This is a genomic window from Dysgonomonas hofstadii (assembly GCF_014196915.1).
In the GTDB taxonomy this organism is placed as follows: domain Bacteria; phylum Bacteroidota; class Bacteroidia; order Bacteroidales; family Dysgonomonadaceae; genus Dysgonomonas; species Dysgonomonas hofstadii.
This window is the reverse complement of the sequence record NZ_JACIEP010000012.1, coordinates 1-57,671: the sequence shown is the minus strand read 5'-3', so window position 1 is coordinate 57,671 and position 57,671 is coordinate 1. Positions and strand designations below refer to the sequence as shown.

45 protein-coding genes (1 of these 45 running past the window's edge) are annotated in these 57,671 nt (G+C 40.3%); 24 read left to right on the top strand and 21 right to left on the bottom strand.

What is annotated here, in order from left to right; genetic code table 11:
* The 11 genes from GGR21_RS15360 to GGR21_RS15310 all read left to right on the top strand — a co-directional run.
* A protein-coding gene (locus GGR21_RS15360) for a glycoside hydrolase family 76 protein (protein WP_183308115.1) crosses the window boundary here: on the top strand, window positions 1-1,043 show its 3' portion. The gene continues 334 nt to the left of window position 1, outside the view; the window shows 1,043 of its 1,377 coding nt (coding positions 335-1,377); its start codon lies beyond the left edge, outside the window; it ends in the stop codon at window positions 1,041-1,043.
* A 282-nt stretch (window positions 1,044-1,325) separates the two neighbouring features.
* Window positions 1,326-2,720 (top strand): sulfatase family protein, encoded by a 1,395-nt coding sequence (locus GGR21_RS15355; RefSeq protein WP_221233014.1) that lies wholly within the window; start codon window positions 1,326-1,328, stop codon window positions 2,718-2,720.
* Window positions 2,721-3,013: 293 nt separating this feature from the next.
* Window positions 3,014-6,889: a hybrid sensor histidine kinase/response regulator transcription factor gene (locus tag GGR21_RS15350; RefSeq protein ID WP_183308114.1), complete on the top strand. Its 3,876-nt coding sequence runs from the start codon at window positions 3,014-3,016 to the stop codon at window positions 6,887-6,889.
* A gap of 164 nt (window positions 6,890-7,053) precedes the next feature.
* Window positions 7,054-10,254 (top strand): SusC/RagA family TonB-linked outer membrane protein, encoded by a 3,201-nt coding sequence (locus tag GGR21_RS15345; RefSeq protein ID WP_183308113.1) that lies wholly within the window; start codon window positions 7,054-7,056, stop codon window positions 10,252-10,254.
* A gap of 10 nt (window positions 10,255-10,264) precedes the next feature.
* The gene (locus GGR21_RS15340) at window positions 10,265-11,881 is read left to right on the top strand and encodes a SusD/RagB family nutrient-binding outer membrane lipoprotein (protein WP_183308112.1); all 1,617 of its coding nucleotides are present in this window, start codon (window positions 10,265-10,267) and stop codon (window positions 11,879-11,881) included.
* A 31-nt stretch (window positions 11,882-11,912) separates the two neighbouring features.
* Entirely contained in the window at window positions 11,913-12,281 is a 369-nt protein-coding gene (locus GGR21_RS15335) for a hypothetical protein (RefSeq protein WP_183308111.1), read from the top strand.
* 24 nt (window positions 12,282-12,305) lie between these two features.
* Complete coding sequence (locus tag GGR21_RS15330; RefSeq protein WP_183308110.1) at window positions 12,306-14,609, top strand: glycoside hydrolase family 3 N-terminal domain-containing protein; 2,304 nt, start codon at window positions 12,306-12,308, stop codon at window positions 14,607-14,609.
* A gap of 7 nt (window positions 14,610-14,616) precedes the next feature.
* Window positions 14,617-15,684 carry an endo-1,4-beta-xylanase gene (locus GGR21_RS15325; protein ID WP_183308109.1) on the top strand — a complete coding sequence of 356 codons (1,068 nt, stop codon included), beginning with the start codon at window positions 14,617-14,619 and terminating at the stop codon, window positions 15,682-15,684.
* A 12-nt stretch (window positions 15,685-15,696) separates the two neighbouring features.
* Window positions 15,697-17,496: a glycoside hydrolase family 2 protein gene (locus GGR21_RS15320; protein WP_183308108.1), complete on the top strand. Its 1,800-nt coding sequence runs from the start codon at window positions 15,697-15,699 to the stop codon at window positions 17,494-17,496.
* Between the two features lie 12 nt (window positions 17,497-17,508).
* Complete coding sequence (locus tag GGR21_RS15315) at window positions 17,509-19,059, top strand: fimbrillin family protein (protein WP_183308107.1); 1,551 nt, start codon at window positions 17,509-17,511, stop codon at window positions 19,057-19,059.
* A 12-nt stretch (window positions 19,060-19,071) separates the two neighbouring features.
* The gene (locus tag GGR21_RS15310; protein ID WP_183308106.1) at window positions 19,072-20,577 is read left to right on the top strand and encodes a fimbrillin family protein; all 1,506 of its coding nucleotides are present in this window, start codon (window positions 19,072-19,074) and stop codon (window positions 20,575-20,577) included.
* Window positions 20,578-20,849: 272 nt separating this feature from the next.
* On the opposite strand, the gene GGR21_RS15305 is transcribed toward GGR21_RS15310, so the two are convergent.
* Window positions 20,850-22,448 (bottom strand): ATP-binding cassette domain-containing protein, encoded by a 1,599-nt coding sequence (locus tag GGR21_RS15305; RefSeq protein ID WP_183308105.1) that lies wholly within the window; start codon window positions 22,446-22,448, stop codon window positions 20,850-20,852.
* A complete protein-coding gene (locus GGR21_RS15300; protein ID WP_183308104.1) occupies window positions 22,441-24,087 on the bottom strand; it encodes an ATP-binding cassette domain-containing protein in 1,647 nt (548 codons plus the stop codon). Before GGR21_RS15300 ends, GGR21_RS15305 begins: the two co-directional genes overlap by 8 nt.
* A gap of 320 nt (window positions 24,088-24,407) precedes the next feature.
* Between GGR21_RS15300 and GGR21_RS15295 the strand changes: the two genes are divergently transcribed.
* Together GGR21_RS15295 and GGR21_RS15290 are read left to right on the top strand one after the other, a co-directional pair.
* Window positions 24,408-25,571, top strand: coding sequence for an ABC transporter ATP-binding protein (locus GGR21_RS15295; RefSeq protein WP_183308103.1), 1,164 nt, complete (start codon window positions 24,408-24,410; stop codon window positions 25,569-25,571).
* 14 nt (window positions 25,572-25,585) lie between these two features.
* Window positions 25,586-27,187 carry a hypothetical protein gene (locus GGR21_RS15290; protein ID WP_183308102.1) on the top strand — a complete coding sequence of 534 codons (1,602 nt, stop codon included), beginning with the start codon at window positions 25,586-25,588 and terminating at the stop codon, window positions 27,185-27,187.
* Between the two features lie 116 nt (window positions 27,188-27,303).
* Here the strand turns inward: GGR21_RS15290 and GGR21_RS15285 are convergent, their stop codons facing one another.
* The 9 genes from GGR21_RS15285 to atpD all read right to left on the bottom strand — a co-directional run bounded on the left by GGR21_RS15285 (window position 27,304) and on the right by atpD (window position 34,757).
* Window positions 27,304-28,200 carry a F0F1 ATP synthase subunit gamma gene (locus GGR21_RS15285; RefSeq protein WP_183308101.1) on the bottom strand — a complete coding sequence of 299 codons (897 nt, stop codon included), beginning with the start codon at window positions 28,198-28,200 and terminating at the stop codon, window positions 27,304-27,306.
* 7 nt (window positions 28,201-28,207) lie between these two features.
* Entirely contained in the window at window positions 28,208-29,794 is a 1,587-nt protein-coding gene (gene atpA, locus GGR21_RS15280; RefSeq protein ID WP_183308100.1) for a F0F1 ATP synthase subunit alpha, read from the bottom strand.
* A 67-nt stretch (window positions 29,795-29,861) separates the two neighbouring features.
* Window positions 29,862-30,419 (bottom strand): F0F1 ATP synthase subunit delta, encoded by a 558-nt coding sequence (locus GGR21_RS15275; protein WP_183308099.1) that lies wholly within the window; start codon window positions 30,417-30,419, stop codon window positions 29,862-29,864.
* A 5-nt stretch (window positions 30,420-30,424) separates the two neighbouring features.
* On the bottom strand, window positions 30,425-30,925 hold the full coding sequence (gene atpF / locus GGR21_RS15270) for a F0F1 ATP synthase subunit B (protein WP_183308098.1): 501 nt from the start codon (window positions 30,923-30,925) through the stop codon (window positions 30,425-30,427).
* A 93-nt stretch (window positions 30,926-31,018) separates the two neighbouring features.
* Window positions 31,019-31,270: an ATP synthase F0 subunit C gene (gene atpE, locus GGR21_RS15265; RefSeq protein ID WP_006842280.1), complete on the bottom strand. Its 252-nt coding sequence runs from the start codon at window positions 31,268-31,270 to the stop codon at window positions 31,019-31,021.
* Between the two features lie 114 nt (window positions 31,271-31,384).
* A complete protein-coding gene (gene atpB, locus GGR21_RS15260) occupies window positions 31,385-32,482 on the bottom strand; it encodes a F0F1 ATP synthase subunit A (protein WP_183308097.1) in 1,098 nt (365 codons plus the stop codon).
* A 1-nt stretch (window position 32,483) separates the two neighbouring features.
* Entirely contained in the window at window positions 32,484-32,885 is a 402-nt protein-coding gene (locus GGR21_RS15255; RefSeq protein ID WP_183308096.1) for a hypothetical protein, read from the bottom strand.
* Window positions 32,886-32,894: 9 nt separating this feature from the next.
* Window positions 32,895-33,143 (bottom strand): ATP synthase F1 subunit epsilon, encoded by a 249-nt coding sequence (gene atpC, locus GGR21_RS15250; protein WP_183308095.1) that lies wholly within the window; start codon window positions 33,141-33,143, stop codon window positions 32,895-32,897.
* Window positions 33,144-33,242: 99 nt separating this feature from the next.
* Entirely contained in the window at window positions 33,243-34,757 is a 1,515-nt protein-coding gene (atpD, locus tag GGR21_RS15245; protein ID WP_183308094.1) for a F0F1 ATP synthase subunit beta, read from the bottom strand.
* A gap of 334 nt (window positions 34,758-35,091) precedes the next feature.
* Between atpD and GGR21_RS15240 the strand changes: the two genes are divergently transcribed.
* The 6 genes from GGR21_RS15240 (at window position 35,092) to GGR21_RS15215 (ending at window position 41,972) form a co-directional block, all read left to right on the top strand.
* The gene (locus tag GGR21_RS15240; protein ID WP_183308093.1) at window positions 35,092-36,225 is read left to right on the top strand and encodes an outer membrane beta-barrel protein; all 1,134 of its coding nucleotides are present in this window, start codon (window positions 35,092-35,094) and stop codon (window positions 36,223-36,225) included.
* A 277-nt stretch (window positions 36,226-36,502) separates the two neighbouring features.
* Window positions 36,503-38,326 (top strand): LIC_10190 family membrane protein, encoded by a 1,824-nt coding sequence (locus GGR21_RS15235; RefSeq protein ID WP_183308092.1) that lies wholly within the window; start codon window positions 36,503-36,505, stop codon window positions 38,324-38,326.
* A 249-nt stretch (window positions 38,327-38,575) separates the two neighbouring features.
* Entirely contained in the window at window positions 38,576-39,769 is a 1,194-nt protein-coding gene (locus tag GGR21_RS15230; protein ID WP_183308091.1) for a saccharopine dehydrogenase family protein, read from the top strand.
* A 250-nt stretch (window positions 39,770-40,019) separates the two neighbouring features.
* Window positions 40,020-40,937: an aspartate carbamoyltransferase gene (gene pyrB / locus GGR21_RS15225; RefSeq protein WP_183308090.1), complete on the top strand. Its 918-nt coding sequence runs from the start codon at window positions 40,020-40,022 to the stop codon at window positions 40,935-40,937.
* Window positions 40,938-40,941: 4 nt separating this feature from the next.
* A complete protein-coding gene (gene pyrI, locus GGR21_RS15220) occupies window positions 40,942-41,403 on the top strand; it encodes an aspartate carbamoyltransferase regulatory subunit (protein WP_183308089.1) in 462 nt (153 codons plus the stop codon).
* A complete protein-coding gene (locus GGR21_RS15215; protein ID WP_183308088.1) occupies window positions 41,400-41,972 on the top strand; it encodes a flavin reductase family protein in 573 nt (190 codons plus the stop codon). Before pyrI ends, GGR21_RS15215 begins: the two co-directional genes overlap by 4 nt.
* A 3-nt stretch (window positions 41,973-41,975) precedes the next feature.
* Here the strand turns inward: GGR21_RS15215 and GGR21_RS15210 are convergent, their stop codons facing one another.
* The 5 genes from GGR21_RS15210 to eco form a co-directional block, all read right to left on the bottom strand.
* Window positions 41,976-42,734: an MBL fold metallo-hydrolase gene (locus GGR21_RS15210; protein WP_183308087.1), complete on the bottom strand. Its 759-nt coding sequence runs from the start codon at window positions 42,732-42,734 to the stop codon at window positions 41,976-41,978.
* An 11-nt stretch (window positions 42,735-42,745) separates the two neighbouring features.
* Window positions 42,746-43,672 (bottom strand): SPOR domain-containing protein, encoded by a 927-nt coding sequence (locus tag GGR21_RS15205; RefSeq protein WP_183308086.1) that lies wholly within the window; start codon window positions 43,670-43,672, stop codon window positions 42,746-42,748.
* Between the two features lie 207 nt (window positions 43,673-43,879).
* Complete coding sequence (locus tag GGR21_RS15200) at window positions 43,880-44,410, bottom strand: SPOR domain-containing protein (RefSeq protein ID WP_183308085.1); 531 nt, start codon at window positions 44,408-44,410, stop codon at window positions 43,880-43,882.
* A gap of 96 nt (window positions 44,411-44,506) precedes the next feature.
* Window positions 44,507-45,778, bottom strand: a complete 1,272-nt coding sequence (serS, locus tag GGR21_RS15195; protein WP_183308084.1) for a serine--tRNA ligase — start codon at window positions 45,776-45,778, stop codon at window positions 44,507-44,509.
* A 94-nt stretch (window positions 45,779-45,872) separates the two neighbouring features.
* Window positions 45,873-46,355 carry a serine protease inhibitor ecotin gene (gene eco, locus GGR21_RS15190; protein WP_183308083.1) on the bottom strand — a complete coding sequence of 161 codons (483 nt, stop codon included), beginning with the start codon at window positions 46,353-46,355 and terminating at the stop codon, window positions 45,873-45,875.
* 392 nt (window positions 46,356-46,747) lie between these two features.
* On the opposite strand from eco, the gene GGR21_RS15185 reads away from it, so the two are divergent.
* On the top strand, window positions 46,748-47,545 hold the full coding sequence (locus GGR21_RS15185; RefSeq protein ID WP_183308082.1) for a LiaF transmembrane domain-containing protein: 798 nt from the start codon (window positions 46,748-46,750) through the stop codon (window positions 47,543-47,545).
* A gap of 11 nt (window positions 47,546-47,556) precedes the next feature.
* Window positions 47,557-48,381: a LytR/AlgR family response regulator transcription factor gene (locus tag GGR21_RS15180; RefSeq protein ID WP_183308081.1), complete on the top strand. Its 825-nt coding sequence runs from the start codon at window positions 47,557-47,559 to the stop codon at window positions 48,379-48,381.
* Between the two features lie 178 nt (window positions 48,382-48,559).
* Here the strand turns inward: GGR21_RS15180 and GGR21_RS15175 are convergent, their stop codons facing one another.
* The gene (locus GGR21_RS15175; RefSeq protein ID WP_183308080.1) at window positions 48,560-48,922 is read right to left on the bottom strand and encodes a DUF6463 family protein; all 363 of its coding nucleotides are present in this window, start codon (window positions 48,920-48,922) and stop codon (window positions 48,560-48,562) included.
* Between the two features lie 443 nt (window positions 48,923-49,365).
* Here GGR21_RS15175 and GGR21_RS15170 point away from each other — a divergent pair, with 443 nt between their 5' ends.
* From GGR21_RS15170 to GGR21_RS15160, 3 genes are read left to right on the top strand one after another with little or no spacing between them, the layout of a single operon-like run.
* Entirely contained in the window at window positions 49,366-50,685 is a 1,320-nt protein-coding gene (locus tag GGR21_RS15170; RefSeq protein ID WP_183308079.1) for a TolC family protein, read from the top strand.
* Window positions 50,686-50,693: 8 nt separating this feature from the next.
* Complete coding sequence (locus GGR21_RS15165; RefSeq protein WP_183308078.1) at window positions 50,694-51,755, top strand: HlyD family secretion protein; 1,062 nt, start codon at window positions 50,694-50,696, stop codon at window positions 51,753-51,755.
* A 5-nt stretch (window positions 51,756-51,760) separates the two neighbouring features.
* Complete coding sequence (locus GGR21_RS15160) at window positions 51,761-53,401, top strand: efflux MFS transporter permease (RefSeq protein WP_183308077.1); 1,641 nt, start codon at window positions 51,761-51,763, stop codon at window positions 53,399-53,401.
* 94 nt (window positions 53,402-53,495) lie between these two features.
* Here GGR21_RS15160 and GGR21_RS15155 read toward each other — a convergent pair whose 3' ends face one another.
* The 4 genes from GGR21_RS15155 to GGR21_RS15140 form a co-directional block, all read right to left on the bottom strand.
* Window positions 53,496-55,655, bottom strand: a complete 2,160-nt coding sequence (locus tag GGR21_RS15155) for an elongation factor G (protein ID WP_183308076.1) — start codon at window positions 55,653-55,655, stop codon at window positions 53,496-53,498.
* 255 nt (window positions 55,656-55,910) lie between these two features.
* On the bottom strand, window positions 55,911-56,156 hold the full coding sequence (locus tag GGR21_RS15150) for a hypothetical protein (RefSeq protein WP_183308075.1): 246 nt from the start codon (window positions 56,154-56,156) through the stop codon (window positions 55,911-55,913).
* Window positions 56,157-56,361: 205 nt separating this feature from the next.
* Complete coding sequence (locus tag GGR21_RS15145; RefSeq protein WP_221233013.1) at window positions 56,362-56,871, bottom strand: hypothetical protein; 510 nt, start codon at window positions 56,869-56,871, stop codon at window positions 56,362-56,364.
* A gap of 46 nt (window positions 56,872-56,917) precedes the next feature.
* Window positions 56,918-57,340 carry a MarR family winged helix-turn-helix transcriptional regulator gene (locus GGR21_RS15140; protein ID WP_183308074.1) on the bottom strand — a complete coding sequence of 141 codons (423 nt, stop codon included), beginning with the start codon at window positions 57,338-57,340 and terminating at the stop codon, window positions 56,918-56,920.
* Window positions 57,341-57,671: the final 331 nt, after the last annotated feature.

Below are 57,671 nucleotides of genomic sequence, written 5' to 3'. Positions count from 1 at the left end.
CTTTTTACAAAAAATGTTTCGATGAAGGCTATCGTGATCCGATTGGCAACGGAGATGTGAAAAATAAGGCAGGAGTACTTTGGACAAGCTACGGAATGCCTAAATACTCTAAAATATCCGCTTGCTTTGGCAATCAGTTTGTAGATGATATGGAGTGGCATGCCCTGACCCTGATAAGGCTCTATGAAGCAACAGAGGAAGCTGTATATTTGAAAGAAGCACAGAAACTCTATGCCCAAATCTGGGAGGCCTGGGATCTGCCTTCGGTAAGAGAGCTTGGAGGTAATGGCGGATTTTTATGGTGTTTTGGCAAAGAAGATACCCCCAGTGGGTTATCAAAAAATGCCTGTTCAAACGGCCCTGGTTGCCTTACGGCAATCAGGCTGCACGAAGTAAAGCAAAACACACCCAAAGAGCGTTACCGGACAGACTCGCATCCTGATTATGTCGATTTTGATTATCTCGAAAATGCTAAAACAGTGTATAAATGGATGGCTAAGGAGCTTTTCAATAGTGAAACAGGTCAGGTTTATGGTAGCATATCCCAGAAAAAAGGGCTTCACAAAGCCTACTCTCTAACCTACGATCAGGGGACTTTTGTTGGTTCGGCACATTTGCTGCATAAATATACAAATGAAAACCACTATCTGGATGATGCTGTAAAAGCAGCATTATACACTATTACTCATCCCGGCATAACCAAAAACGGCATGCTCCGTGATGAAGGCGCCGGAGGTGATAATTCTCTATTCAAAGGTATTTTTATCCGGTATGCTGTGGGATTGGTAAATGATCCTGCGATCAAACTTGAGACTCGTACCCAGTTTTATAATTTCATCAGACATCAGGCTGAAACTCTTTGGACGAAAGGGCTTACCAGAGATGCAAACAATAAACCTACAGGTTTTTTCACTCCCGACTGGAGTTTAAACCAACAGGAAGTAGCAAAAAAAGGGGCTGATTACCAAACCCCACGATTGGGGTGGCAAGTAAGCGGAGCTACATTGCTAGAGGCTATGAATGTCATGAAAAAGCCAAAATAGAATCGTTAAACGGATTCGCATTATTTATTAAGTTCTTTATCTATAAAGAAAACAATGAGCGAATGTGGCAATATGCCAATGTGAAAATGAAAGAGATGAAAAATAAAGAAAATAAAATGTGTAAGGATTGTCAGGTTTTAGTTAAAGGCTAATAGCCATTAGCTAATAGCTAACAGCTAAATATGTGTCAACTTTGTCAACTTTTATTTTGACTATTTAAACTCTGACTTAATCTGTAAAAATAAATGTTACTATATTTAAACCATCTAAATAAGATCTTAAATGAACACCTTAAATATTAATCCGGTATTATTAAAAGCCACAGCGCTTTCTGCAACCATACTACCGATTGTAGGAATGGCAGGGAATAAGAATAATCCCAAAGACAACCGCCCAAATATTGTAGTAATTGTTGCTGACGACCTGCTTTCTTCTGAACTGAGTTGTTACGGCGGTCAGAATTTAGTTACACATAATATAGACAAACTTGCGAGCGAAGGGGTGCGCTTTACCCACAACTACGCATCGGTGGCTATGAGTGTACCGATACGGGCATCTATGTACACAGGGCTGTACCCGATGCACCATGGCTCGTACCAGAACCATAAAAAAACAAATCCGGGTACTAAAACTTCAAACGAGTATATGATAGAGGAAGGCTATCGTGTAGGACGTACAGGCAAAGACCATCCGGTAAATCCGGCAGTCTACAAATTTGAAAAGATACCGGGATTTACAGTTGGATGTACTGCGCAGAAAGCGCCTTTTACGATAGACGGTATTCGTAAATTTATTACGCGAAATGATGACCCGTTCCTTCTCTATGTATGTAGTATACATCCTCATGCACCATGGACTTGGGGCGACCCCGGTGAGTTTGATAAAGATAAGCTTGTAATGCCTGAAAATTGTGTGGACAATCCGGCAATGCGTGAAATATACACAAAATATCTGGCAGAAGTACGTGCCCTTGATAATGAAGTGGGGGCAGTCGTAAAAGTTTTAACAGAGGCAGGTAAGCTTGACAACACCATAGTCATATTCCTTGGAGAACAGGGGCCTCAGTTCCCCGGAGGCAAATGGACTTGTTGGTATCCCGGTGTGAATAGCGCGCTTATAGCCAGATATCCATCAGAAATAAAGGCAGGTGCGGTTTCAAACGCTATCGTGCAATATGAGGATCTGTTGCCTACATTTATAGATGTGGCAGGCGGTAAAACCAGAAAAGAGTTGGACGGAATAAGTTTTAAAAAAGCACTTTATGGTAAAACTAACGATGCCCGTAAATATGCATACGGAATACATAATAACTATCCTGAAGGCCCTCCATACCCGATACGCAGCATCAGGGATCAGAAATATGCCCTTATCTGGAATCTTACACCGGAGAAAGAATACCATGAGAAACATCTGATGAAGGCTGATAATAATGTGACAGGAGTATGGCCGGTATGGAAATCATCGGAAGCAAGCGATCCTAAAGCCGCGTTTTTAATCAATCGTTTTGTACACCGTCCGGAATTTGAGTTCTACGATGTAGAGAACGATCCGTGGGAAATGACAAATCTGATAGATAAACCTGAGCATCAATCCCGAATTAAAGAGATGAAACAAGAACTAAAAAAATGGATGGATGAACAGGGAGATAGTGGTATTGCCGTAGATATAAGATTTTAGTCATTTAATTTATACTTCAAAAGTGGACTTAGGCTTTCATGTATACCTAAGTCCATTTTATATTCATATATCATTTACTCACAATTACTTACATCACATACCGTGTGAGGTTATTCATTTAACTCCGACTAGAAATAAATGCCGGAAATGATGATAAATCGAAATGCTCTTTTTACTATTCTTTCCACCAAATTTACAATAGTTTGAAAATAGTATTATTTTTGAAGGGAGAAAATAGAATCTACTTTACTATAATGCTAAAAAAGGGTCTGATTATCATTATTTCAATTTGTTTGACAGGAACTATATTGGTTGGTCAAAATTCATTTAAATGTCACCAGCTCATTGATGCCAGCAATCAGATGAGTGAATCGGTTTACAATATTGTGAAAGATGAATATGGCTTTATATGGATTGCCTCCAGGACAGGGGTAAGCAGATATGACGGGCGCAACATTAAACATTACTACCTTTCTCAATCGGAAGTCATGGAAAATAAAGACGGGCGTGAAGTCCGTCTAAAAAAAACCGCAAACAATACACTCTGGGCATTTACTGATACAGGAAGGATATATTATTACGACTCTTTATCCGACTCTTTCGTATTTTTCAAAGATATAGGCTTAGTCTCTCAATCCATTATAATGCTGGATTTGTATATAGATTCCCTGAACCAGATGTGGTTGGGAACAACAGAAGGACTTTACACAATACCTCTATCTGATAAAAGCTCCATAAAATGCGTGAATGCTGATCTATCTATCAATTCACTTACCTACTATCCCGATTCTTTACTGATATTGGGAACAACTCAGGGTGTATTATTTTTTAATATCCATACTCAAAAGTTAGAAGGTGAGCATCTATGGGCAGGCCATAATGTCATGAGTACTTATCACGATAAAAATCTAAATTACTTGTGGGCAGGCAGTTTCAGTTCAGGCATGTTTGTTTGGGATATAGCTCATGCCAAGCATTTGTATTTTCCTTATTTAACGGAGATACCTTGTGTTCCAATAAAAGCGATAAGAAAGTGGGGAGATGACTTATTGATTGGACTGGATGGAGGAGGAGTCTATAAACTCAGCCCAAAGGACAAAAAAGCTGAATTATACTTTTCTGCCGATGAAGAAAAAAAAGGGACGCTTAAGGCAAATGGCGTCTATGACCTCCTGATTGATAAAAATAATATTTGGATAGCAACCTACTCGGGAGGAGTTACCATAGCCGAGGAGAATGAAGATTTTGAATGGATACGCCATATTCCATATAAACAACAATCGGTGAAAGGGAGTCATATTTATGCTATTTTAGAAGATAAAGATAAAGACCTTTGGTTTGCAACCAACGCGGGTGTAAGCTATTATAACATCCAGACGAAACAATGGCGGCACTTTCTTGATGGACAGAATAATTTCCTTACCCTGACCGAAGACAATGAAGGGAAAATATGGACAGGGGGGTATAGCACAGGGATCTATTGTATCGACAAAAACAGAGGAGTACTAAGGCACATTCCTTCTATGCAAGGAAACCCACAGCTAGAATGCTTGTATGCCTCGCTGAATGATTCGAACGGTGATTTATGGTTTGGATGCTTGTATTCTCCTTTAGGCAGAAGAAGTGTGAAAAACGGAATAGAAACATTTACTTATTATGATATAAAACAAGTAAAGTCATTAAAAGAAATAAGTCATAATAAACTATTTATAGCCACATCGAATGGTTTTTACATTCTCAACACACAAACAGGGAAAAAAGAACACTTTTTCAATAATATAGGCAAATATAATATCAAAAGTAATTCTTTTGTTTACTCGTCTATCTTCATAGGTAACGAAATATGGTTTGGAACAGACGGAGGAGGACTGAATGTGATGAATTTAGAAACAAATGAAGTGGAAAATTTTTCTACTTATAATGAACTTCCCTCTAATTTCATTTTTGGAATGCTAAGAGATAAAAGAGGCATTTTGTGGATAAGTACTGATAAGGGGCTGTTTTGTTTCGATCCTCACGAGCGGAAATTCATGTTCAATGTAGCAAACTTACCGACAAACCAATTCCTGTTTATGTCTTTTGCTCAATTGCATGACGGACGTATGGCCTTCGGAGGTACAGAAGGAGCTGTTATTTTCGATCCGGACAATATAAGGAACCAGAAGTTAAATCCAAGATTGTTTTTTACCGACTTCCGCCTATCGTACCAGATAATCACGCCGATAAGTAACCCTCAACTATTATCCAAACCAATTGACGAACTATCCAAAATAGAGTTGAAGCATGATCAGAACTCTTTCTCTTTCGGATATACAGCTATCGATTTATATAATTCGCAGAGCTACGAATATAAGTATAAACTGGAGAATTTTGATGACGATTGGGTTGGAAAGGATGCTTCATTGTCTGCTAATTACACCAATATTCCTCCGGGTAATTACCTGTTCAGAGTTCAATGCTTTAATAAAAATGATGGCGAGATTTTAGGAGAAAGGTCGATACAAGTAGTGGTTAAACAACCTTTTTGGAATACCATATGGGCCTGGCTATTGTATATTACTATATTCAGCGGCATACTTTATTGGATTTGGAGATATTACAGAGAGCGTTTACTAAAAAAACAATCGGAAGATAAAATAAAATTCTTTGTTAATGTAGCTCACGATATACGCACGCCTTTATCTTTGGTGCTGGCTCCATTGAATAACCTGGGAGATGAGCCCCAGTTAACAGAAAAAGGAAAAACTTATCTCCAGACGGCAATGCAGAATGGAGAAAAACTGTTGCAGATGACTACTCAACTGCTCGATTTCCAGAAAGAAGCGATAAGCCCTTCTAAAATAAACCTTTCTATTTTTAATCTGAATGACCTACTGACCGGAAAATTGAAACAGTTTACTCCTTTTGCCGAACAAAGGAATATCAATCTGTATCTGGAATTACCCGGCGAAGGAATTATTGTGGAAACAGACCTTAAGAAAATAGAAAGAATAGTGGATAATCTCTTGTCAAATGCTATCAAATATTCCTATGCCTACAATGATGTATATTTAAGACTAAAATATGATGATAAATCTATCATTATAGAAATAGAAGACTTTGGAATAGGGATATCCAAAGAGAACAGGAAATATATATTCAAACACCAGTTCAGAGGAGAGAACACCATCAATTCACAGGAATTGGGATCTGGCGTCGGTTTGATGTTTACAAAAAAACTGGCCGAACAGCTAGGAGGCAATCTACACTTCAATAGTGAAGAGAATAAAGGTACCATCTTCTATCTGTCAGTTCCGCTAAAAGGAAAAGCCTTTATATCCAGCCGTTCTGAAAAAGAAAATGGTCAAAAAGAAAACTTGTTAACCTCCACATCTACCTATCGCCACGAATCGTATAGGATTTTATTGGTTGAGGACAACAACGATATGCGTAATTACTTGTTATCCACACTTTCCCCTAACTATAAAATTTATGGGGTGCCTTCAGCAGAAGAGGCTCTGGATTTCCTCGAAAACAATACTGTCGATCTGGTTATTTCCGATATTATGATGGATGGTATGCAAGGTGATGAATTGTGTAAAAAATTAAAATCGGATATTCACACTTCTCATATTCATGTCATTTTACTCACTGCTATTGATGACGAATCGAGACTTAGGGCCAGTCTCGAATACGGAGCAGACGATTATATTGTGAAACCGTTCGATATAGACTTGCTGAAAGTAAAAGTCAATAATTTTCTGAACATAAGAAAACGCATCCAGCAGCATTATATTACCAAAAACAAATTAGAGAGTGCAATAGATCATATCAATAAAGAGGTAGAAGAAAAACCCCGGATTAATAATATTGACGACTTGTTTTTGGAGAAATGTATTGAAATTGTAACCCGCAATATTCCCGATAGTAGTTTCTCCATTGACAACCTCTGTTCTCAGATTGGTATGAGCAGAACTTTGGTGTATGAGAAACTAAAAGTATTGGCAGGACAATCACCCAATGAATTTATCAGGGTAATAAGACTGAAATATGCAAAAGAACTGCTCGAAAACAGAAAACACAATGTAAAAGATGTAGCCCTGCTTTCCGGATTTGACAATGTAAAGTATTTCAGTACAGTTTTTAAGAAATACTATGGACAAAGTCCGTCTGATATTTTATCCTCCTGATTATTTCCGGATATATCCATTCTATTTGGTTCTATTCCAAGGCTTGAATGTTAAATGTTAGCAATCGAACCTATAAGTGATAGAATTCAAACCCCCTTTTTCAACATTATAACTACTATTGCACCAGCTATTATTATTTAGTCACAACCATAAATTCAATATTAATGAAAAGAAGAACGCACATTCTACTTCTATGCTTCTTGTTATCCGGATGGTATGGACATAAAATTCATGCATACTCCTATGGTATAAAAACAGAGCAACAAACTCCGTGGGAAATTAAAGGTACTATAACAGACAACCAAAATGAACCTCTTATAGGGGCATCTGTTGTAATAAAAGGAACCAATACCGGAACAATTACAGATGTGGACGGAAAATTTTCCATCAAGGTATCTAAAAATTCTGTATTGGTAATCAAGTTTTTAGGCTTTGTAGACCAGGAAATTCTAATCACTGAGCCCAAACAACTTTCAATCGTACTGGAAGAAAAAGAAAATGTATTGAAAGAAGTTGCCGTAACCGCACTGGGAATCAAGAGGGAGAAAAAAGCTTTGGGATATTCGGTCGGAGAGGTTAAAGGTGATGAACTGGATAAAGCAAAAGAAACCAATGTTATCAATGCACTGGCAGGTAAAGTACCAGGATTGGTTATTAGCCAAACTGCCGGAGGACCTTCGGGTAGTAGCAGGGTTATTATCAGAGGTAGCACAGAACTTACCGGCAACAACCAACCCCTATATGTAGTAGACGGTGTGCCGCTAGACAATACGAACTTTGGTTCGGCCGATAAAAACGGAGGATTTGACCTTGGCGACGGAATTTCGAGCATCAACCCTGACGATATTGAAAACATTTCAGTTCTGAAAGGTCCTGCTGCATCTGCTCTTTATGGAAGTAGGGCATCACACGGGGTAATCCTTATCACTACTAAAAAGGCGGCCAAAGGAAAGGCTATCGGCATCGAATTCAATTCAACAACGACCATCGAACAACAGTTGACCAAGTACGATAATCTACAAACTACTTATGGTCAGGGAACAGCGGGACGCATTTCGGGAACAGACGATAATCACAGTTCCAGCAAAAGCTGGGGGCCTAAAATAGATGAAGGGCTTCATATCAATTACTTTGACGGGGTCAGACGTCCCTACAAATTCATCGAAAATAATATCGATGGTTTTTTCCGCACAGGTGTGACAACCACCAATACTGTTGTATTGAATGCAAACAGGGAAGATACAGGGGTCAGGCTTTCATATACTAATATGACTAATAGCGACATAGTACCCAATTCCGGAATGGGCAGAAACAGTATCAACCTGAGAGCCAATACTACATTTTTGAAAAAGTTGGATCTGGATGTAAAAATGAACTATGTGCGCGAAGATGTAAAAAACAGGCCTGCACTATCAGATGACAGAACCAATGTGGGGAAAAACCTGATAACTCTGGCTACCACATTCGATCAAAAATGGTTAAAAAACAGTTATGTGACTGAAGACGGAAAATATTATGACTGGAACAATCTGGATCCATACAACCTGAACCCGTATTGGATAACTAATGAGATGAAGAACGAATCGGATAAAGACCGGTTTTCGGGAACAGGGGTTCTTAATTATAGAATTACAGACAAATTAAGTGCAAGACTGACTGCAGGTGGTGAAGTCAATCTAATGAAATTCAAAGATTTTGCTCCGCCTACAACTCCGGGAAAAGAAACAGGATATCTGCAGGAACGTTTGTTTCGCAACTATACCTATAATACAGAACTTTTGGTTTCATACAATGACCGTGTCGAAGATTTTTCGCTGGGTGGTAATTTAGGAGGAAATATCTTTTATGTAAAGAACAATACAAATACGACTACTGCAAAAGATATGCGTATGCGTGAGGTCGTTGCATTACAAAGTTTCTTGATAAAAGAAGTAACTGAGGATATTTATCAGAAACAGATAAACTCACTATTTGCCACAGCCAACGTGGGATATAAAGACTTCCTGTATCTGGATGCTACTTTACGTGCCGATAAGTCGTCAACTTTACCATCAGGAAAAAATACTTACGTGTATCCATCGGTTTCGACTTCATTCCTCTTCACTGAAGCTTTTAAAATGAATAAAAGTTTTCTTTCTTATGGAAAGATAAGAGCATCGGCGGCACAAGTAGGTAGTGATACTGACCCCTATCGTCTGGATCTGATGTATGCCATGATAGATAAATCATACCTTTCTTATGCTTTGGGTACAATTTATAATTCGGAAGTGCCAAACAGCGAATTGAAGCCAACGAGGACCAATTCGATAGAAACCGGCCTCGAACTTCGCTTCTTACAAAACAGAATCGGATTGGATTTCACTTATTACAACCAACGAAGCACAGACCAGATCATGCGATTGAATACATCTATAACCTCCGGATATAATGCCAAAGTGGTAAACGCAGGAGAAATAGAAAATTCAGGGATAGAGATAGTTTTAAATACCCGTCCTATAGAAACTAAGGACTGGACATGGGATTTAAATTTTAATTTCTCAAAAAATAATAACAAGGTAAAAAGTCTGGCTTCGGGCATTGAAAGATTTACACTGGCAGAAGCAGCCTGGCTCAATGTCACAGTAGATGCAGTAGTGGGAGAAAACTACGGAGCCATTATGGGAAAAGATTTTAAAAGAAACGATGCAGGACAGATCATAGTAAATGGGAATACGGGATTACCTGAGGTGGCAGACGATGTCTCCGTTCTGGGAAATGCGACCTGGGACTGGACAGGGGGCATATCAACCAACGTATCATATAAAAATTTCTCGCTGGGTGCGATTTTCGATATTAAATGGGGAGCTGATATGTTTTCTATGACCGACAGATCGTATCACGCTTCGGGAAAAGCAAAAGCAACTTTGACCGGACGTGACGAATGGTATACGTCAGAGGAAAAAAGACTGGAAGCCAATGTAACAGAAGCGGCATGGAACGCTACGGGGGGCTATCTGGTAGACGGAGTAGTAGAGCATGTCGATGGTTCGGGTAATAAATCCTATACAGCGAATACCAAATTTATCGATCCCGAGAAATATTGGTCACATGTGGCTACATCTGTGCCAAGTGTATTTGTACACGACAACAGTTATATAAAGGTAAGAGAGCTTACATTCTCATATCGTTTACCAAAAAGCTTCGTTAATAAATTCGCGGAATCGATGTCAGTATCTTTCGTTGCTCGTAATCCGTTTATTATCTATAAAAACATAGACAATATTGATCCTGACTCTAACTACAATAACAGTTCAGGTATGGGGCTTGAGTTCGGTTCTTTACCTTCCCGCCGAAGCTACGGAGTGAATATCAATCTGAAATTTTAAATAGAAAAACATGAAATATATATATCATATTATAATAGCATCGCTTCTTACAGGTCTGCTGAGCTTTACAGCTTGTAACGATTTCGATGAAATGAATACAAACCCCACCAAGTCTCCTGTTCTGGATGCAAACAGCCAGTTGTCATATGCACAACTCTCGACATGGGGTGACTGGCAAATAACAGAAACCTACCATTTCTATCTCCTTAGTTTCACACAGCTGATGCAAGGGGAATGGAATGTGACCAATTGGGGAGGACAATACAGACGCGACGATGCCACAATGGGACAATTATGGTCACGCATGTACGGCGTAGGCATAAAGAACCTGGTGGATGTGATAGATAAAACGAAAGACGACGAAGATCAGAAAAACCTGAACGCCGTTGCCCGTATCATGAAAGTTTATTATTTTCTCATTCTCACCGATATATATGGAGATATACCTTACTTCGATGCGGGGAAAGGGCTGCTGGAAGAAATATCTTCTCCGGTTTATAATAAACAAGAAGCTATTTATGACGACTTTCTTAGTGAACTAAAGCTTGTGGAACAAGCTCTGGATGTTAATGCTGATGCTGTCTCAGGCGACATTGTCTATTCAGGTGACATAAACAAATGGAAACGCTTTGCCAATTCTATGCGGCTGCGTATAGCTATGCGTCTGGTCAAAGTGAATCCGGCCAGATCATTGACAGAGGTAAAAGAAGTTTTTGACACCTCTTCAGGGTTATTGACAAAATCAGACGACGCTCTTATTGAGTATATGGATATATATGACTGGGATATTACTGAAATCAGACGTAATGCAATGGCTCAGCGATGGAGAGGGCGCGACTCATACCCCGAACCATTTATCTGCTCGGTATTCTGGGATAAAATGATGGAGAATAACGACCCCCGGATATTACGCATAGCACGCACCTACGACGAAACAGTATCCGGTGAGCCATTCAGCAGGATAGATTTAACAGATGAGATTGTTACTGCACAAGGAATGAGCAAATTTCAGCCTCCTATGCCGGGATATTTCTGGTACGATAAATGGCCAAGCGGATATTGGAGTTCCCTGACTCAAAAATGGCAGGATAAATCTTGTCGTCCTCAGCTCAACAAAGCATTTCTAAAAGGTGATATTCCCGGAATATTGATGACCTATGCCGAAATACAATTCCTGATAAGTGAGGCAAAAGTGCGCTGGGGGTCAGAGATCACAGATGCCGTGTCTGCCGAAGAAAATTACAAGAACGGAGTATCTGCTGCCATGAAACTATTGAGCGAGTTTAAGATAGAGGCAATTACAGATGCCGAAATCGATCAGTATTTTATAGATAAACCATTTCCTGCCGATACAGAAGGGCGTATTAAGGCTATAAACGAAGAAATGTGGATACTTCATCTTCACAATGCACCCGAAGCCTATGCTAACTGGCGCAGAACAGACTATCCTAAACTAAAACCGTCAAACGATTACGGAGCTATAACCATAGAGTCGCAAAGTATCCCTCGCCGATTGAATTACCCGCTTTCCGAACGTTCGTATAACAGAAAAGCCTATGAAGCTGCTATCGAAGCTATGGGAGGTAGGGATAATTGGAATGCCAGAGTATGGTGGGATAAGGAATAAGATAGAAGGAAAAAATAAACACACATAATATATGAAAAAAATAATATTTAGTATAACTCTCATCTTCATGATATTGAGTTTCACGGCATGCGATTCGGATGTGGATCTTCCCGAAATGACAGAAGAAGAATATCCCCGCATACTAGGCAGATGGCCTGAATTAACGGATGGAGGAGAATTGGGACAATTTGACGCACAAGCTGGGCAAGAATTTGAACTGGAACTGATGTTTACCCCGAGCAACTTATGTGAGGGAATATGGTACCTCGACGGAGTAGAATATACACGGGGAACAATATTCAGGTATTATTCTTCCACAGCAGTTTCCCATCATCTCAAGCTGGTAGTCACTACTCCTAAATATAGCACATCCAGAGAAGCATTACTGGTAGTTAAGTAGCAAATTAAACCTATTTATAGTAAAATGAAATATATATACATACTATTTACCCTGCTCTTTCCTCTTATGCTTAGTTGTAACGAAGATAAAAACCTGTATAAAGATGCCGGCCAGCCTGTAGATAAACGGGTAGAAAATCTTCTGGCACAAATGACACTTGAAGAAAAAGTAGGACAAATGAGCCAATATGTTGGTTTGCAACACATGAAGGATGCAATGAGCAAAGCTTCGCCGGAAGAATTGAAAAGCGGGCATGCACAGGCCTTCTATCCCGATTATTCACCTGCTAAGATAGAGGAAATGACAAAGCAGGGACTGATCGGATCATTTCTGCATGTTGTAACAGCAGAAGAAGCAAACTATCTTCAATCCCTGGCATTACAGGGAAGATTACAAATTCCGGTGATCATAGGAATAGACGCTGTGCATGGCAACGGCCTGGTAAGAGGATCTACTATTTATCCTACCTGTATCGGACAGGCATCAACTTTCAATCCTGCACTCGTAGAACAAATGTCGAAAGAAACAGCATTGGAAATGCGTGCTACCGGTAGCCACTGGACATTCACTCCCAATCTGGAGATAGCACGTGATGCCCGTTGGGGACGAGTAGGAGAAACTTTTGGTGAAGATACTTATTTGGTCTCAGCAATGGGAGTAGCCACCATCAAAGGATTACAAGGAGGTGATTTTAGCGGAATTGATAACGTAATAGCCTGTGCTAAGCACTTTGTTGGAGGCAGCCAGCCTGTTAACGGTATAAATGGAGCACCATTCGATGCATCAGAACGCACACTTCGCGAAATTTTCCTACCTCCTTTCAAGGCCGCAATAGATGCCGGAGTAGCTACAGTAATGACTGCTCACAACGAAGTCGACGGCATACCCGCCCACGGAAGCAAATATTTGATGGAAGACTTGTTGAGAAAAGAAATGAAATTTCAGGGTTTTATCGTTAGCGATTGGTTGGATGTGAAGCGTATGCACGATTATCACAAAGTAGCAGAAACTTTGAACGATGCCTTTTTTCTCTCGGTAGATGCCGGTATGGATATGAATATGCATGGTCCCGATTTCTATTTTGGTGTACTTCAACTTGTAAAAGATGGAAAAATTTCGAAAGAAAGAATTGATGAGGCCGTAAGGAAGATATTGAAAGTAAAATTCCAATTAGGGTTGTTCGAACGCCCTTATGCAGATGAAAAGGCAGCAGAACAAGTTGTATTCAGTACCGCTCATCAACAGACGGCTCTGGAAGTTGCCCGCCAATCTGTTGTATTACTCAAAAATGAGAACAAAATTCTTCCATTGGATAGCAAGAAATATAAAAATATTTTGGTTACAGGCCCTAATGCCAATAACCAGACTATACTAGGAGACTGGACTTTTGAACAACCTGAAGAAAACGTGACTACTATATACGAAGGGCTTCAAAAAATACGCCCAGATGTAAATTTTAGCCTTTGCGAATTTGACTGGAACATTCGTAAAATGGATCCAAAACAGGTGGATAAAGCTGTGGCAATGGCCAAAAGCAATGACCTGGCTATTATTGTAGTAGGAGAAAACTCTATGCGATACCACTGGAATGAAAAAACCTGTGGTGAAAATAGCGACAGATACGACCTTAACTTGTTTGGACTACAACAGGAATTGGTAGAAAGAATTCATAAAACCGGGATGCCTACCGTAGTTGTACTTGTTAATGGCAGACCATTAACTACCGAATGGATAGCAGATAATATTCCGGCGCTGATAGAAGCATGGGAACCTGGATCGCTCGGAGGACAAGCCGTTGCCGAAATTATATTCGGTGATGTTAATCCATCCGGCAAATTAGCTGTAACTATCCCCCGCCACTCAGGACAAATACAAACTTATTACAATCATAAGTTTACTTCCAAATGGTTTAGATATGCTACCGGCAATTCGGCTCCTCTTTACGAATTCGGTTATGGTCTAAGTTACTCTGACTTCAAATTTGAAGATGTGAAACTAAGTAAAAATGAAATAAACAAAACGGAACCGGTCGAACTTACGGTAAAAGTTACCAATGCAGGGGAAATGGCAGGAGATGAGGTCGTACAATTGTATATAACCGATGAATTCAGTTCTGCAACACGTCCGGTGAAAGAACTGAAAGATTTCCAGCGTATTTCATTACAACCCGGTGAAATAAAAGAAGTAAAATTTACCATTACCCCAGAAAAACTGTCATATTACGATGCTCAAATGAAATATGGCATAGAAACCGGTGAATTTACAATCCGGGTAGGTTCGTCTTCTCGCAATAACGATCTGATTAATACACAGCTAACCGTAAAATAATATAACCATGAAGAAATTATTGATAACAGCACTTTTTCTATTTACTATACTGGCCGTCTATTCATGCAGCGACAATGACGACAATACTGGTGAAGTTGATAAAGAGCTTCCAACATTGAATATAGATAACCTTCGCCAGTCTCCCGTAAAAATGGGAGCAGCAGTAAATATAAATGCATTGAAAAACGATGCCGATTACAAAAATCTGCTTATAAAAGAAGTGAGTAGCATAACGGCAGAAAATGTTATGAAAATGGACGCCATGAGTGTAAGCAAAGGAGTTTATGATTTCACAAATGCGGACTATATTGTAGATTTTGCCATGGAAAACAATATGCGGGTACACGGGCACGTACTTATATGGCACCAGTCGCTACCGTCATGGGTTGTTACTTTCACAGGCGATACAGATGGATGGAAAGCGATGATGAAACAATATATACAAGATGTAATGTCCCATTTCAAAGGTAAGGTGACGTCATGGGATGTAGTAAACGAAGCCATACTTGACGATGGGACAATGCGCCCGACTATCTGGCTGGAGAAAATCGGCGCAGATTATATACAACTGGCATTCGAATATGCACATGAAGCCGATCCTTCCGCAATATTGTTCTACAACGAATATGGGCAGGAATATAGCCATACCAAACAGGTTGCGATTAATAAACTTGTAGACGAACTTCTGGAAAAAGGGGTGCCGGTGCATGGTATAGGTCTGCAGATGCACACTAATATCTTTGCCGATGAAACAAGACTGAAATACGCAGTAAGAACAGCGGCCGCACGCAATCTGAAAGTGCATATTTCTGAATTGGACGTTGCAGTAAATCCGGAGGAAGACGAAACCCTGAAATTTACTGACGAACTGGCAAAGCAACAGCAAACAATATACCGTTATGCCACACAAGCCATGATGGAAGTTCCGGCTGAAAATCAGTTTGGAATCACTTTCTGGGGAATAACGGATAAGTATTCATGGTTAACGGAAAAGCACGACTGGGGGCTTCCTTTCGATGAAAATTTCAAAAGTAAACCAGCTTATACTGGAATATTACAAGGGTTGTATAAATAAGATAGGCATAGAATGAAGAAAATATTATTACTTCTTTTAATTCTCTTATCCCTTGACGGACTGGCGCAGGAAATCCCCCTATTGTCCAATATATACGGACGGGATTATCAAAGCCTGAACGGTAAGTGGAATTACGTGGTAGACCCTTTGGAAAACGGCTATTATGGATACAGACTGGAAGTGTTGAAAAATGGTTTCTTTAAAAACAGGAAAGCACAACATCCCGGCGAACTGGTCGAATATAATCTGGATACATCTCCTATAATGGATATTCCATCGGATTGGAATATGAAAGACAAACAGTTGTTTTTCTATGAGGGAACGGTATGGTTCAAGAAGGATTTCGAACTGAATAAAAAACCGGATAAAAAGTATATCCTTTACTTCGGAGCAGTCAGCTACGATGCGAAAGTATATGTCAATGGAGAAAAAGTGGGCGAACATGTAGGTAGTTTCACTCCTTTCAACTTCGATGTTACCGGGTATGTGAAAAGCGGAAGCAATTTTGTTGTTGTCAAGGTAGATAATAAGAGACACAAAGATAATGTCCCTACCCTCAACAAAGATTGGTGGAACTATGGAGGAATTACCCGTGAAGTAATGCTTGCAGAGGTGTCCGGCGCCTATATTCAGGATTATTTTGTCCAGCTCGAAAAAGGTTCGGCTGACAATTTGAAAGTATGGGTAAGACTAAACGATAATAAAGTCAACCAGGAAATCACATTTTCAATACCTGAATTAAAGATAAGAACAACTCTGAAAACCAATGAAAACGGTTTGGCTGAAATATCATTGAAAGTAAAGCCACAACTATGGACTCCTGAAAATCCTAAGCTTTATGACATCAACATCGCAGCACCTGAGGATGAAGTAAGCGACCAGATCGCATTCAGAACGATAGAAACACAAGGAAAGGAAATTCTGTTAAATGGCAAACATATCTTCCTGCGGGGAGTAAGCATTCACGAGGAAGCTCCATATTCACAAGGCCGAGCATGGTCTAAGGAACATGCAAGGACTCTGCTCACATGGGCAAAGGAAATGGGATGCAACTATGTGCGTCTGGCTCATTATCCGCACAACGAAAACATGGTGCGCGAAGCTGAAAAAATGGGTTTGATGGTATGGTCGGAAATCCCGGTATACTGGACTATATCCTTCGAGAATGAGGCTACTTATCAGAACGCGCAACGCCAGTTGCATGATATGATATACAGAGATAAGAACCGTGCCAATGTCATTATTTGGTCGATAGCCAACGAAACGCCGCACAGTGACGCCCGCGATAAATTCCTCAGCCGTCTTGCTACCTATGCCCGCACTCAGGACAATACACGTCTGATCAGTATGGCGATGGAAGTAACGGAAGCACCGAATAACCTGAACAGGCTCGATGATAATATGAACGAATATGTGGATATTATCAGCTTCAACCAGTATGTAGGATGGTACAGAGCCACCAACGAAGATGCACGCAAGATGAAATGGGAAGTTCCCTACAACAAGCCGGTTATCATAAGCGAATTTGGAGGAGATGCGCTGAAGGGGCTTCATGGTGACAAAACAGAGCGCTGGACAGAGGAATATCAGGAAGAACTTTATATAAGAAATTTGGAAATGCTCGACCAGATAGACGGCCTTTCGGGATTGTCTCCATGGATTCTGGTCGATTTCCTTTCCCCACGACGCCAGTTGCCCCGTATACAGGACTGGTACAACCGTAAAGGTTTGGTTTCCAGTTGGGGTGAAAAGAAAAAAGCATATAAAGTGATGCAGGATTATTATCAAAAAAAGAAAATGCAGTTTCAATAAAAACTACAAAAAATGAGAAACATTAAATTAATACTAATACCAGTGATTGCTTACCTGCTTGTGAGCCTCAGTTCATGTAGCGGTAGTACTTATGACGGTGATGAATACATCTTCATTGAAGGCAATGAGGTAAAGTTTAGCTCCACTATTTCCGATCCTAATGCAACGGGAGAGGCTACACAGTGGAAAAATGGCGATAAAGTGGGCATCTCTATGATGAGAAGCGCGACCAATCTTATACTCAATAACTTCAGGAATATTCAATACAGCGCAGATCCTTCGGGAGCTTTAACTCCTGACAACACAACGATCTTATTCTCGGAAGACGCAGACTACAAGCACGATTTTGTTGCTTATTATCCATATCAGGAAAGCCTCGAGAATTTTATTTACAACATAGATATCCGTGATCAGGCAGATCAGTCGAAGCTGGTGCTTATGTATGGAAATATATTGGAAATATTCAATACTGCATCTTCGGTAAACATAGAATTCAATCAGAAATTGACAAAATTAGTTTTCAATATTGCTCCGGGAGTCGGTTTCACTGAAGCAGACCTTGCAGGAATAAAAGCCGAATTGATCGACATCAACAGCCTTGCCGATTTTAATCTGGCTACAGGCCAGATCGGACGCCAACGGGAAAATCAGACTGTACCGGCCTTGGTTTCAAATAACGGAAAAAAAGCAGAAGCAATTGTTATTCCCAACAAGGATACCAGAATTAAATTGAAACTCTCTTTAACCAATAACGTCACTTTCGAGTGGACAAGCACATTACTTACACTCGAAGAAGCTACGAAATATACATACAATGTAACTGTTGGGACAAATATGATCGAAGTTAGTGAAGGTTCGATAACCAGCTGGACAGGCATAGACGAAGCTCCGATAGAAGGTGAAGGGACTCCCGACAATACAGCAAAATATAAAGTTGGGGATTATTACCCTGACGATATTAATCCTATCGGCGTTGTTTTTGAAGTATCAAATGGTGGTAAGAGTGGAAAAATAGTTTCATTAACAAGTGAATTCCAACAGCGATGGGGCGGTATACAAAACGAGTCTGAAAATGGCTTGCCATCCGCCGCTGATCCTGATAACGGAGACATTGCTACCCGGGATATTATAAACGGCAGAAAAAACTGGGGTAATTTCCAGAGCGATTATGTCATTTTCGAATGGCTGTACAACACGGTAAATGGAGGCGACATCGATGGCAAATGGTATCTGCCTGCCAAAAATGAATTAAAATCGCTGTATGCTGCGACGAGTGGACTTACCTATGCCGATATAAAAGATACCTGGCTCGACGATCAGGCAATGCCCGACTTTAGTACGCAACCATGCATAAATGCACGGGATGCATTCAATACGACATTAACTGACGCTGGAGGATTAGGATTGCACCAGTGGGCCTGGTACTGGACTTCTACAGAAGTAGTTACCGGCAGTGACGTTTCAAATAAAACAGCATGGTCAGTACAATTTGATACAGGCGTAATGCAAAGTATTAAAATTAAATGGGACTGGGGTAGAGCCCGCCCGATTATGAAATTCTAATCCTATACTATTATGAAATCAATCAAATATATATACACAGTCCTACTCATTTTGCTTCTCTCATGTAGCAATGATGAAGGGTATTTAGATAACGGGAACGAAGGAAAGTCTGAAACTCCGGCTTCGGCTGTTAAGTTCAACTTAGGTTTCCAAGCATCGACTAAAGTGGCAACTGATGAAGCATTTCAAAGCATATTTGAAAATGGAGATGAAGTAGGTCTTTTTGTAGTGAAAGAAGGGGAAATACTTCAAGCCACAGGAAATTATGAGGATAACCGGAAATTAGTCTATAATGGCACAAACTGGCAATTGGAAGGGGATGATATTTTTTATCCTACCGATGGTACTAATCTTAGCGTCTATGCCTATTACCCTTACCAGGATGGAACGAATCCTACTGATCTTGCCTTTGAGGCAGGAACAGATCAAAATAATGCCGCCGGATACAGTGCAAGTGATTTTCTGTTGGCTAAAGCAGAAAACCAGACAGAAGCCAATATTAACTTGCCATTCTCGCACACGATGGCTTTGATACATGTAGAAGTGGTAAGGGGAAAAAATCTAGCCAGCATAACTTCTGCACTGGAAATGAACTTACATAGCTGTATGACCTCATTTATATCTGATTGGAGCACCCTGAAGGCAACAGTTAAAACCGGAACAGTGAATGATATAAAAATGCTTCGTGTAGAAAACTCGTTGAATGCTCATATATACAGGGCATTAGTACCCGCACAAACAATCGTTTCCGGAACTAAATTATTCTCTTTCGTTCAAACAACCAATGGTAGCGAAATCGACAATATATATACCACTGCTGCCGAAACAGAGTTGGTGGCAGGAAAGGTCACCAAATGGAAAATAACCCTGAATGGAGAAGAACTACCCGAGCACAACTATCAGGTAGGCGATGTTTATCCATTCACAGGGACGCCGATAGGTATTGTATTTGAAATTTCAAACGAAGGAAAGAATGGAAAAATAGTTTCATTGAAGGAGAATCAGCAACGCTGGGGTGCCAATAAAGACGAATCGGCAGACGGAGTACCTACTATAAGAGATGTGAACGATGGAAAAACAGCCAGCCAGAATTTGGTGGAAAAACGCAGAAGTGGAAGCAATTTTGCTACTGATTATGCCGTCTTTAGTTGGTTATTGAACACGATGAATGAAAGCAATGTGTACGGAGAGTGGTATATGCCGGCTAAAAACGAGTTACGGTCTCTTGTCGCAGGAATGAGCGGATTGACATATTCACAGATAGTAAATACCTGGACAGATGGCAATTCGATGCCCGACTTCACGGCTCAAGCATGTGTAGACGCACGTACAGCCTTCAATACCAAGATAAAAAATGCAGGAGGTACTGAAATGAATATAACAAACGGCCAGTATTGGGCCAGTACAGAAGCCGATGCAACTTTTGCCTGGTCGGTACATCTCGAAACAGGAAAGATACACGCAACTAAGCGAAAAGATGATGCATGGGGAAGGTTACGGCCTATAATGCAGTTTTGATTCTTTACTATAAAAAAGGGGCTGTCTCAAAAGTAATTTCTGGTTTCTTTTTGTCATATTGAACGCAGTGAAATATCTCTTTTCGGGAGAGTTTAGATCCTTCGTTGCACTCAGGATAACAGAGAGAGTAACACTTTAACAGTGCAAAATCACTTTTGGGACAGCTTCTTTTTCTGAATTTATTTTTAACTGTAGAAATTGAATTATTAGAGACGCAAAAGTTATTTTCAATTACAGTGGTCTATTTATTTTTCTTCCGATAGGGATCAAAATTAAATCCTTACGACTTTATCTACCACATCTTCAAATTCGTTCAGGTGAGTAGCCATCAGAAGAGTAATATCAGGGTACTGGCGTTTGATATTTCGAAAAATGGCAATTGCATTTTCAGAACTTATACCCGCCGTAGGTTCATCCACGACTAACAATTGAGGTATTTTGAGTAGTGCTTGTGCCAGTAATAACTTTTTCCGTTGTCCACCGCTCAGTGTTTCACCGTTTTCGCCTAGCCAGCTTGCCAGACCATCGGGGAGTGATGAACGCCAGCTTGATAAATCAACTGTTTCCAGCACCTGTTCAATCGCTTCATCCGAATAACCTTCAAAATTTTCACGCAGTGTTCCGGTAAGCAGGTAAGCCTTTTGGGTGACATAAATACATTCCGGCACAGGCAAATGTGACAATTCTGAATTTCCATTCCATATCAAAGAACCGTTACGCCGGTATTCAGGATAGAAAAGGCTATTCAATAGAGTAGTCTTCCCTTTTCCGGTTTCGCCAAAGAGTGCGACCCATTCTCCTCTTTTTACATCTAATGACACTTCGCCGGTATACACAGGTGTATCAGGAATTTTTGCACTTATATTCTTTAGGTTTAAATTCTCCAGACTGGAATGCACCTGTACCAATTCATCCGGTTGCTCTCCGTTTTCGATTATCGAATCAATATCCCTGATCTGATGCGCTACAGAACTTTTTTCCGATTTTCCCGAAAAAAGCATCTCTGATAACTCAGCCTGCGCCATGATCCCGAAGAAAATCCCGATTGCCGTAGGTGTATCAATATCATAATTTCCTGAATTCCAAAGTAAAAATGTAGCGATATAACTAAATCCCAGCCCGGCAATCAGTTGTAGCCAGAATGAATTGGTTTGCAATTTATTCTCCAATTGTTCGAGCCGCACCAATCTTTGTTCATATTGCCCGATGGCTTTCTCTTCCAGATTGTATTTCGATATTTCTATCCGGCCTCTGAAACTTTGAATAAGTTCCTGATTGTTCTCTTCGCGATGCATCTTCAGTTCTTCATATAGTTTTCTGTTTTTTCTAAAAAACAATTGGGGAATAATAAATAGAAGAATGGCAGATGAAATCAAAAATTCTACAGCTATAGCCTGTGAAAACACAAGAAGAAAGAGGAAATAAATGCCGAGTGAAAGAATCAGGGCAGTAAACGGCAAAAGCCACAAAAGAATATGGTTCAATATCTGGTCGATCCCATACGTACTGTTTTCAAGCAATGCCGAATTATTATTAGCCTGCTTTTTGAAATAAGGAAATTTAGCGACCGATTGAAATATTTTCAACTGTAGACTTCGCTGGGCATCGAGTGTGGTTTTATGGTTTTCCAACCGCTCGAAATACCGGGTTGCCGTACGTGCCAGTGCCAATAACCGGATAATAGCAGACGGAATTAAATACGAAAATAAAGTGTTAGCCGCAACAAATACCACACTACACATTGCCAAAAACCATCCCGAAATAGCGGGGAGGGCAATAAATGCTACCGTCCATAGTAGCAACAAAAAAAGGCCCAGTAACCACCTGCCCCGTAAAGGCTGTAATATATGTTTTACAATAAATTTATTCATGATTCATCTGTTCCCCCCAATTTAAGTTCACAATTGTATCAGCAACAGTATCAAACATTTTCTCATGTGAGGCTACGATCACCAAACGATCTTCGGCCAATCTCATAATTTGCGGAAGAATAATTCCGACTGTACCGGAATCCAGATTCGCCGTGGGCTCATCTAAAATCGCTACCGGCTTCGGATGTAACATCATTCGTGCAAGTGTAACCAATTGTTTTTCGCCTCCTGAGAGCTGTTTGCCGCTATGACTCAATACGGTTTGCCAACCATTTTCCTTCTTAGCGAGAATTTTATCCAGGAACACGGGATACTGATCGTATGTATCCATATCTTTTTCGAGAAAAACATTGTATCGTAGCGTTCCGTCGAAGATGAAAGGAAACTGGTTCATATATGATGAGTTTGCTTTCAGCCATTGATACGACCAGCCATTGTCTTTTCCGTTTACCGAAACCATACCATCTTGCACAAGCAAACTTCCTGTACAGATTTTCAGTAAGGTAGATTTCCCCGACCCTGATATACCTTTCACCAGCACCAGCCCTTTAACAGGCAGTTTCAGATTGATATCGTTTAATACTTTTATCGGCGACCCGGGATAAGTAAAGTTAAGACCAGTAATTTCAAAAGTATCAAGGACTTCGTCTGTATCGGCCAAAGGGGCATCTACATCGTCACTTAGTATTGGCATTAACAATTTTGCCGAGGCTAAAGCCCTGTTCCTGTCATGATAAGCGCTCACAAACTTCCGTAAATAAAAGAAAAAATAAGGCGAAAGGGTGAGTAAGAACAATGCAGTACGAAAATCGTAACCTTTTCCATAGTTAGGTCCTGTCATAATACCGAGAAGACTCATCCCCAGATAAATAGCAATAGCGGCAATACAAATGGTAACAAAGAGCTCCAGCACTGCTGATGACAGAATGGCAACCCGCATCACATTAGTCGTTGCTTTGTTCAGTGCTTTACTTTTTTCCGACAGAAAGCGGTACTGCGGTTTGAAATTGTCTAAATTAACGATTTCGGCAATAGTATGAAGACGATTGTAAAATACCGCCGAATATTTCAGGAAAAGATTGATATGTTTTTTATGAAGTGCTTCTGCTCCTATCCCGATAATGATCATCTGCATAGGGATGACCAACAATGAAACCAGCAATACGGTACCAACCCATTTTTCAATCCAGAAGCTAATCACCAACAACAATGAGCTGACTATAACCGATGCCATGGAATATGGAATAAAAAATGCGAAATATGGTTTCAAATCGTCACTTATGCGGGTAACGAGCAAACTACCCGATATAGAGTCGAATTGACTATTGCTTAGCAATCTCGGATAAAGCTTTTTTTTGATTCTGGAAGCAATGATATTTCCCGCACTATAATTGAACAATGATGCAAAATGAGCAAAAACATATCTGCCTGTAAGAAATATTGATGCATATAACAATGCATCGGGCAAGATCAGCCCGTCGCCGAGCCATGAGGCGGCAAATGCTGACAAGTACCAGCAAAATACGACAAAACATCCTGCACTTAAGATAGTTAATACCGAAGCTGAAATATACGCACCTTTTACTTCAGCTACCATTTTATTCAACCATCGGGAAGCACTTTCCTGACTTGAACTCATTGATTGTCTATGATTTTAATTTCCATTATGTGAAAACGAGTGGATAATAAATGAATTGAGTGGTTTTTTTTTACTGCTAACAAAGATAGTTATTTATATAAAATAATTATTGATCTAAAGCATGGATGTTGTGTTTCACAACAGATTCTCAGCCCAACTTAAAAACAAAGATTGCTTCTACTACCCTACCGGCTACTATCTCTGATTATTTTTTAGAATATAAATAAACTTCCTAAATTTCGATCCTTATTATAATAACCTTATGGAAAAAAGGATATATTTGTCTCTAGTTACAAAATAAAACCAATAACACAATATTGATGGCATCATTCCAAACACAATTCGATGAAGTCAGAAAACTCATTGACTATGAAGATTTCACGTTACTCACCAAAAGAATTATTGATTTTACCCTGGATACTGGAAACCTGGAATTCTACAAAAGGACAGTAGATTTCCTCGATTGGCTGGACGCAGGGCAAAAAAATACCGAAGAAGCGAAAGAGCGATATATCGCCATACTGGATGGATTGTATAAAGAGTTATCTACCAAAAGCGAAGTTTATGACTCTGCGTCTCCGGTTCTGTCAGTTTTCAATTTAATAAAGTCGTATAAAAAATCATCCTTTGCGCTGGGACCGATCAGTTTTGATATCAGAGAAGGGGAAATTGTCGGGCTGGTAGGAGAAAACGGCAACGGGAAAACGACCTTATTGCGCTCTTTGTGTGGAGAATTACAGCCCACCAGTGGAGAAATAAAATACCTGTTTCCTTACAAAAATGGTTATGACCTGCGGTCTAAGCTTATATATATACCTCAGCGGACTTCATCGTGGCAGGGTTCACTCCTTTCGAACCTGCGTTTTACAGCCGCAACATACGGTATTACCGGAGATGAGAATATTTTGATCGTGGAACTTATCATCGCCCGGATGGGCTTGCGTAAATTCCGTGCATATGCCTGGAAAAGCCTGTCGTCAGGATACAAGATGAGGTTTGAACTGGCGCGCGCACTGCTTCGTAAGCCAAAATTGCTGTTAATAGACGAACCATTGGCAAATCTCGATATTCTGGCACAACAGGTCGTATTGGACGATTTCCGTGACATTGCCCGTTCGCCGTTCCGTCCGTTGGGTATAGTGCTCAGTTCACAACAGCTGTATGAAGTGGAAAAAGCATCTGATAATGTTATTTTCCTGAAAAACGGCGCGCCACGGAATCTTACTGCCGATACCGGTGTAACTTATCAGGAAATACCAAAACTGATAATAGAATTCGAATCGGAATGGAGCCAGGATCAGCTCAGGGAATCGTTAAATGCATTCGGACTGGAAAAACTTCAGATAAACGGAGGTACTTATGTTGCCAGCTTCCCTGATAATATAAGCCAGAATGACTTTTTACATAAAGTTCTGGAAGCAGGGATTCCGATTAATTACTTCCGCAATATTTCCAATTCAACACGCAGATTTTTCTTGTCCTAAAAACGATTAATGCTATGATAAAAAAGATTCAAAAATATTTACTATTGCATCTCCCTACTTTATGGAATATAAGGATCGTGCCAATGCTCCTCATCCTGGTAGCTGTAAATGCGATATTTTTCGGGATAGGTTATTTATCCACCGATACTGTTTTCAAAAATAATTCTTACTATTATTATTCCATCGGTAACGATCTGGGCTTGCTTTACTTTGTCAGTGTGCTTATCGGAATACTGATACTTGTCGGCTGGATGGTTTATTACAGCCGGAATAATGCGTTCAAGACATTCTATCCGCGTAAAACTTACCAGTTGTACCTGGAGTGGATTATGATATTTGTTATAACTATTGGTATATGTTTATTACCATACACACTTACAGAAGGGTATACCACCCGGTGGAAGTCGGTAGCCTCTTATCAGGATGCCGGTAAGGCAATGGATATACTTTACAAATCTGAAATGCTGATAGCCGCCGATAAGAGTGAATACAGATACAATAATTCGGAGTATAACAAACCTATTCCTATACCTTACAATATGCACCTGAGTGCCGATACGCTCGACCTGAATCTCTACGATACGGAATATAATTACAGGGATGGGGTTACACTGAAAGGATATATCGGGCCATCATTGCTCTTTTTTGGAAAAGATAATTACTATTACAAATATTACAAATCCCAACAACTGGATTATCTGGATAAGAAGGAATTGCAGAAAATCAAATGTCAGGAACAGATAAGAGATTGGTTGCAAACGGGGCAGAAAGACAGCATACTAGCTGTAATGAAAGAATTTGAAAAGTTACAGAAAAAGCATGGATTTAAAGTAAATATTGCACCGGAACAATGGCTAAAACGTATTTATAACCCTCCGTTTTTCCCTGTAAACAAAACGACAGCTATTAGTAGGTATGAAATTAGTGATTATAACACACCCCGCACCTCTCCTGTTTATGACGATATAATTGAAGCTCCGGCAGAAGAAGATGTTGCGGCGGTAAATACCTCTGATGATTATATATCACCCTATACGATTCCATTTCTGCAATACAACGAGTTGTATTCAGGCTATGACCAGGTACAAAGATATTATCAGTACAACAAGGATATGTCATATATACTGCTAATCTGCTTCTGCGTTGCGTTGGCGCTCTCTGTCTTCATCTATTCGTTCAGGGTTACCGGAGGAAAGCAATGGCTGATAGCATTTGTCTCTACAGGTATTCTTATTTTTGTTGTTATATTGATCGGGGTGGCCATGATGCAATCCGCCGGATACAAAAGTGAGGAGATTATCGTTGTGATCTTGCTCCTTTTCTGGGTAGCCTTGTTTGTGGGATTAATAGCCCGTATAATCAATAAGATTCTCGAAAAAAGCAATAAAGGCAGATCGAATGTCTATATGAATATTCTTATATGGCTTGTTCCCTGTCTTATACCATTAATATTCCTGATGGTGGTAATTCATTCGGAATATGTTGACGAAAGTTATTTCAATCCAAAAGAAGAAGATATCGTTTGTATGCTTTGGTTTAATATATTATTCACGGCCGTTTCCATGTGGTTTATATCCATGCTGGTTCGCCGATGGAAAAGTATTGCCGATGAATAAATAATATAAGATTTCAAAATTTCAGGTTGCAAAATTTCAAGATTAGCATTCGCCTATAGCTTTATAATCTTGAAATTTTGCAACCTGAAATTTTGAAATCCGGCGTGAGCCAATTCTTATCCTTGTAATGCCGAAGCACCTCCGATAATATCGAGCAATTCGTTAGTAACGGCCTGTTGACGTGATTTATTGTACTGTATCGTCAGATCCTGTACAAGCTCGTCCGCATTATCTGATGCTATCTGCATAGCCATTGTACGGGCGGCGTGTTCCGATGCGTTCGCATCCAGTAAAGCAGCATACAGGCGTGAATACAACACAGTAGGAATCAGGCTTTCCAGAATCTCTTCTTTCGAAGGTTCCAGAATATAATCGGTCTGAACTGTTTTTGAATCAGTTTCTGCTGTATTCGCACTGCCATGCTTTTGATCGAGATCGAAAGGCAGAAACGGAACAGTCAGTAGCTTTTGCACCCCGGTAGACACAAAGTGATGATAGATCAATATAACTTCATCTATTTCTCTGGCAATATATTTTGCAATAAGTTCTTTTGCCAGATCCTGCACTGCCTGATAAGATGGCTTGTCGGCCATTTCCCTGTAATCTCCCTGTGCTGTCAACGCTTGCTTTTTCAGGGCATCGGCAATTTTCTTCCCAACAGGGTATAAAAGGATATTTTCTTTTCCAAGCTCTGTTCTTTTAGCATAGGTTGCGTTAAATTCCTTTATAACATTGGAATTATATGCACCTGCCAATGAAGAATTGGAAGCAAAAGTAACTATTGCAATCCTCTTTGTCTCTCTTTTCTGGATAAAAGGGGACTCGTAGCTCGTATCTGAGGATAGAAGATTGGTAAGGATGGAGTCTAACTTCTGCTGATAAGGCAGGAAGTTACTGATCGCAGCCTGTGCTCTGTGCAATTTGGATGATGCGATCATCTTCATTGCCGATGTAATCTTCTTGGTGCTCTTTACCGAACCTATCCTGTTTTTTATTTCCTTAAGAGATGCCATAATTCAATCATTTTTTATATTGGGATGCAATATCAGCTGCGACAGATCTGATAATCTTTTCGATGTCTTCGTTGATGACACCTTTTTTCAATTGATCGAGAACCTCTGCCTGATGTTGCATTTCCAATGTTCTTAAAAACTCTGTTTCAAAGTCATGTACTTTTTCCACAGGGATCTGGCGAAGCAAACCGTTTGTTCCACAATATAAGATAGCGATCTGTCTTTCTACCGACATCGGATCGTATTGTGGCTGAACAAGCAGTTCGGTATTTTTCTTACCCTTGTCAATAGTCATAGCTGTCACCGGATCGAGATCTCCACCAAACTGGGTAAAGGCTTCGAGTTCACGGTATTGAGCCTGATCAATCTTCAGTGTCCCAGCCACTTTCTTCATGGCTTTCACCTGTGCCGAACCTCCTACACGGGATACTGATATACCCACGTCAATAGCCGGACGTTTACCAGCATTGAACAAGTTACCATCGAGGAATATCTGGCCGTCGGTAATAGAGATCACGTTAGTCGGGATATATGCCGATACGTCTCCGGCCTGCGTTTCAATGATAGGCAGGGCAGTCAAAGAACCACCGGCCTTCACTTTTCCTTTCAGGCTCTCAGGAAGGTCATTCATCTGCTCGGCAACCTCCTGCTGGCTAATGATCTTAGCTGCACGCTCCAATAAACGGGAGTGCAGGTAGAAGATATCACCAGGATAAGCTTCACGGCCCGGAGGACGACGAAGAATCAGGGAAACTTCACGATAGGCAACCGCCTGTTTTGACAGGTCATCATAAACAACCAGCGCATGGCGGCCTGTATCACGGAAGTACTCACCGATAGAAGCCCCGGCAAATGCCGCGAAATATTGAAGTGCCGCAGGTTCGGCCGCTGTGGCCGAAACCACAACAGTATAGTCCATAGCGCCTTTTTCTTTCAGTGTTTCTACAATGTTGGCTACCGTAGATGCTTTTTGCCCAATGGCTACATAGATACAATATACAGGATCTCCTGCATCGTAGTTTCCTTTCTGATTGATGATCGTATCTATTGCGATAGCCGTTTTTCCTGTCTGGCGGTCACCGATGATCAACTCACGTTGTCCCCTGCCAATCGGGATCATGGCGTCTACTGCTTTCAGTCCTGTTTGCAAAGGTTGTGTTACCGGCTGGCGGTAAACTACGCCCGGAGCTTTACGTTCCAATGGCATCTCGAGAAGTTCGCCTGTGATCGGTCCCATACCATCTATAGGCTGACCAAGAGGAGTGATAACACGGCCAAGCATTCCCTCTCCCACATTGATGGAAGCGATTCTCTTAGTACGTTTTACCGTAAATCCTTCTTTGATCTGATCGGACGGACCAAGCAATACGGCACCGACGTTATCTTCCTCGAGATTCATTACAACGGCCATCAGACCATTGTCAAACTCAAGAAGCTCGTTGGCTTCCGCATTTTTCAGTCCATATATGCGAACAACGCCGTCTCCTACTTCGAGAACCGTACCCACTTCGTCAAACTGAACCCGGCTACTGATATTCTCAAGCTGCATCTTCAACACATCGGAGACTTCACTTGCTTTTATATTTTCAGACATATTTTTTTTAATTATAAGTTATAAGTTATGAATTATGAGTAATACTCATTTTCATATAGCGCACAGGCTATTTCGAAACTTTACTGTTTTCTGCGATAAACTTCTGTTTAATCCGTTTAAGCTGAGTTTTCACACTGGCATCCAATCTGTAAGTATCGACATAGAGGATAAATCCTCCTTCGATACTTGGATCTACCACTGTTTCAAAATCAAGTGTGCCCGATTTTACCTTTTGTAACAGACCTTTCATTTTTTCGGTTACTGTATTGTCCACAGGGGTCGCCGTAACCAGCCGTCCCATATTCATATCTTTCGATTCACGATATAAATCGGTATAGGACAACGCTATGTTACGAAGAAATGCTTCCCTTCTGTTTTTCAATACCAGGTCTGTAAAACGGCTCAGTGCATCACTCATTTTTCCACCAATGGCAGCCTTGATCAGTTCCAGTTTGTCTCCTGCATTTAATGTAGGATTATCCATTGCCATACGCAATCCGGGTTCGGCGGCAAATGCCGAAGCCAGCTTCTTCATTTCCGAAAACACAGTGTCTTCGGCTTTCTGATCTGTTGAAAACCGCAACAGAGCTTTGGCATATCGCTTAGAGATCATCCCTTCATTCATAACAGTTAAGATTTAGAAACCATAGCCTCATCAACCAGGCGATCAATCATTGACATTTGTTCTTTAGGATCTTTCAGAGATTCGCGGAGGACTTTTTCGGCAACATCTACAGACAGTTCGGCAACCTGGCGACGAATGTCGCGTATTGCCTGTTCTTTTTCGGCCTGTATTTGTTTCCTTATTTCCTCCATCTCTTTAGCTCCTGCAACTTTAGCTTGCTCACGCGCTTCTGCTACAATGCGGTCGCGCGTATCGGCAGCTTCCTTCAAGATTTTCACCTGTTCTGTTTTGGCCGATGCCAGTATGGCATCGCTTTGTTCCTTAATGGAAGCCAGTTGCTCATTCGCTTTTTGCGCTGCGTCTAATGAATCCTGTATGTAGTTCTTACGTTCGTCCACCATTTTGGTAATCACAGGAAAACCAAATTTGGCAAGGATGAAGAAGACTATACCGAAGGACAGCAACATCCAAAAGAGAAGACCAGATTCAGGTAATAACAAACCCATATTTTTTATTTTTTAGTTTACTAGTTGTTAGTGTTCTAGTTTACTAGTTTTTTAAAATCTAGTATACTATTAAACTCTGAACTGATAAACTTATTAAAGGATAAATCCACATACTACAACAGCAAATAAGGCAACACCTTCGACCAGTGCAGCCGCGATGATCATAGAGGTACGGATGTCACCTGCAGCATCTGGCTGACGGGCAATCCCTTCCATTGCAGAACTACCGATCTTACCGATACCGATACCTGCTCCGATTACAGCTAATCCTGCACCTAGTGCAGCACCAAAACCTGTTAAGCTTGTTGCAGCTTCTGCTGCTTGTAATAAAGTTGATAGTAACATAATCTTTTTAATTTAAGTTATTTATTATTGTTAATTTATCAATTTGAAAATTAGCATATTAGCAAATCAGATGTTCCATTTTCGAATTCGCTAATTTCCGAATTTGCTAATTATTTAATGTTTCTCTGCATGATGGTGCGGCTCTACCTGCGCCAGGCCGATAAATACGGCCGAAAGCATGGTGAACACATAAGCCTGGATGTAAGCGACCAGTATTTCGACCATACTGATGAATACCGTCAGCAAGACAGACACCAGAGTCATCGATGTATTAATCACTGTTCCCAGATTCACTGTCACGAATATAAGACAAGTCAGTCCGAGTACGATGGAGTGTCCTGCCAGTATATTGGCGAAAAGACGGATCATCAGGGCAAACGGTTTTGTAAACACACCTACCAGTTCGATCGCCGGCATAATAGGCACAGGCACTTTCAGCCATGTGGGTACATCGGGCCAGAATATTTCTTTCCAGTATTCCCGCGATCCGAATACGTTCACAATAAAGAACGTGAACAATGCCAAGACCAGTGTTACGGCAATATTACCGGTTACATTGGCTCCTCCCGGAAAAATCGGGATCAATCCCATGATATTGTTGAAAAATATAAAGAAGAACACCGTTAACAAATAAGGTGAAAACTTCCTGTAATTCTTTCCAACACATGGTTTGATAATATCATCCTGAACGCTCATTATGAACATTTCCATAAACCCTACAAAACCTTTAGGGGCTTTATGCTCACCCGATTTAGCCTGTTTTTTATACCATTTTGCTACACTCATTACGATAATAAGCAATAAAACAGAGCTTATAATCAGTGCTGTAGCATTTTTGGTAAGGGAAATATCCAGAGGACGAACTTCTTCGCCGGCAGCGTTTTTTTCAACAATCTTACCCTTATAATCTCCATCCCGGGCAATATAAAAACCGTTGTATGCATCATGTCCATGATGAAATTGAGTGGACATAAACACATGCCAGCCGCTTGTTTCTCCCTTTACTATAACAGGCAGGGGAATAGATATGTGCGTGTCGCCCCATGTGGTAAGGTGCCACTCATAAGAATCGGCGAGGTGCTCGAGGATCAGTTCCTTTACATTCAGCTCTTCACCTTCTTCTTCGTGCCCACCTGCCGCCGACATAGGCCGAACACCTATCACCGCAAGCAGGAAAACCAAAGCCAAAATATATCTCAAATAGTGTTTCATACTATTGTTGTTTTTTCTTTAACCGTTTTTCTATCCTCAGGAAAAGGAATGCTTCGAATCCTAAAAACAACAGATAGAAAATCATAAATACAAGAATAAAGCTTTTTATACCTTCTCCTACTACTTTTGCATACACCAGAATAAAGATCAGCGCGGCAAAAATCTTGACCACCTTAGTCAACATGTATGTATTGAGCATTTGCCTTTGGGTGACCCTCCGGCTGGCAGACTCCACATAGATGAGAATAAGAGATTCGAGCAGTAAGAAAAAGAGCAAAATGCCTTCGTACCAATCCGGATAAAAGTCAGGGAAAACGTAGTACAGCAATGCTCCTACAAGAGCCCCTATTATCAACCCGAATGCCAGTAGCGAAGTAATCAGTTTAGCTTTAAAAAAGTCCATCCTTCTTTGTTAAGCGACGCAAATCGTTACAACCCCATCGTTTACTTCTGCTATACCGCCATTCACATCCAGCGATTTCTCTGCTCCATTTTCCATATAAGTAATCACCCCTTTTTGCAAAGGTGAAATTAACGGAGCATGGTCAGGTAAAACGCCAAAGCTACCCGATATACCCGGAATAACAACAGATGCAACTGCACCGGAATACAATGTTCTCTCTGCTGAAATAATATTTAATTGGAGTTCTGATTTTTTCATATTCTTTAATTTGAAAATTAGCAGATTTGCAAATCAGCAAATTCTAGTATTTTAAAAATTCACATTTGCTAATTTTCGAATTTCCATATTTGCTAATTATTATTGAGCTGCCTGAGCAAGGATCTTTTCACCCTTGGCGATGGCATCTTCTATAGTTCCGACGTTCAGGAATGCTTGTTCCGGCAAATTATCGACTTCACCGTCCAGAATCATCTTGAATCCTTTGATCGTATCCTGTATGTCAACAATAACTCCCGGCACTCCGGTAAACTGCTCTGCCACATTAAATGGCTGCGACAAGAAGCGTTGAATACGTCTGGCACGGTTTACTGTCAGCTTATCATTATCCGAAAGCTCTTCCATACCAAGAATCGCGATAATATCCTGCAATTCCTTGTTGCGTTGAAGTATTTGTTTTACACGCTGAGCCGTATCGTAGTGGTCTTGTCCCACAACCATAGGATCGAGACTGCGGGAAGTAGAATCCAACGGATCCACAGCAGGATAAATACCCATTTCGGTGATCTTACGGTTTAGTACCGTTGTAGCATCCAGGTGGGAAAAGGTTGTAGCAGGCGCAGGGTCTGTCAAGTCATCGGCAGGTACATATACAGCCTGTACAGATGTAATAGACCCGTTCTTGGTCGAAGTAATACGCTCCTGCATGGCACCCATTTCGGTGGCCAGTGTAGGCTGGTAACCCACAGCCGAAGGCATACGTCCCAACAGTGCTGACACCTCTGATCCGGCCTGAGTGAAACGGAATATATTGTCAATAAAGAAAAGTATATCTTTTGGGCCTTCTTCTTTTGAGTCACGGAACGATTCGGCTATTGTAAGTCCGGAAAGAGCGACTGCTGAACGTGCGCCCGGAGGTTCGTTCATCTGGCCGAAAACAAGTGAGATCTGAGATTTGGCAAGTTCTTTTTCATCTACCTTAGATAAATCCCAGTTTCCCTGAGCCAGGCTTTCTTCAAATTCCTTTCCATAGCGGACAACTTCCGACTCTATCATTTCCCTGAGCAGGTCATTTCCCTCACGGGTGCGCTCCCCTACTCCGGCAAAAACAGAATAACCATTGTGTTTCTTGGCAATATTGTTGATCAATTCCATGATCAATACAGTCTTACCCACACCGGCTCCGCCGAATAATCCGACTTTACCTCCCTTTGCGTAAGGGGCAAGCAAATCCACCACTTTGATACCTGTGAACAACACTTCACGGGTAGTCTGTAACTCTTCGAACTTAGGAGGCTCGCGATGTATAGGGTTACCACCTTGTTTATCGAGGGTACTCATTCCATCGATAGCATCTCCCACAACATTCATCAGGCGTCCTTTTACCTGATCGCCGATAGGCATCCTGATAGGTGATCCTAACGGAACCGCTTCAAGGCCGCGACTAAGGCCGTCTGTACTATCCATCGCAACAGTACGCACGGTGTCTTCGCCTATGTGTTGTTTTACTTCGAGAATCAAAGAGCGGCCATCAGGCCTTTTAATTTCAAGGGCATCGTTGATGTTCGGTAAGTTAAGAGCGGGATCGCTGGTATCGAAGAAGACGTCTACCACAGGCCCGATAACCTGAGAAACATGCCCGATTGTTTGTGACATAAGCTTTCTATTTATTATTATTTCCTTTTTATATTCTTTTTTTCTTGGTATAAACAAATTTCGGCAATTTGGATTGGATTTATATAAAATCATTACTTTTATATAAAACAAGGTCTAAATTACTAAAGTTTTCTGGTATAATCAAGTATAGGAGAAGACTGCCGAGTAATTTGTGTGATATCAGACTCTTCTGTAAAAAACGCTTGACAAATATAAACAATATAAACTTTTAATGGTATTTTTGTATTGCAAAAATACAAGAATACTTATCTTTTTTAAACTTTAGTTAACTAATCGGATTTTCTTTCTTATATAACCTTAAAATAATACGATAATGAGACTGACATTAATTATTTCTATCTGTTGTGGCTTTATTCTAAATTCTTTATACGGGCAGGAAGTAAAAAAGGAACCTGTTATAATAATAAATATAAATAATATCCAAGAGCAGGTCACACTACTGATACCGGCCGATGTTTCCTTACTAAGCGATGAAATAACAGTACTAAAAGGAGGAACTGGATTTGGAAAGGATGCAATAAAAAAGACATATTATCCGAAAGATTTAAAAGGATACGTTCTGGAGGATGGTAGAATTTTTGAAAGCGAAATTCTTCCGTCAGAATATGAATATAAGAAAGTTTTTCTTGAGAAAATAATGACCAACGACGGGGTCTCCATATATTCATATCTGTATAAGGATTATAAAAAGCCGATACTTTTTATGAAAGAGAAGAGGATGGTTCAGTTGGATGCAGATGCAGAACCTTTCAAAAGCTATATAATAGACAAGGCTTCATCATGCGAAAACCTAAGCCCGAAAGATTTCCGGAACATCCAGCCTAAAGAATCGGATATACTTAACAGCTACAAAGCCTTAACCAACTGCAATGGCAGATTCCTTAACCGAAAAGCGCACTTCGGTATAATGGCAGGCCTAAATGTGACCCAATTAAGTTCCAGCGATATATATACCAACAATAAAAATGAGACCTCGGTAGGTCCGGCAATAGGAGTATTCGCCGATATTCCGTTCTCTTATAAATCATTCAGTTTTCGGCCCGAACTTTTTTATAGGAAGGATGCTTCGGATGCGTTTTTGTATAGCAGAGAACATGCCTTGATCCTCCCTCTTAAAGTAAGATATACCCACCTTAATGCAAAAGGGAATATTCTACCTTATATAGAAGCAGGCGTAGCTATGGGATATGACATATCAAAAATCACTTCATACACAGAATATCCTCAGGCCTTACTAGATTATTACGAAAAGCATAATATAGAGCCCCCCGTATTTAATCCGGATGATGTATCAAAAGTTTTTTTGGGGCTTACACTAGGTGGAGGCATCGAAACTTCTTTTATAAAAGAGCATCCTGTATATTTTGGTTTGAATTATCTATATACAAATGCCAATAATATAAAAAGCCACAGCTTTACTTTAAATGCATCGATAGCTCTGTTTTAAATAAATAGGACATATCATGGCAGGCAATATGCTGCTTTAATTTTGAATAAACGAATAGACTTTTAAGATTTTTAAATTATCAATATCCATCTTCTATCCGGGTACCTCTTGGGTCTATCGTCTTTATATGCTGAATCTTTCCGACTTGTTAAATAAAAATGAGGAAACATATAAAACCCGAAATAGAAGGTACTTTAAATAAAATTTCCAGCCTCCCGAATAAATATGATAAGGTACGGTCTGTTTAGTATTTATATTCTTTACTTATATTTGCTGCATGTTTGCAATTTTATTCTCGTGGATCGTAATCTTTTTCGTTCTGTTCTCTATAGGGGATCTCTTTATTGATATTTACAATAAAGCCTGTAAAGGCCGGGAACGTTATAATACACTGGACACAGTATTTGCCGGAATATGCTTTGTCTCACTTCTTCTTTCCATCACATCTTTGTGCCTGCCCTCCAATCATTATATGTTGCTGACGTTATTTATCCTTAGCTTGGCACACTGCACAATTAACAGGAAAACACTGCATGAAAGATTTACCGGATACAAGAAAAGTACAGGGCTTTTGTTGAACGTGTCACTCGCATTGATAGTGTTGTCCATAGCTTTCTATATTTCTTTTATGTCCGAATCTTTCGATTCGGAGTTCTATCATCAGCAAAATATAAGGTGGAACGAGGAATATAAAATTATCCCCGGACTGGCAAACCTGGAAGACCGCTTCGGATTTAATTCTGCTTATCTGCTTATATCTGCGATTTTCTCTTTCCGTTTTTTGTTCGGAGACGCCATCTACACAATGCAGGGATTGTTATTCACCCTGATGATCTTATCGGCTTGTGCAGAGCTTTACAGGTCGAAAGGAAATATCAAATATGTACTGTTAGTGTTATTTTTGCTGATTATCCTAATATGGAACCATAAGAATCTGGATAATACCAGTACAGATATCATTCCTTTACTCGGCTGTTTCTATTATATATCCAAAACAGCCCTCGATTCCCACTGGATCAACCGTCAGCCCCTCTTGGCCTGTTTATTACCTGTTACTTTGGTCACCTATAAGTTATTCACAGTCGTTTTTTGTCTTATTGTCTTCTATATAGTTTTTTATCTGATACGGGAAAAGAAATACAGGAATCTGAATTTTATCATAGTTGCATCAGTGTCTGTTATGCTGTTTTGGTGTATACGAAATATCATAATCAGCGGATACCTGGCATATCCATTCCGTTTTATAGACATATTTTCTTTCGATTGGAAAGTGCCTTTAGGTGTAGCGATGTTGCAGGAAGCATATATAAAAGATTATGCGGAATATATATTTTTATGGTATTTCAGCCGCGATGTCATTATCTATGACCTGAATTCTGCGAAACTACAGGTCATCTACAGGATATTGAGCAGTTTTATCTATCTGACAGTTGTTTTATCACCGTTTATATTAACTTTTATCCGTATCAAAAACAGAAGTATCGATAAGAATACATTGGCAGTGTATGTTGTATCGCTACTTTCTGTTATCACAGGTTTATTGTTTGCTCCCGATCTGAGATTTATAAATGGATTTTTATTCGGAATAGCTCTTCTTATGATCTGCATGAGCATAAAGCTGTTTAAAAAGGAGGAAATATTATTCCGGCGGACAAGCAATGCCATGATTATCATGTTTACTTTATTGTTTATGATAGTCTCGTTCAAAAATAAAGACAGGATTATCTTTAACATATCAAAAGGCAGGCTTACAGAAATGTTATATAAACCTATGCCTCATCCGCTTAGCAATCATGATAAAAGCGAATTTGACGAGTATAATCTCAATGGAACGGTTATATACATTACAAGGAATGGCGATGACCGGACGTTCGAGATGTTGCCGGCTACTAACCCTACCGGAATACCATATAGTCCTTTCGAAGGCAACAAAATACAGCATATAGAAACCGTCGAACTCAGAGGCTCAGCACTTTCGGAAGGTTTCAGAACGAAGAAAGAATACATTGGATCATTAAATGAAAATGCCGGAATTTATAAGGCCGAATACAAGATGCTTTTTTATAAAAAGATGTACAAGGACCGGAAACCTTTCTGGTAGGCTTTTCGTTATTAAGGCAAACAGGCCGTTGTATTTTATTTCAGATATTTTATCTATAGAATATCAACGTGCTAATAGGCCAATAACAGGCTCTTTGAGAAATAATAAAAAACTTGTCACCTTTGTCAGGTTTTAGTTAAAAAGTAGAGGCTGATTAAAAACTGAAAAGTGTGTAAACTTTGTCAACATTTATCAGCCTATCGGTATAAAATACTATTTTTGCATAACGAGAATATAAAAATCAAAATAATGGGAAAAGTTTTAATCATAGGTGCCGGAGGTGTTGGCACTGTTGTAGCACATAAAGTGGCTCAGAACATGGACGTTTTTGACGAAATCATGCTGGCCAGCCGTACCAAATCGAAATGTGATGCCATAGCTGAAGCTATCGGAGGCAACAAAATAAAAACCGCACGGGTGGATGCCGATGATGTAGAAGACCTGAAAAAGCTATTCAATTCATTTAAGCCCGACCTTGTGATCAATGTAGCTTTACCGTATCAGGATCTGACAATAATGGACGCTTGTCTGGCATGCGGCGTTAACTATCTCGATACAGCTAATTACGAGCCAAAAGACGAAGCTAAATTTGAATATAAATGGCAATGGGCATATCAGGACAAATTTAAGGAAGCCGGATTAACTGCTATACTGGGCTGTGGATTTGATCCGGGCGTTACCAGTATTTTTACTGCTTATGCAGCTAAGCACCACTTTGATGAAATTCATTATCTGGACATCGTAGATTGTAATGCGGGAGACCACGGCAAGGCTTTCGCTACGAACTTCAACCCGGAAATAAATATCCGTGAAGTTACCCAGAAAGGAAAGTACTGGGAAAACGGAGAATGGGTGGAAACCGAACCTCATGCGATACACAAACCGCTGATATATCCGAATATCGGACCTAAAGAATCGTATGTGATATATCATGAAGAATTGGAATCTCTGGTAAAGAATTACCCAACGTTGAAGCGTGCCCGTTTTTGGATGACCTTCGGCCAGGAATATCTGACTCACCTCCGTGTGATACAGAATATAGGTATGTCCCGTATCGATCCTGTTATTTATAACGGGGTGGAAATCATCCCTATCCAGTTTTTGAAAGCTGTGCTTCCCGATCCGGGAGAACTGGGAGAAAATTACAAGGGAGAAACTTCTATCGGTTGCCGCATAAAAGGAATAAAAGACGGGAAGGAACGCACTTATTATATTTATAATAACTGTTCGCACGAAGCTGCTTACAAAGAAACAGGAATGCAGGCTGTCAGCTACACCACCGGAGTCCCTGCCACTATCGGAGGCATTATGTTTATGAAAGGCCTGTGGCGTAAACCGGGTGTATTCAATGTGGAAGAATTCAATCCCGATCCGTTTATGGAACAACTGAACAAACAAGGACTGCCTTGGCACGAATTGTTTGACATAGATCTGGAAATGTAAGCATAAAAATCAAAAGCCTCTTTTACAAAAGAGGCTTTTGATCCAAAACTATTTATAAATTATAAGCCTTTATCTCAAAAAAAGTACCTAACTTTGTATGGTAAGATCAGATAATAAACTGTATGTTTAATAGTAAAATGCAACCCCTATATCGTTCGCAGTTATCAGATAATTTTAATATATTATCCTCGGAAAGATTTTCTTTTTCGGGGATTTTTTTTGATATACAAATTCATCAAAACAGATAAACATGAGTAAAAAAAGCTTAGTTTCAATTACAGACTATTCGAGGGAAGACATTCTGAGAATATTGAATCTGACACAGAAATTTGATGAAAACCCCAACCGCAGACTACTGGAAGGTAAGGTATGCGCTACTCTCTTCTTTGAGCCGTCTACCCGCACCCGCCTTAGCTTCGAAACTGCAGTAAACAGGCTGGGCGGACGGATTATCGGATTTTCCGATGCATCTACTACCAGTTCCACAAAAGGGGAAACGCTGAAAGATACCATTGCTATGGTTAGCAATTATGCCGATGTTATCATTATGCGCCATCACCTTGAAGGAGCAGCGCGCTACGCTTCGGAAGTCTCGTCTGTACCCATCATCAATGCCGGAGACGGGGCTAATCAGCATCCTACACAAACGATGCTGGATATGTATTCCATCTATAAGACACAAGGATCTTTGGAGAATCTGACAATCACTATTGTGGGTGATCTGAAATATGGACGCACTGTACATTCATTGATAATAGGAATGTCACATTTTAATCCTACATTCTACTTTGTTGCACCCGAAGAGTTACGCCTGCCTGAATCATACAAGGCTTTCTGTGACCAGCGTGGAATAAGGTATAAGGAGTTTACAGAATTTGCTCCGGAAGTGATAGATAATGCCGACATACTCTATATGACCCGTGTGCAGCGTGAACGTTTTACCGACCTTATGGAATATGAAAAGGTGAAGAATGTATATATCCTGAAAAGAGAGATGATAGCTAACACAAAAGATAACCTGAGGATATTACATCCTCTGCCGAGAGTTAATGAAATCGATCAGGATGTAGACGACAGCTCCAAAGCGTACTATTTTGAACAGGCTAAAAACGGGGTTTTCACCCGTCAGGCTGTAATTTGTGATTCACTAAACATCGTAATAGAGTAAACTTATGAAAGAACGCAGAACAGAATTACAGGTTGCTGCTCTTTGCAACGGAACAGCAATAGACCATATACCATCTAATGTCGTATTTAAAGTAGTTTCGTTGCTTGAGCTGGAAAAGATAAAGAACCCGATTACCATAGGGAATAATCTTGAAAGCAAGAAGATGAGTTCTAAAGGGATTATCAAGGTTTCAGATAAATTCTTCGAAGAGGAAGTTATTAATAAGATAGCCCTGATCGCCCCTAATGTCGTGCTGAATATTATTCATGATTATGAAGTAGTGGAGAAAAAGCGCGTAGTACTGCCTCAAACAATAAAAGGCATAGTAAAATGTAATAACCCTAAATGTATTACCAATAACGAACCTATGCTCACTCATTTTGAGGTTATAGATGCGGGGAAGATAGAATTACGCTGTCACTATTGTGATATCAAGATAAATAAAGACGAGATCATCCTCAAATGAAGCAGGACTGGAAACCGGGCACACTTATTTACCCTTTACCTGCAGCTATGATCAGTTGCGGATCGTCACCCGAAGAATACAATATTATTACACTCAGCTGGCTGGGTACGATCTGTACCAATCCGCCGATGTGCTATATCTCTGTGCGTCCCGAACGCCATTCCTATGAAATCATTAAGAAGAATATGGAATTTGTAATCAATATTACCACCCAGGAACTGGCTTATGCTACAGACTGGTGCGGTGTAAGATCAGGCCGGGACTTCAATAAATTCGAAGAGATGGGACTTACGGCAGGCAGAGCATCCATAGTGCAGGCTCCCATTATAGAGGAGTCGCCTCTCAACATAGAATGCAGGGTTAAAGAAATACTCAGCCTCGGGTCTCACGATATGTTTATTGCCGATGTGGTAAATGTAAAAGCTGACGAAAAACATATAGATGAAGAAACAGGGAAGTTTAGTCTTGAAGACGCTCATCCTATTGCTTACTCTCATGGTCAATACTATGATCTGGGAAATAGAATAGGTGGATTCGGGTGGTCTGTGAAGAAGAAAGATAAGGACTAAACCTCACACCTCTATTTCCAATCCGTCATAAGACAAAAATACATTCTCCGGCAATCTCTTTTCTACTTCCTCGTGTAACCCCATCTGGTGAGAAAGATGAATAAGGTATGTTTTTCCAGGCATTATCCTGCTTACAGCTTCCAGAGCTTCATTCAGGCTGAAATGAGCGATATGTTCACTGGTTCGTAAGGCATCTATTACCAAAACATCCAGATTTTCCAGTTTTGAATATTCATCCTCCGGTATAGTCTTCACATCAGTAAGGTATGCGAAATTCTGTATCCGGTAGCCCAAAATAGGAAGGCGGTAATGCATCAGTTTTATCGGCTGTATCTCAATGCCTTTTATTTGGAACAGATTATTTTCATTTACTTCATGCAAGGTCAGGGATGGTACACCCGGATATTTGTGTTCCGAAAAAGAATAAGGCATCCGCACCTTTAATGCGTCTAGCGTTATTGGGCTCGAGTAAATATCCACATCACCAAACTTACTGAATGGCCTTAGGTCATCCAGTCCTCCCACATGGTCGTAGTGCTCATGGGTAAGCAAGACTCCGTCTATAGGCCGGAAAGGCTCATCCATAATTTGCTGCCTGAAATCGGGACCGCAATCGATAAGCAGCCTCACATCACTTATAGTCACTAAAACAGACGCCCGTAAGCGCCTGTTCCGTGTATCGTTTGAAGTGCAAACATCACACCGGCAACCTATCTCGGGTATTCCGGTCGATGTTCCTGTTCCTAAGAACTTAATTCTCATTATTTTTCTTTTTATTCATGTACCAGTATCCAGAGGTCATCCAGAGATATACCATACCTGCTGACTCTTCTGGCTTTGGACTGCCCTTCTACATATTTTTTCGTAAAATCTTCCAATTGCTGAATTGCACCTGCATTACTATCATGCCCTTCTAATAAAGTATAAAATAAGCCTGTTCCGTTTTTCACAACCAGCGCCCTTTCTCCCAAACCATTGAAAGTCCGTTTCACAAAGTCTGCATTATTCTGGCTCTTGAACGTACCTACTACAACAGAATATTTCTTCAGTAGAGCTTTATCCTTCTCGTCAGCCAGAGTCACAGGTACAGACCTCAATAAGTTCCATGTGTTATTGAACTGAGAAGTTGCAGCAGGTTTTGGAGATGCAGCCGATGCTATAGCAGGATCAGCTGGTTTTGTCGCAGGCTTGGCTGTCGGCGATGGAGTAGTGCTATTACTTGCTGGTTTAGAAGTTGCTAATGCAGGTACTTCCACATTGGTTTTAGCTGGGGTCGATGCAGATGCTAATGTCTTTTTCACCATTGGAATTCCCGGAATTTTAGGTTCAGGGGTTCCTTTTCCGTAGTCGGGTGCCCGATCCAGTGTTTCGTCACAGCCAAACAAAGCTTGGGATGCCGATGAATTACGGTCCAGCTCCAGTGTGATAACCGGATGTAGCAGTGATTTCCCCCCCTGCATAATATCTGTTACAGCCGTCATATTCTTCATCACAGAATCGAGTTCTGCAACGGTAATAACATCAATTATTTCATCGGGAGCCTGAATGCCTTTCTGATCGTGAAGTTTTATGTCTCCATTATGCCTGTTCAACGATTTGTAAAAGCTTTTATATCCTTTATCTTTCCCTGTCTGAGATTGGCATGGCATGACGATAAAGATGAACGCGAGTAGTAAAGTTGTGTAAATAGATATCTTCATATGAATTCCGTGTTTGCGAAAATATAAAGTACTTCGTTATGTTTCACAAAGATAACAAAAAACAAGATTAAACAATATGCTCAGATAAATAAACTTTCATTAACAATATACTTTTAACGATAAGCGTCTGTCATGTGTCTTTATTCATATACAATAGGGAGGAAAACCTGACGATCTTCCTCCCTACCTGAATAATATCTCAATTCATTAATATTCTCTCTGAAGTATCCACCAGTCATCAAATGGAATACCGTATTTACTCTTCAATTGAGTTGGGGTTCCCATACTGTGGAATTTCTCCAGTATTTCATTTTTCTTGGCAACAGCCTGTTCTTTAGAATCATAACTTGCGATTATAACTCTGTACAAACCTGATTCGTTCTGTGCAAGAATAATGCTATAACCTTCGTTACCCAATCTTTCTTTCAGTGATTCTGCTCCCGGCTTCATTGCCATAGCCGCAACAACAACACTATATGCTTTCAGGCCTGATGCATCACTTTCGTACACCGGAGTCACTTTTTCTTTCCTCACCGATTCTGTTGCAGGAGGCGTATAACTTGGTGTTGTAGCCGGTTTTGAGACTGTAGCCGTAGATGATGCAGCGGTATTATCTTCCATTTCTCTTTCTTTGGCTGATTCGTATACCGATTTATATGCACTTTGTTTAGGCTTACAAGAACCGAAAGCTATAACAAAAGCCAGTGCCAATCCTATACCCATTAATTTCTTATTCATACCTTTTCTTTTATCTTAATTTTAACATTTAACACAAAAGTAATACTAAACTATTTAAAATAACAGTTTTTCGGGTGAAATAGTTTCTTTTTCACTTTAATTAATATATTCAAATCCGGTGTAAGGAACTAATGCTTTTGGTATGCGGATGCCTTCCGGAGTCTGATTATTTTCGAGCAAAGCGGCCACAATACGGGGCAGAGCTAATGCACTGCCATTCAATGTATGAGCCAGCTGGATCTTTTTATCAGCGTCACGATAGCGGCATTTCAAACGGTTTGCCTGATAGCTTTCGAAGTTGGAAACTGAACTTACCTCCAGCCATCGTTTTTGTGCAGCCGAAAACACTTCAAAATCAAAAGTCAAGGCGGAAGTAAAGCTCATGTCTCCTCCGCAAAGACGAAGTATACGCCAAGGTAATTCCAATTCTTCAACCAGTGTTTGAACATAGTTAACCATCTCTTTCAGTGAATCGTAAGAATGCTCGGGTTTATCGATGCGAACAATTTCTACCTTGTCAAACTGATGCAAACGGTTCAAACCTCTTACATCTTTACCGTATGAACCAGCCTCGCGACGAAAACAGGCTGAATAGGCCGTATTCTTTACAGGGAGGTCTTTTTCCTCAAGTATAACATCACGATAAATATTTGTCACAGGTATTTCAGCCGTAGGAATAAGGTACAGGTCGTCTATTGTCGCATGATACATCTGCCCCTCTTTATCAGGTAAATTTCCTGTCCCGTAACCCGATGTCGCATTTACCACATAAGGAGGCTGCACTTCAAGGTATCCGGCGTCACGGGCCTTATCCAGAAAATAGTTGATAAGAGACCGTTGCAGCCTTGCGCCCTTTCCTTTGTAAACAGGAAATCCTGCTCCCGAGATTTTCACGCCCAGTTCAAAATCGATCAGATCATATTTTTTCGCCAAATCCCAGTGAGGCAAGGCACTTTCGTCTAACTCCGGCATAACCCCTCCGCTACGTTCCACTACATTATCTTCAGGTGTACGTCCTTCAGGCACCTCATCGGCCGGAAGATTAGGGATCAGTACCAGTAAGTCCTGTAAATCCTGCTCTGCCTGACGCAGTGCATCTTCCAGTATTTTGTTTTCCCCTTTCATCTCAGCCACCCGGCTTTTGGCGGCTTCAGCCTCAGCCTTTTTGCCGTCTTTCATCAATTGTCCGATGTGTTTCGATAATGAGTTGGATTCGGCCAGACTGCTGTCCAGGGTAGTTTGGGTTTTCTTTCTTGTCTGGTCTATTTCCAGAACCTTCTCTATGATCTCTTTCCCGTCAAAATGTTTCTTAGCCAGTTTCTTGATTACCAGCTCAGGGTTTTCACTAATCGTTTTCAGCGTCAACATATCTCTGATTTTTATTTAAGACGCAAAGGTATAAATTTTAAGAAACAGTTTGAAGAATATCGTTATAATATATCTTCAAACTGTTTCTTTATTCTTATTTTTCAGTCGGAACCTGTTCTTCGCCCGCCTGCCAGATGCGGTATCTTATCTCGTATCCTTTAGGTGCATATATGACAATAGGCATCCTGCTGTTATATCGTACCGTCAATGTCTGACCTGATATGAATTTATCCTCTTTAGGTTGGTTGCAGGCCATCATTGTTGAGGCTACTTGTCCATCGGTAGAGAATTCGTAGTATGTATAACCCCATCCTTCAAGATTGATTTCGGCTATGAATCCGCCTAATCTGTGACGATTGCAATCTACGTTCATCACTTTACCTGGTATCAGTTCTACCAGATATGCTCCTTCATCGCTCTTTTCATCCAGATAGATAACAAATCGGTTCACACTGTCTGTCGCTGCCGGAAACGGTTCCAATATCTTATCCATATCGTTCTTATCCTGCGCGTTAACTGTAATACTCATAGCACTTACAGTAAACAGAAACAGCATTGTTTTTAAAATATTTTTCATATTCATCATTTTTTAATTAATAATCTATTTTATTAGAACAGCTTTATCTGAAGATGGTTTAATCAATCCGAATCACTTATTGTTAAAAGTTAACAAAGGATTTTTTTCACACTTCTGATTTTTAATTAATAATGCGAGTCAGTAGTTCGTTTACTCTGCAGTTTAACTAAAACCTGACAAATTTCACATGCCTTATTCATAATTTATAACTCATAATTTACAATTCCTTTATTTACATAGATAAATAACTTTGCACATTCCACAGAAATAAGTATATCTTTAAAGATTTTTTAGAATAATTCGTCGGGAAATACAGGTGCTTCACCGATTGATTATTGTGTATGGAGGCGGATAAAGATAATTTTACATCGAAAATCAAAAAATATATCGTCATGGAAAATGAAATAAAAAACAAACATTTTTGTAAAAGAGGAAGAGGAGGGGACGGAGTAGGCTTTGCGCTTTTTCTTATCCTTTTCGGGGGAGTATTCTTATGCCTGAATACAGGCGTGATTCCGGAAATATACAGGCCAGTACTTATATCGTGGCAAATGCTGCTTATTGTTATCGGGTTATGGACTGCTATAGTAAAGCAACATTATGGAGGCGGAATTATATTAACGCTGGTCGGATTAGTCTTCATATACCCGAAATTGAGTCTGCTATTCCCTGGATATCTGGCCGGGTTTAATATTGACATCCGGACTTACTGGCCTGTAATACTGATAATAGCAGGTCTTATTCTTATCCTCGGATGGAGATTTCCTAATAAAAGAAAGCGCCATTGGGAAAAACATTTTAGAGAAGAAGAACGACAAACAGAAGCTTGTGGAGGTGTAAACTATAACAGTACCGATTATATCGATAAAAACTTGCTTTTTGGCGGCTCGGAGCAGATTGTGCTTTCAAACAACTTCAGGGGAGGTGAAGGAAATGTGATGTTCGGCGAACTAATTATTGACCTGCGCAGGGCAAAACTGGCTGAAGGCACTCATAAACTCGAGTTGAACGCTATGTTTGGCAGTGCTATCTTATATGTAACTCCCGACTGGAATCTGGAAATGCGCTCGAGTAGCTTTTTAGCATCAGTAGAGGACAAACGTTATCAGGCTACTCCGGTAGCAAACAGCACCTCGACGTTAATTGTGAAAAGCAGCGCCATGTTTGGCAATATTGAGATCCGAAACTGATAGAAACAATAATGGATAAACGGCAAATCATCATACACATAATTATAGCTGTATTGGCGGCCTGCATCCTCTATATATGCTCGAGACCATTAGTTACGGTTCCCGATTCTGTACTGATTACTGATGTGGTTGCTTCGGGGATTGTATTATCCGGTCTGCTATTATTGCTCAGTAACATTGTGGCATACAATCCTTTTTCGAATCTGTCGCTCAGGCAAAAGCTTATTAATTACAGCGCCTTGGCTATTCTGTTCGTAACATGCTGGATCGTGTTGGAATATTTTGTCCTTTACATATCATTTCCGCCTGAAAAATGGCAATTGCTGTATCCCTTATTGCCTGTACGTATATTGATCGCCATATTTATTTATATCATAACGATACTGATACATAGCGTACAGCAGGAACGGGAACCTGAGGAAAAAGAAAATGAATCCGGGAATGAAAATATTGTCCGCCAAACTATACCGGAAGAAATGCAGAAAAATGAGCCCGAAACAATTGAGATACTAGAACGTATTGCTGTCAAGAATGGTCAGAAAATAGAGGTGATACCTGTTCACGAGATAGCCTGTATACTAGCCGAAGGAGACTATGTAATGATCCATTCACAAAAAGGCAGGTATCTGAAGGAGCAGACAATGAAATCGTTGGAGGCGGGGTTGCCGTCTGATAAATTTGTAAGGGTTCATCGTTCCAGTATTGTAAATGTTGACTTTATTGCACAAATAGAGCTATACGATAAACAGAACCAGTTATTGAAATTGAAAAACGGAGTACAGGTAAAAGTCAGCCAGGCCGGATACCGGTCATTGAAATCGACAATAGGCCTGTAATATTTCAGGTCTTATAAAATATTTGATTATTGAGGACGTGTCAAAATTCAACCCACACTATCAAATAATAATGTTTGCTGAAGCTGCCCCAAAAGTAAAGTAATACGATCAAAAAGATACCAAAAATTACTTTTGGGACAGTCTGTTTTTTATATAATTCCAGGAATGCAATATATCCCTACCCTTTATCCTTAGCCAGAATTATAATTAATGCTTGCGGAAGAAAAAGCCAAAATCCCGATACAGGTTCGACAATACAACCCAGGATTGTTACAGCGAGCAGTATATAGCCTAAAAGTACAGGTAATGGTTTTCCTGTTTGCTTTATGAATGCATGCGCCAAAAAACCCAGCATCATGATGAGCAGGCCGCAAATGAGGAACCAAAAAGCAAAGCCTTTTTCAAAATCATCATTTACTGAATCGAACAACCCTTGCTTTATCATTTGCATATAAGTACCTGCGCCAAGCAAAATGGCGACTATAGTATGCAAAAGTCCTGTTGCAATAAATAAAATACCACTATATCTCCAGATTTTCATACCTGTTATGTTTGATAGATCCAGATGCAAAGGTATGTATTTTGGATGACAGTAGTATCGGATGGCGATAGTAAGTTATTAACGCCAATCAGTAGTTAAATAAATTGCTCAATTATTTACTGCGTACAATGAAGATTGCTTGCCATCCTTTTTTCCTAAGCAAAAAAAGGATACAAATTTCATTTATTTAACATTTATATAGGGTTACAACTTATTGAAATATTCTTTTACTTTGCACTCCGAAATCTTATCCAGAGATTTACTTTTCATAATGCAAAGAGAGAAATTAAGGAACAAATCATATATATCATATATATCATATATAGTTATTAAAGATTATTGCAAACTGCCGTTGCTTATCGGCTGGTATTCCTCAAACCTTACATTTTCCTGGTTTTCCTAAACAGGAAATAACACCCTAAAAAATCAATATTTATATACATATGAGTAAATTTTATTTGCTCACAGGAGTTTTATGCATACTTCTGTGTGCCCCTGAAGTATCTGCACAGGGAAAAGTAACCAAAGTGCTGACACTGGATGAAATGTTTCATCTGGCAGCAGAAAACAGCAAACAGCTAAAATTATCGAAAACAGGTATAGAAACGGCAAAAAGAGCGACAGATGTAGCAAAGAACGCACGTCTACCTGTTATTGATGCCTCTTTGTCATTCTCTTATCTGGGCGACGGTACTATTATGGACAGGGAGTTTACAAACGTAGCCCGTGCCGCGATGCCCCATTTCGGAAACAATTTTGCGCTGGAAGCTTCTCAGGTGGTTTTTGCGGGAGGTGCCATATCCAATTCGATAGCCAAGGCAGAACTGGAAGAACAGGTTGCCCGGTTGAATTACGAGAAAGACCTGATGGATATCCGGTTCCTGCTGACAGGTTATTATCTGGATTTGTATAAGCTGATGAATCAAAGGGAAGTATATCTCAAAAATATTGAGCAGACAGATGTACTGATCAGGCAGATAAAGGCCAAGCATAACGAGGGAATGGCGCTGAATAACGATATAACCCGTCATGAACTGACCTTACAGAATTATAAACTTGCCCTTATCGAGATAGATAACAATTGTGATATTCTCAATCATCATTTGATAATAACGTTGGGCTTACCCGATAATATAGCGATCAAGCCCGATACGGCCATTCTTGATACCAATTTAGGGAATATTGCCTCGAATCACCTGATGCAGGAAGCAAACAGTAATCTTCCCGAATTAAGATCAGCAGGGGTGAATATAGAGATCGCAGAGAAAGGTATAAAACTAGCCAAGGCTGATTATCTGCCATCGGTAGCCATCGTAGCTGCCAACCATTTCGACGGGCCGATCACAATTGAAGTTCCGCCAATAAATAAGAATTTCAACTATTGGTATGTAGGAGTAGGTGTGAAGTACAATTTATCTTCACTATTCAAATCAAAGAAAAACGTCCGGTTAGCAAAGACACAACTAAACATTGCGACAGAGACAAGAGACGTGATAACAGAAAATACCGAAAAGGCCATCCATACGGATATGACACGCTATAAAGAATCTTTCGAAAAACTGAACACTTTCGAAAAAAGCCTCGAACTGGCAAATGAAAACTACCGCATTGTCAACAACAGATATATGAACGACCTGGTGTTGATAACAGAGATGCTCGATGCCAGCAACACGAAGTTAAACGCTGAATTACAGGTGGTAAATGCCAAAATCAATATCATTTACAATTACTATAAATTACAACGGACAATAGGAAAATTATAATCGACAATATGGAAACGAAAGAAAACAGACAAAAAGGAAAAAGTTTACGGTTCAGGATATTTAATTATGTATTACTCATCTTCATCGTTGCCGGCATAGGCTGGGTAATAGCCCAGTTTGTAATAGTCGGCAGTTCCCGGTATACAAATAACGCGCAGGTTAAGCGCCACATTGTTCCGGTTAACTCACGGGTACGGGGATATATAAAAGATATCCGGTTCGAAGAGTATCAGCACGTCAGCAAAGGGGATACTTTGCTTATTATAGACGATGCTGAATATGTTTTCCTGCTGGCTCAGGCCGAAGCTAATTATGCAAATGCACTGGTGGGGAAAAGCGTGATGGGCTCTACGATCAGTACGACTTACAATAACCTCACGGTTTCGGATGCCGGAATCGAAGAAGTAAAGGTGAGGCTGGGACACGCTGCCACTAATCTGAGACGATATCAAAACCTGCTGGCACAGGAAGCTGTGACACAAGACCAGTATGATAATATAAAAACAGAATATGATGCCACAAGGGCTAAATACGACATGCTTGTCCGACAGAAAAAATCGACAGCATTGATGGGCGAAGAGCAGACAAAGCGCCTTTCGCAGAACGATGCGACTATCAAGCAGGCTAAAGCGGCATTGGATATGGCAGCACTGAACCTGTCGTATACAGTGATAATAGCTCCATGTGACGGCATCGCAGGACGCAAGGACTTGCAGATAGGACAACTGATACAGCCCGGCCAGTCGGTTGTAAGCATTGTCGATGACTCGCAGGTCTGGGTAATCGCCAATTTCAAAGAGAAACAAACGAAAAATATTGTTCCGGGCGATGAGGTTGAGATCGACATCGATGCCATCCCCGATGCGAAATTCAAAGGAAAAGTATCGGCCATATCGCAGGCGACAGGTTCGGCATTTTCCCTTGTACCGACCGATAATTCTACGGGAAATTTCGTGAAGGTCGAACAACGTATACCTGTCAGGTTGGAGTTCACGGATGATAATACCCCGGAGAATATAGCAAAATTGAAGGCCGGAATGAGTGCTGAAGTTTATGTAAAATCTAATTAAGACAGATGATACCACAAGGAAAATACCGCATTATGGCATTCAAGGAATTTGTTCCTGACAAACTGCGGTTTTTAATATTATTATTCACGGCTATACTTTTTCAATTATCCAATAGCATCTACCTGACCAACCTGAATGAAGTTGTCGGAGACAAAGCTTTGACGGCGGAGGATATAAAGTTTATACATACGGCCGGATTTATCGGCATGACAATGATCTTCCCTTTGCTATTCCGCATCAAGTTCCGTTTTATGTCCCGGACTATCTTATTGTCGGCTATAGCGATCATCATTACCGGAAATGTTATCTGCCTGTATTCGGACAATGTCCTGATATTGTATACAACGTCTTTCATACTGGGAGCTGTCAAGATGATCGGGATGTTCGAGTGTATGTCGTCCATACAGCTGGTTATTACACCGACAAGGGATTTCACGGTATTCTTTTCGGTGGTTTACCTGATTGTTCTGGGTTCCATCCAGCTATCGGGATTATTGACCGCCCAGATATCTTATCTTTACACATGGAAGTATATGCATATACTCATTGTAGGTTTGTTCTTATGCGCTATGGTAATTTTCTACTTTTTGATGCGCCCGATCCGGCTGATGAAGAAATTTCCTCTGTACCAGATAGACTGGCTGGGAATGGGGCTGTGGACTTTAGTACTGGTGCTTGTCAATTTTATTTTCGAATACGGAAAACGCCTCGACTGGTTCGATTCCGAATACATCCGGATTGCCACCATTGCCACTATCGTTATTCTTATCTGCGCCATACAGCGTATGTTCGGAATCCGCCGCCCGTTTATCATGCCCGAGGTTTTTAAGTATAAAAATCTGATGAAGGCTCTGGTACTCCTGGCTTTTTTACAGATTTTCCTAAGTACCTCCACCGTTGTTTTAAGTGTATTTACAGGAGGAATCCTGCACTATGACATCCTTCATAGCACTTCGCTGAACTGGGCGGTTTTTATCGGTGTCGTTCTGGGTGCGGGATATGCATTCTATTGGATGGCTGTATACAGGGGAAACTACAAGACTATATTTTTTATCGGCTTCCTGTGTTTTGTACTTCATCATCTCATCCTGTATTTTATCTTCCAGCCGGGAATCGCCAAAGAAGACCTGTATCTGCCTTATGCATTGAAAGGTGTTGGTTATATCACTCTTTACATCAGTATAGCATTATATGCTGCCGAGGGGGTATCTTTTCCTCATTTTTTCCCGAGCATTACGGTAATGAGTTTTGTAAGGAGTGCAATCGGGGGGACTATGGCAACCAGTCTCTGTTCCAATCTGATGCAGTACCTTCAAAAGAAAAACCTGATAATCCTGTCACAGAATATGGATTTACAAAATCCCGTCTCCGGTCATGTCTTTCGTGATACGATGAGCAACTCTTTGGCCGCAGGGCAGACTGTAGAACAAGCCGAAATTGCAGCGACAAAGGCACTGCACGGGATCACCAATATGCAGGCAATGCTGCTTAGCTGGAAAGAAATTTTCGGAGGCATTACCCTGTTAGGGATAATCGTACTCTTGGGCATTCTGTCTATGCGGTATTTAAAGCCGACCTACCATCAATTTCCTAAGTTAAAGAATATATGGAGGCATATGTGGGGTAAAGCCTATAGTGGGCGGTAATGAGCGTTATAAAATTTTAGTATCCAACTATTTTTCAAACAAAAGCCCCCGGAGGATATATCCCCGGGGGCTTTTGCTATAAATAAGATTTTGTTTAATCTTCGTCTTTCTGGCTTGCTTCGTATTCTTTCAACAGCTTGTCCTGAACATCGGATGGTACAAGTTCATAGCTTGCAAACTTCATGGTGAAGGAAGCTCGTCCTCCTGTCAGCGAACTTAATGAAATAGAATAGTTAGACATCTCTTTCAACGGAACTTTAGCTTTCAGTATTTCAATACCACGGTCGCTTTCCATACCCATTATCATGGCACGGCGTCCCTGCAGGTCGCTCATCACGTCTCCCATTTTGTCTGACGGTACCGATACCACCACATCATAGATAGGTTCAAGGATTTTCGGCCCTGCATTCTTAAATGCTTCGCTGAACGCATTACGTCCGGCTAGCATGAACGAAATTTCATTCGAGTCTACCGGGTGCATTTTTCCATCATATACAACTACACGCACGTCACGCGCATACGAACCTGTTAGCGGGCCTTGTTCCAGGCGGGACATGATACCTTTGAGGATTGCGGGCAGGAAGCGTGCATCGATAGCACCTCCGACGATACTGTTCACGAATACCAGTTTTCCACCCCAGTCAAGGTCGTATGTCTGCACATCACGAGCCTGTACTTTAAATTCCTGTCCGTTGAATTTGTATGTTTCGGGCATAGGCATACCATCTGTATACGGTTCGACAACCAGATGTACTTCACCGAATTGCCCGGCACCTCCCGATTGTTTTTTGTGGCGGTAATCCGCGCGGGCAGCTTTGGTTATTGTCTCGCGATACGGTATCTTAGGTTCTGAATAAACGATGGATATTTTATCATTGTTTTCCATTCTCCATTTCAGTGTTTTCAAATGGAATTCACCCTGTCCCGATACGATCAGTTGCTTCAACTCCTTCGAGTTTTCGATAACCCATGTAGGATCTTCTTCGTGCATACGCTGCAACACCTCGTTCATCTTCTCGGTGTCTTTTTCATTTTCAGCTTTTATCGCGCGACGGTATTTAGGGTCCGGATATTTGATGAAGTCAAATTTATTATCTGCTCCTTTAGCATTCAGGGTGTTACCTGTACGCACGTCTTTCAGTTTAACGGCCGCACCGATATCGCCTGCCACAAGTTCTTCTATTTTAGACCGTTGCTGTCCGGCAGGAACGAAAATCTGTCCCATACGTTCTTTCGATCCCCTGTTTGCATTTAGCAGGTCATCGCCTTCGTGCACTTTTCCGCTCATTACTTTAAAATAAGATACCTCACCTACATGCGGTTCAACCATTGTTTTAAAGAAGAACAGGCTGGTAGGCACGTCTGCTTCGGGTTTAATCTCCACTCCTTCGGTATTTTTAGGAGCTGCAAGGTCGCGTACGTAAGGTACAACGTTTCCAAGGAATTCCATCGTACGGCGCACGCACATATCTTTTTCGGCAGATACGCAGAAGACAGGGTAAAGGTCTCTGTTAACAAGTCCCCAGCGGATACCCATACGCATTTCTTCTTCCGAGAGGGTTCCCTGCTCGAAGAATTTTTCCATGAGCGATTCCTCGTTTTCTGCGGCTGCTTCTATTAATTTCTGTTGTAAATCTGTGGCCTTATCCATTTCTTCGGCCGGAATGTCAAGTACTTCGGGAACTCCGCCTTCGGGTTTCCACTTGAACATTTTGAATTTTAAAACATCGATAACTGCATTGAAGCCTTCCCCTACATTAACCGGGTACTGAATCAAAACAGCTTTGTCGCCATAGTCGGCTTTAAGTTGTGAAACTACATTATCGAAATCGGCTTTCGGATGGTCGAGCTGATTGACAATGAAGATTACAGGTTTTTGTAGCTTTTGAGTATATCTTAACTGGTTGATAGTGCCTACTTCTATCCCATACTGGGCATTGAGTACCATCAGTGCTGTATCGGTTACATTCAGCGATGTAACCACGTTTCCGCCAAAGTCGTCTGATCCCGGACAGTCAATAAAGTTTAGTTTGCGATTCATCCATTCCACAGAGAAAATGCTGGAAAAAACCGAATATCCGTATTCTTTTTCCACAGGGAAATAGTCCGAGACTGTATTTCCGTCTTTCACACTTCCTCTGCGTTTTATGACGCCAGCTTCATAGAGCATGGCCTCGGCGAGAGTGGTTTTGCCCGCTCCCGAACTACCAAGAATAGCTATATTCTTGATTTCTTGTGTTTGGTAAGTTTTCATGGCCTAAATGTTTTACATGGTTAATACTTTTTTACCAAAATAGCCTCCCTCCGGAGGCGACATTTCCAAAATTAGTAAAATGTTTTTTGGTATTAGCAAGAAAACACAGGTTATTTAGTTATAAAAATTTAACAAGTGGATAAAATGTTGTAAAACATGAAAAATAATATAAGAAAATTCGCAACGGGACATAAAAAAAGGGAACTGTCTAAGTCCCCTAAATTAAATTTTATTGTTTTTTTTGAATGATATTTGTTATTTATCGTCGTGTTCACCTGTTCTCTTAGAACGACGATGCGGAAGCACTATATATTTTTCCACATCAACGGCGAAAGCGCCTAATACAGATACGCCTATTATCAAAAGGAGTGTCCAGCCATATGATTCCAATGTTACCTGATAGGGCTCTTTTTCAAAGATTAATAAATTGGTAAATCCGGTCAGTAAAGACCCTGTGGATAAAATCATGAAAAAGAACATAAATCTTTTAAGAAATTTCATATATATTAGTTTTATGTTAGTGAGACCTTATGTTGTTGTAATTATACCAATGGTTGTCCGGCACTGAGTCAATATCTGTTAATCCACCAAAAACAACTCACTGTACTTTATTCATTATATTTAGAGCCTGTTTCCGTTTTAAAGATAATAATTATATTTTAAAGATAATAATTATTATTTATGCGAATCAGTAATTGCTGGTATCTTAAGCCTCGGATTTTTTCTTTTTCCATGGTTTTTGTACCGAAATGGCAATAACAGCCAATAGTAATATGGTCTGAACTGTGCCCCATATCTGCGTTGTTTGTATATTTTCAAGAAAGACAGGATCAGTAAAGGCCGCATCACGAAGCTGGCCGGCTATAACTACATTATTGTTGATGCAGGGCCCCAACACAAATGTTCCAAATATAATTTGCAGGATAGTCATTATCCATTTCACAATAATCCAGGGATGTTTGAAGAATCCCCAGTTAGTCCATATACTGTATATCAATCCTGTTAAGAATGCTCCGGACGCACCATAAATAATGAAATAGTCATCTACTATTTGTAATATTCTCGAACGCATATACAATTCATCACCCGATTCGGGATAAGTAATAAAAATCAATAGGCAAAGTGTAACACCGCCAATTATCCAGCAGAAGGCAAAAAAAATGTGAAACATCTTTAGAATTTTAGCCGCTTGCGGTTTAAGCTTCTTTATTTCCATATTCTTATGAGTTTATATTGACTGGTCAATTATTTGAATAAAAAAATCATCTGATATTTTGATGTATCCTGTCAAGGACATCAACAACCAATTCATATTCTTTGTCGTCTATCCCTGCCAAAATGATTTGCTTTGACCTTTCGAGGCAATCCATTACTTTAGGCATCAACGCTTTTCCTTGTTTTGTTATTACAACACTGTTTTTCCTCATAGTAACAGGAATCCTTTGAATCAAGCCTTTTTTTTCAAGTATATCTAAAGTACGTTTTATTGCCGCTGTGTCTTTATAAATTTTATCTGCCAAATCTTGCTGGCTTATACCGTCTTCATCATAAAGACATTTCAGAACTATATACTGCGAATGAGGAAGGTCTATACCTTCTTTCTTCAAAAGGCTATTGAGATGCGTAGCCATCGAATTCGACGCGCGTGCCAATAGAAAACCCAGAGTATGCTGTTTCGTTCCCATACAGCAAAGATATAAAAAATATTGACTAGTCAATATCTATACAGGACAAACGAAATTTATTTGTGCTGCCCTGGAAGTACTATGAGGAATTTATCCCATTCATCAGATTTGGGATTAATTATCTATAGGGAAAAACGGCCCCCTAACCCCCGAAGGGGAAATTAGCCTCCCCTTGGGGAGGTGGGAGGGGCTCTTAATTCTTAATCATTATGGCAAAATACAACGAAAAATTAGTTTCACGCATCGAAAGGCTCATCGAAGCCGACCTGTACACAATCTCCGAGATATGCACGGCTATGAAGATCAGCCGAAATACGTTTTACTATTGGAA

Bases quoted from the DNA above. Each gene is read 5' to 3' on its own strand.
- GGR21_RS15235 (WP_183308092.1), top strand. From the start codon at position 36,503: ATGTTTGCAATTTTATTCTCGTGGATCGTAATCTTTTTCGTTCTGTTC.
- atpD (WP_183308094.1), bottom strand. From the start codon at position 34,757: ATGTCACAAACAATCGGGCATGTTTCTCAGGTTATCGGGCCTGTGGTA.
- GGR21_RS15230 (WP_183308091.1), top strand. From the start codon at position 38,576: ATGGGAAAAGTTTTAATCATAGGTGCCGGAGGTGTTGGCACTGTTGTA.
- eco (WP_183308083.1), bottom strand. From the start codon at position 46,355: ATGAAAAATATTTTAAAAACAATGCTGTTTCTGTTTACTGTAAGTGCT.
- serS (WP_183308084.1), bottom strand. From the start codon at position 45,778: ATGTTGACGCTGAAAACGATTAGTGAAAACCCTGAGCTGGTAATCAAG.
- GGR21_RS15210 (WP_183308087.1), bottom strand. From the start codon at position 42,734: ATGAGAATTAAGTTCTTAGGAACAGGAACATCGACCGGAATACCCGAG.
- GGR21_RS15165 (WP_183308078.1), top strand. From the start codon at position 50,694: ATGGAAACGAAAGAAAACAGACAAAAAGGAAAAAGTTTACGGTTCAGG.
- atpB (WP_183308097.1), bottom strand. From the start codon at position 32,482: ATGAAACACTATTTGAGATATATTTTGGCTTTGGTTTTCCTGCTTGCG.
- GGR21_RS15175 (WP_183308080.1), bottom strand. From the start codon at position 48,922: ATGAAAATCTGGAGATATAGTGGTATTTTATTTATTGCAACAGGACTT.
- GGR21_RS15345 (WP_183308113.1), top strand. From the start codon at position 7,054: ATGAAAAGAAGAACGCACATTCTACTTCTATGCTTCTTGTTATCCGGA.
- GGR21_RS15315 (WP_183308107.1), top strand. From the start codon at position 17,509: ATGAGAAACATTAAATTAATACTAATACCAGTGATTGCTTACCTGCTT.
- GGR21_RS15140 (WP_183308074.1), bottom strand. From the start codon at position 57,340: ATGGGAACGAAACAGCATACTCTGGGTTTTCTATTGGCACGCGCGTCG.
- GGR21_RS15240 (WP_183308093.1), top strand. From the start codon at position 35,092: ATGAGACTGACATTAATTATTTCTATCTGTTGTGGCTTTATTCTAAAT.
- GGR21_RS15145 (WP_221233013.1), bottom strand. From the start codon at position 56,871: ATGGAAATAAAGAAGCTTAAACCGCAAGCGGCTAAAATTCTAAAGATG.
- GGR21_RS15215 (WP_183308088.1), top strand. From the start codon at position 41,400: ATGAAGCAGGACTGGAAACCGGGCACACTTATTTACCCTTTACCTGCA.
- atpE (WP_006842280.1), bottom strand. From the start codon at position 31,270: ATGTTACTATCAACTTTATTACAAGCAGCAGAAGCTGCAACAAGCTTA.
- pyrI (WP_183308089.1), top strand. From the start codon at position 40,942: ATGAAAGAACGCAGAACAGAATTACAGGTTGCTGCTCTTTGCAACGGA.
- GGR21_RS15310 (WP_183308106.1), top strand. From the start codon at position 19,072: ATGAAATCAATCAAATATATATACACAGTCCTACTCATTTTGCTTCTC.
- GGR21_RS15155 (WP_183308076.1), bottom strand. From the start codon at position 55,655: ATGAAAACTTACCAAACACAAGAAATCAAGAATATAGCTATTCTTGGT.
- GGR21_RS15180 (WP_183308081.1), top strand. From the start codon at position 47,557: ATGGATAAACGGCAAATCATCATACACATAATTATAGCTGTATTGGCG.
- GGR21_RS15205 (WP_183308086.1), bottom strand. From the start codon at position 43,672: ATGAAGATATCTATTTACACAACTTTACTACTCGCGTTCATCTTTATC.
- GGR21_RS15355 (WP_221233014.1), top strand. From the start codon at position 1,326: ATGAACACCTTAAATATTAATCCGGTATTATTAAAAGCCACAGCGCTT.
- GGR21_RS15330 (WP_183308110.1), top strand. From the start codon at position 12,306: ATGAAATATATATACATACTATTTACCCTGCTCTTTCCTCTTATGCTT.
- GGR21_RS15320 (WP_183308108.1), top strand. From the start codon at position 15,697: ATGAAGAAAATATTATTACTTCTTTTAATTCTCTTATCCCTTGACGGA.
- GGR21_RS15305 (WP_183308105.1), bottom strand. From the start codon at position 22,448: ATGAATAAATTTATTGTAAAACATATATTACAGCCTTTACGGGGCAGG.
- pyrB (WP_183308090.1), top strand. From the start codon at position 40,020: ATGAGTAAAAAAAGCTTAGTTTCAATTACAGACTATTCGAGGGAAGAC.
- GGR21_RS15275 (WP_183308099.1), bottom strand. From the start codon at position 30,419: ATGAATGAAGGGATGATCTCTAAGCGATATGCCAAAGCTCTGTTGCGG.
- GGR21_RS15340 (WP_183308112.1), top strand. From the start codon at position 10,265: ATGAAATATATATATCATATTATAATAGCATCGCTTCTTACAGGTCTG.
- GGR21_RS15295 (WP_183308103.1), top strand. From the start codon at position 24,408: ATGGCATCATTCCAAACACAATTCGATGAAGTCAGAAAACTCATTGAC.
- GGR21_RS15255 (WP_183308096.1), bottom strand. From the start codon at position 32,885: ATGGACTTTTTTAAAGCTAAACTGATTACTTCGCTACTGGCATTCGGG.
- GGR21_RS15160 (WP_183308077.1), top strand. From the start codon at position 51,761: ATGATACCACAAGGAAAATACCGCATTATGGCATTCAAGGAATTTGTT.
- GGR21_RS15335 (WP_183308111.1), top strand. From the start codon at position 11,913: ATGAAAAAAATAATATTTAGTATAACTCTCATCTTCATGATATTGAGT.
- GGR21_RS15300 (WP_183308104.1), bottom strand. From the start codon at position 24,087: ATGAGTTCAAGTCAGGAAAGTGCTTCCCGATGGTTGAATAAAATGGTA.
- atpF (WP_183308098.1), bottom strand. From the start codon at position 30,925: ATGGGTTTGTTATTACCTGAATCTGGTCTTCTCTTTTGGATGTTGCTG.
- GGR21_RS15325 (WP_183308109.1), top strand. From the start codon at position 14,617: ATGAAGAAATTATTGATAACAGCACTTTTTCTATTTACTATACTGGCC.
- GGR21_RS15290 (WP_183308102.1), top strand. From the start codon at position 25,586: ATGATAAAAAAGATTCAAAAATATTTACTATTGCATCTCCCTACTTTA.
- GGR21_RS15185 (WP_183308082.1), top strand. From the start codon at position 46,748: ATGGAAAATGAAATAAAAAACAAACATTTTTGTAAAAGAGGAAGAGGA.
- atpC (WP_183308095.1), bottom strand. From the start codon at position 33,143: ATGAAAAAATCAGAACTCCAATTAAATATTATTTCAGCAGAGAGAACA.
- GGR21_RS15170 (WP_183308079.1), top strand. From the start codon at position 49,366: ATGAGTAAATTTTATTTGCTCACAGGAGTTTTATGCATACTTCTGTGT.
- GGR21_RS15285 (WP_183308101.1), bottom strand. From the start codon at position 28,200: ATGGCATCTCTTAAGGAAATAAAAAACAGGATAGGTTCGGTAAAGAGC.
- GGR21_RS15150 (WP_183308075.1), bottom strand. From the start codon at position 56,156: ATGAAATTTCTTAAAAGATTTATGTTCTTTTTCATGATTTTATCCACA.
- atpA (WP_183308100.1), bottom strand. From the start codon at position 29,794: ATGTCTGAAAATATAAAAGCAAGTGAAGTCTCCGATGTGTTGAAGATG.
- GGR21_RS15200 (WP_183308085.1), bottom strand. From the start codon at position 44,410: ATGAATAAGAAATTAATGGGTATAGGATTGGCACTGGCTTTTGTTATA.